Origin of the sequence: Variovorax sp. Varisp85 (genome assembly GCF_047304045.1) — a bacterium.
In the GTDB taxonomy this organism is placed as follows: domain Bacteria; phylum Pseudomonadota; class Gammaproteobacteria; order Burkholderiales; family Burkholderiaceae_C; genus Variovorax.
On record NZ_JBGLYN010000003.1, the window covers coordinates 1 to 57104 of the forward strand.

At 67.9% G+C, this 57104-nt stretch carries 48 protein-coding genes and 1 pseudogene (1 of these 49 running past the window's edge); 24 read left to right on the plus strand and 25 right to left on the minus strand.

Annotated elements, in window-relative coordinates; genetic code table 11:
- Window positions 1-35: 35 nt before the first annotated feature.
- Window positions 36-263: a BolA family protein gene (locus ACCC97_RS02225; RefSeq protein ID WP_413313610.1), complete on the plus strand. Its 228-nt coding sequence runs from the start codon at window positions 36-38 to the stop codon at window positions 261-263.
- A 71-nt stretch (window positions 264-334) separates the two neighbouring features.
- A complete protein-coding gene (locus ACCC97_RS02230; protein ID WP_413313534.1) occupies window positions 335-1120 on the plus strand; it encodes a peptidylprolyl isomerase in 786 nt (261 codons plus the stop codon).
- A gap of 161 nt (window positions 1121-1281) precedes the next feature.
- Here the strand turns inward: ACCC97_RS02230 and purL are convergent, their stop codons facing one another.
- The gene (gene purL, locus ACCC97_RS02235) at window positions 1282-5250 is read right to left on the minus strand and encodes a phosphoribosylformylglycinamidine synthase (RefSeq protein ID WP_413331479.1); all 3969 of its coding nucleotides are present in this window, start codon (window positions 5248-5250) and stop codon (window positions 1282-1284) included.
- Window positions 5251-5406: 156 nt separating this feature from the next.
- Here purL and map point away from each other — a divergent pair, with 156 nt between their 5' ends.
- Genes map through ACCC97_RS02250 form a run of 3 tightly spaced genes read left to right on the plus strand, consistent with a single transcriptional unit; the run spans window position 5407 to window position 9941 of the window.
- The gene (gene map, locus ACCC97_RS02240) at window positions 5407-6231 is read left to right on the plus strand and encodes a type I methionyl aminopeptidase (protein ID WP_007837809.1); all 825 of its coding nucleotides are present in this window, start codon (window positions 5407-5409) and stop codon (window positions 6229-6231) included.
- Between the two features lie 22 nt (window positions 6232-6253).
- Complete coding sequence (locus ACCC97_RS02245) at window positions 6254-8860, plus strand: [protein-PII] uridylyltransferase (protein WP_007837810.1); 2607 nt, start codon at window positions 6254-6256, stop codon at window positions 8858-8860.
- A gap of 43 nt (window positions 8861-8903) precedes the next feature.
- Window positions 8904-9941, plus strand: a complete 1038-nt coding sequence (locus ACCC97_RS02250) for a diguanylate cyclase (RefSeq protein ID WP_413331480.1) — start codon at window positions 8904-8906, stop codon at window positions 9939-9941.
- A 19-nt stretch (window positions 9942-9960) separates the two neighbouring features.
- Here the strand turns inward: ACCC97_RS02250 and ACCC97_RS02255 are convergent, their stop codons facing one another.
- Both ACCC97_RS02255 and ACCC97_RS02260 read right to left on the minus strand, forming a co-directional pair.
- On the minus strand, window positions 9961-11310 hold the full coding sequence (locus tag ACCC97_RS02255) for a putative bifunctional diguanylate cyclase/phosphodiesterase (protein WP_007837815.1): 1350 nt from the start codon (window positions 11308-11310) through the stop codon (window positions 9961-9963).
- Between the two features lie 122 nt (window positions 11311-11432).
- A complete protein-coding gene (locus tag ACCC97_RS02260; protein WP_413331481.1) occupies window positions 11433-11777 on the minus strand; it encodes a hypothetical protein in 345 nt (114 codons plus the stop codon).
- A 187-nt stretch (window positions 11778-11964) separates the two neighbouring features.
- Between ACCC97_RS02260 and ACCC97_RS02265 the strand changes: the two genes are divergently transcribed.
- Both ACCC97_RS02265 and pgm read left to right on the plus strand, forming a co-directional pair.
- Window positions 11965-12642, plus strand: a complete 678-nt coding sequence (locus ACCC97_RS02265; RefSeq protein ID WP_007837819.1) for an HAD family hydrolase — start codon at window positions 11965-11967, stop codon at window positions 12640-12642.
- Complete coding sequence (gene pgm / locus ACCC97_RS02270) at window positions 12639-14303, plus strand: phosphoglucomutase (alpha-D-glucose-1,6-bisphosphate-dependent) (RefSeq protein ID WP_413331483.1); 1665 nt, start codon at window positions 12639-12641, stop codon at window positions 14301-14303. Before ACCC97_RS02265 ends, pgm begins: the two co-directional genes overlap by 4 nt.
- Window positions 14304-14375: 72 nt before the next feature.
- On the opposite strand, the gene ACCC97_RS02275 is transcribed toward pgm, so the two are convergent.
- The 4 genes from ACCC97_RS02275 to ACCC97_RS02290 form a co-directional block, all read right to left on the minus strand.
- Complete coding sequence (locus tag ACCC97_RS02275; RefSeq protein ID WP_413331484.1) at window positions 14376-15737, minus strand: homoserine dehydrogenase; 1362 nt, start codon at window positions 15735-15737, stop codon at window positions 14376-14378.
- 270 nt (window positions 15738-16007) lie between these two features.
- Window positions 16008-17063, minus strand: a complete 1056-nt coding sequence (locus ACCC97_RS02280) for an amino acid ABC transporter permease (protein ID WP_413331485.1) — start codon at window positions 17061-17063, stop codon at window positions 16008-16010.
- A complete protein-coding gene (locus ACCC97_RS02285; protein WP_413331486.1) occupies window positions 17060-18058 on the minus strand; it encodes an amino acid ABC transporter permease in 999 nt (332 codons plus the stop codon). Before ACCC97_RS02285 ends, ACCC97_RS02280 begins: the two co-directional genes overlap by 4 nt.
- A complete protein-coding gene (locus ACCC97_RS02290; RefSeq protein WP_007837828.1) occupies window positions 18055-19089 on the minus strand; it encodes an amino acid ABC transporter substrate-binding protein in 1035 nt (344 codons plus the stop codon). The genes ACCC97_RS02285 and ACCC97_RS02290 overlap by 4 nt, the downstream gene beginning before the upstream one ends.
- Before the next feature lie 173 nt (window positions 19090-19262).
- On the opposite strand from ACCC97_RS02290, the gene ACCC97_RS02295 reads away from it, so the two are divergent.
- Window positions 19263-19658: a DoxX family protein gene (locus ACCC97_RS02295; RefSeq protein ID WP_007837829.1), complete on the plus strand. Its 396-nt coding sequence runs from the start codon at window positions 19263-19265 to the stop codon at window positions 19656-19658.
- Between the two features lie 6 nt (window positions 19659-19664).
- On the opposite strand, the gene def is transcribed toward ACCC97_RS02295, so the two are convergent.
- The 5 genes from def to smc all read right to left on the minus strand — a co-directional run bounded on the left by def (window position 19665) and on the right by smc (window position 27532).
- Entirely contained in the window at window positions 19665-20204 is a 540-nt protein-coding gene (gene def / locus ACCC97_RS02300; RefSeq protein WP_056590568.1) for a peptide deformylase, read from the minus strand.
- Window positions 20205-20240: 36 nt separating this feature from the next.
- Window positions 20241-20669 carry a hypothetical protein gene (locus tag ACCC97_RS02305; RefSeq protein ID WP_007837832.1) on the minus strand — a complete coding sequence of 143 codons (429 nt, stop codon included), beginning with the start codon at window positions 20667-20669 and terminating at the stop codon, window positions 20241-20243.
- A 116-nt stretch (window positions 20670-20785) separates the two neighbouring features.
- The gene (gene ligA, locus ACCC97_RS02310; RefSeq protein WP_413331487.1) at window positions 20786-22873 is read right to left on the minus strand and encodes an NAD-dependent DNA ligase LigA; all 2088 of its coding nucleotides are present in this window, start codon (window positions 22871-22873) and stop codon (window positions 20786-20788) included.
- Window positions 22874-22898: 25 nt separating this feature from the next.
- On the minus strand, window positions 22899-24002 hold the full coding sequence (locus tag ACCC97_RS02315; protein WP_056590574.1) for a cell division protein ZipA C-terminal FtsZ-binding domain-containing protein: 1104 nt from the start codon (window positions 24000-24002) through the stop codon (window positions 22899-22901).
- A 14-nt stretch (window positions 24003-24016) separates the two neighbouring features.
- Window positions 24017-27532 (minus strand): chromosome segregation protein SMC, encoded by a 3516-nt coding sequence (gene smc / locus ACCC97_RS02320; protein WP_413331488.1) that lies wholly within the window; start codon window positions 27530-27532, stop codon window positions 24017-24019.
- 113 nt (window positions 27533-27645) lie between these two features.
- Between smc and ACCC97_RS02325 the strand changes: the two genes are divergently transcribed.
- From ACCC97_RS02325 to ACCC97_RS02340, 4 genes are all read left to right on the plus strand, one after another.
- Window positions 27646-28416 carry a hypothetical protein gene (locus tag ACCC97_RS02325; RefSeq protein WP_042674209.1) on the plus strand — a complete coding sequence of 257 codons (771 nt, stop codon included), beginning with the start codon at window positions 27646-27648 and terminating at the stop codon, window positions 28414-28416.
- Between the two features lie 72 nt (window positions 28417-28488).
- The gene (locus ACCC97_RS02330) at window positions 28489-28803 is read left to right on the plus strand and encodes a helix-turn-helix domain-containing protein (protein ID WP_007837842.1); all 315 of its coding nucleotides are present in this window, start codon (window positions 28489-28491) and stop codon (window positions 28801-28803) included.
- Window positions 28800-30092: a type II toxin-antitoxin system HipA family toxin gene (locus ACCC97_RS02335; protein ID WP_413331489.1), complete on the plus strand. Its 1293-nt coding sequence runs from the start codon at window positions 28800-28802 to the stop codon at window positions 30090-30092. The genes ACCC97_RS02330 and ACCC97_RS02335 overlap by 4 nt, the downstream gene beginning before the upstream one ends.
- A 64-nt stretch (window positions 30093-30156) precedes the next feature.
- A complete protein-coding gene (locus ACCC97_RS02340) occupies window positions 30157-30849 on the plus strand; it encodes a hypothetical protein (RefSeq protein ID WP_007837844.1) in 693 nt (230 codons plus the stop codon).
- A 22-nt stretch (window positions 30850-30871) separates the two neighbouring features.
- Here ACCC97_RS02340 and fabG read toward each other — a convergent pair whose 3' ends face one another.
- From fabG to ACCC97_RS02390, 10 genes are all read right to left on the minus strand, one after another.
- Complete coding sequence (gene fabG / locus ACCC97_RS02345) at window positions 30872-31603, minus strand: 3-oxoacyl-ACP reductase FabG (RefSeq protein WP_130426171.1); 732 nt, start codon at window positions 31601-31603, stop codon at window positions 30872-30874.
- The gene (locus ACCC97_RS02350) at window positions 31600-32073 is read right to left on the minus strand and encodes a hypothetical protein (protein ID WP_007837846.1); all 474 of its coding nucleotides are present in this window, start codon (window positions 32071-32073) and stop codon (window positions 31600-31602) included. The genes fabG and ACCC97_RS02350 overlap by 4 nt, the downstream gene beginning before the upstream one ends.
- Window positions 32070-32837 carry a class I SAM-dependent methyltransferase gene (locus ACCC97_RS02355; RefSeq protein WP_413331491.1) on the minus strand — a complete coding sequence of 256 codons (768 nt, stop codon included), beginning with the start codon at window positions 32835-32837 and terminating at the stop codon, window positions 32070-32072. The genes ACCC97_RS02350 and ACCC97_RS02355 overlap by 4 nt, the downstream gene beginning before the upstream one ends.
- A complete protein-coding gene (locus ACCC97_RS02360) occupies window positions 32834-33673 on the minus strand; it encodes a polysaccharide deacetylase family protein (protein WP_007837848.1) in 840 nt (279 codons plus the stop codon). Before ACCC97_RS02360 ends, ACCC97_RS02355 begins: the two co-directional genes overlap by 4 nt.
- Window positions 33673-36066, minus strand: a complete 2394-nt coding sequence (locus ACCC97_RS02365) for an MMPL family transporter (protein WP_413331529.1) — start codon at window positions 36064-36066, stop codon at window positions 33673-33675. Before ACCC97_RS02365 ends, ACCC97_RS02360 begins: the two co-directional genes overlap by 1 nt.
- The gene (locus ACCC97_RS02370; RefSeq protein WP_413331492.1) at window positions 36066-36692 is read right to left on the minus strand and encodes a LolA-related protein; all 627 of its coding nucleotides are present in this window, start codon (window positions 36690-36692) and stop codon (window positions 36066-36068) included. The genes ACCC97_RS02365 and ACCC97_RS02370 overlap by 1 nt, the downstream gene beginning before the upstream one ends.
- Window positions 36664-37686: an acyl-CoA synthetase gene (locus tag ACCC97_RS02375; protein WP_413331493.1), complete on the minus strand. Its 1023-nt coding sequence runs from the start codon at window positions 37684-37686 to the stop codon at window positions 36664-36666. Before ACCC97_RS02375 ends, ACCC97_RS02370 begins: the two co-directional genes overlap by 29 nt.
- Window positions 37686-39401 carry an AMP-binding protein gene (locus ACCC97_RS02380; protein WP_413331494.1) on the minus strand — a complete coding sequence of 572 codons (1716 nt, stop codon included), beginning with the start codon at window positions 39399-39401 and terminating at the stop codon, window positions 37686-37688. The genes ACCC97_RS02375 and ACCC97_RS02380 overlap by 1 nt, the downstream gene beginning before the upstream one ends.
- 16 nt (window positions 39402-39417) lie before the next feature.
- Window positions 39418-39996: a hypothetical protein gene (locus ACCC97_RS02385; RefSeq protein ID WP_235507914.1), complete on the minus strand. Its 579-nt coding sequence runs from the start codon at window positions 39994-39996 to the stop codon at window positions 39418-39420.
- Between the two features lie 70 nt (window positions 39997-40066).
- Window positions 40067-40378, minus strand: coding sequence for a phosphopantetheine-binding protein (locus tag ACCC97_RS02390; RefSeq protein ID WP_007837856.1), 312 nt, complete (start codon window positions 40376-40378; stop codon window positions 40067-40069).
- A gap of 194 nt (window positions 40379-40572) precedes the next feature.
- Here ACCC97_RS02390 and ACCC97_RS02395 point away from each other — a divergent pair, with 194 nt between their 5' ends.
- Entirely contained in the window at window positions 40573-42087 is a 1515-nt protein-coding gene (locus ACCC97_RS02395; protein WP_007837857.1) for a helicase HerA-like domain-containing protein, read from the plus strand.
- A 20-nt stretch (window positions 42088-42107) separates the two neighbouring features.
- Here ACCC97_RS02395 and ACCC97_RS02400 read toward each other — a convergent pair whose 3' ends face one another.
- The gene (locus ACCC97_RS02400; protein WP_007837859.1) at window positions 42108-42749 is read right to left on the minus strand and encodes an NrsF family protein; all 642 of its coding nucleotides are present in this window, start codon (window positions 42747-42749) and stop codon (window positions 42108-42110) included.
- Window positions 42746-43336 carry a sigma-70 family RNA polymerase sigma factor gene (locus ACCC97_RS02405; protein ID WP_007837861.1) on the minus strand — a complete coding sequence of 197 codons (591 nt, stop codon included), beginning with the start codon at window positions 43334-43336 and terminating at the stop codon, window positions 42746-42748. Before ACCC97_RS02405 ends, ACCC97_RS02400 begins: the two co-directional genes overlap by 4 nt.
- Before the next feature lie 113 nt (window positions 43337-43449).
- Between ACCC97_RS02405 and ACCC97_RS02410 the strand changes: the two genes are divergently transcribed.
- The 10 genes from ACCC97_RS02410 (at window position 43450) to ACCC97_RS02455 (ending at window position 55931) form a co-directional block, all read left to right on the plus strand.
- Window positions 43450-44760 carry a GTP cyclohydrolase II gene (locus ACCC97_RS02410; RefSeq protein ID WP_007837869.1) on the plus strand — a complete coding sequence of 437 codons (1311 nt, stop codon included), beginning with the start codon at window positions 43450-43452 and terminating at the stop codon, window positions 44758-44760.
- Complete coding sequence (locus tag ACCC97_RS02415; RefSeq protein WP_413331495.1) at window positions 44757-46166, plus strand: URC4/urg3 family protein; 1410 nt, start codon at window positions 44757-44759, stop codon at window positions 46164-46166. Before ACCC97_RS02410 ends, ACCC97_RS02415 begins: the two co-directional genes overlap by 4 nt.
- A 35-nt stretch (window positions 46167-46201) precedes the next feature.
- Window positions 46202-46831 carry a uracil phosphoribosyltransferase gene (gene upp / locus ACCC97_RS02420; RefSeq protein ID WP_007837874.1) on the plus strand — a complete coding sequence of 210 codons (630 nt, stop codon included), beginning with the start codon at window positions 46202-46204 and terminating at the stop codon, window positions 46829-46831.
- A gap of 151 nt (window positions 46832-46982) precedes the next feature.
- Window positions 46983-47984: a BMP family protein gene (locus ACCC97_RS02425; RefSeq protein ID WP_413331496.1), complete on the plus strand. Its 1002-nt coding sequence runs from the start codon at window positions 46983-46985 to the stop codon at window positions 47982-47984.
- Window positions 47985-47994: 10 nt separating this feature from the next.
- The gene (locus ACCC97_RS02430) at window positions 47995-50808 is read left to right on the plus strand and encodes a polysaccharide deacetylase family protein (RefSeq protein WP_413331497.1); all 2814 of its coding nucleotides are present in this window, start codon (window positions 47995-47997) and stop codon (window positions 50806-50808) included.
- Window positions 50805-51776 carry a 5'-methylthioadenosine/S-adenosylhomocysteine nucleosidase gene (locus ACCC97_RS02435; protein ID WP_007838860.1) on the plus strand — a complete coding sequence of 324 codons (972 nt, stop codon included), beginning with the start codon at window positions 50805-50807 and terminating at the stop codon, window positions 51774-51776. The genes ACCC97_RS02430 and ACCC97_RS02435 overlap by 4 nt, the downstream gene beginning before the upstream one ends.
- Window positions 51777-51822: 46 nt before the next feature.
- Window positions 51823-53430 (plus strand): ABC transporter ATP-binding protein, encoded by a 1608-nt coding sequence (locus ACCC97_RS02440; protein ID WP_413331498.1) that lies wholly within the window; start codon window positions 51823-51825, stop codon window positions 53428-53430.
- Window positions 53430-54491: an ABC transporter permease gene (locus ACCC97_RS02445; protein ID WP_413331530.1), complete on the plus strand. Its 1062-nt coding sequence runs from the start codon at window positions 53430-53432 to the stop codon at window positions 54489-54491. Before ACCC97_RS02440 ends, ACCC97_RS02445 begins: the two co-directional genes overlap by 1 nt.
- Window positions 54492-54558: 67 nt before the next feature.
- The gene (locus ACCC97_RS02450) at window positions 54559-55482 is read left to right on the plus strand and encodes an ABC transporter permease (RefSeq protein WP_007838850.1); all 924 of its coding nucleotides are present in this window, start codon (window positions 54559-54561) and stop codon (window positions 55480-55482) included.
- On the plus strand, window positions 55482-55931 hold the full coding sequence (locus ACCC97_RS02455; RefSeq protein ID WP_413331499.1) for a hypothetical protein: 450 nt from the start codon (window positions 55482-55484) through the stop codon (window positions 55929-55931). Before ACCC97_RS02450 ends, ACCC97_RS02455 begins: the two co-directional genes overlap by 1 nt.
- 16 nt (window positions 55932-55947) lie before the next feature.
- On the opposite strand, the pseudogene ACCC97_RS02460 reads toward ACCC97_RS02455, so the two are convergent.
- Window positions 55948-56058 (minus strand): annotated as a pseudogene (locus ACCC97_RS02460) (AraC family transcriptional regulator); the annotation flags it as partial.
- A 220-nt stretch (window positions 56059-56278) separates the two neighbouring features.
- On the opposite strand from ACCC97_RS02460, the gene ACCC97_RS02465 reads away from it, so the two are divergent.
- Window positions 56279-57104, plus strand: the 5' portion of a protein-coding gene (locus ACCC97_RS02465) for an amidohydrolase family protein (RefSeq protein WP_413331500.1). The gene runs 461 nt beyond the window's last position; the window shows 826 of its 1287 coding nt (coding positions 1-826); the start codon lies at window positions 56279-56281; its stop codon lies off the right edge, out of view.

Consider the following 57104-nt stretch of genomic DNA (forward strand, 5'->3'; position numbering starts at 1 on the left):
CCTCCCTCCCCACCGCCGCCGACCTCGAAGCCGCGTTGCGCGAGGCGCTGGCCCCGACGCAGCTTGAAGTGATAGACGAAAGCAGCGCCCACGCGGGCCACGCCGGTGCCAATGCGCAAGGACGGGGCAGCCATTTCCGAGTGCGCATCGCCTCGCCGCTGTTCGCCGGAAAGCCCCGCGTGGCGCGGCATCGGCTTGTGTATGATGCCCTCCAGGTTTTTATCGCGCAGGGCCTTCACGCCATCGCCATCGAGGTGCTTTGAGCCCTCTGCCCGCTTTCTTTCACGCGCTTATTCCTACACGCGCATTTCTTCTCCAGCCTGATATTCATTTCATGAAAAAACACATCTTGCAGGCCGTTGCGGCCGCAGCGTTGATCGGTGCCATTCCGGTGGCGGCTCTGGCGCAGAACGCAGCCATCGTGAACGGCAAGCCGGTGCCCAAGGCCCGCATGGAAGTTCTGGCGCAGCAGCTGGCCGCCGCAGGCCGCCCGGTGACGCCCGAGATGCAGAGCCAGCTGCGTGAGGAAATCGTGGCGCGCGAAGTGTTCATGCAGGAAGCCCAGAAGCAAGGCCTGGACGCCAGCGAGGATTACAAGAACCAGCTCGAACTCGCCCGCCAGGCCATCCTGATCCGCGCACTGTTCGAGAACTACCGCAAGACCAACCCCATCTCGGACGCCGACGTGAAGGCCGAGTACGACAAGTTCGTTGCTGCCAACGGCGGCAAGGAATACAAGGCGCGCCACATCCTGGTCGAGACCGAAGACCAGGCCAAGAAGATCATGGCCGACCTGAAGAAGGGCGCCAAGTTCGAAGACATCGCCAAGAAGCAGAGCAAGGACCCGGGCTCGGGCGCCAACGGCGGCGACCTCGACTGGGCCAACCCCGCGGGCTTCGTGCCCGAGTTCTCGGAAGCGATGATCAAGCTCAAGAAGGGCGAGACCACCCCCGCTCCGATCAAGACCCAGTTCGGCTGGCACATCATCCGCGTCGACGACATCCGCCAGGCCCAGCTGCCGAAGCTGGAAGAAGTGAAGCCGCAGATCACGCAGCAGCTGCAGCAGCAGCGCCTGCAGAAGTATCAGGAAGAATTGCGCGCGAAGGCAAAGGTGGAATAAGGCACACCCCCAAGCTTCGCGCACTTCGCGTCGCTACGCCACCCCTTGCAGGGGGCAACACCTGCGGCCCGGCAAAGCCGGTTCCGCGGTGTTCTGGAAATAAAAAAAGCGGCCCCGTGGGCCGCTTTTTTGTTGCCCGCCGAACGGGCTTGCTGCGTCGATCAGCCGACCCACTTGCGCGCATTGCGCCAGATCTGCATCCACGGGCTCAGCTCGCTGCGGTCGCCCGGCGTCCAGCTCATCTGGATGTTGCGGAACACGCGTTCCGGATGCGGCATCACGGCGGTGAAGCGGCCGTCCGGCGTGGTCACGGAGGTCAGGCCGCCCGCGCTGCCGTTCGGGTTGAACGGGTACTGCTCGGTCGGTTGGCCGTGATTGTCCACGAAACGCATCGCGCCGATGGCCTTGGCGGCGTCGCCGCGGTGCTTGAAGTTGGCATAGCCCTCGCCGTGCGCGACCGCGATCGGCAGGCGGCTGCCGGCCATGCCCTGGAAGAAGATGCTCGGCGATTCGAGCACCTCGACCATCGACAGACGGGCCTCGAAGCGCTCGCTCTGGTTGGTGGTGAAGCGCGGCCAGGCTTCGGCACCCGGAATGATGTCGGCCAGCTCGGCGAACATCTGGCAGCCGTTGCACACGCCGAGCCCGAAGGTGTCGGCGCGGCCGAAGAAGGTCTTGAACTGCTCGGCCAGCTTCGGGTTGAAGGTGATGCTGCGCGCCCAGCCGATGCCGGCGCCCAGCGTGTCGCCATAACTGAAGCCGCCGCAGGCGACCACGCCCTTGAAATTGGCGAGGTCTGCCCTGCCCGTTTGCAGGTCGGTCATGTGGACGTCGAAGGCCTCGAAGCCGGCTTCGGTGAAGGCGTAGGCCATCTCGACGTGCGAGTTGACGCCTTGTTCGCGGAGGATGGCGACCTTGGGGCGCGATTGCAGGATGGCCGGCGCCGCGGGCTGCGCATTCGGCAGAAACACATGCATGCCAGGGTCCGAAGGCACGCCTGCCGCGGCATGCTCGGCATCGGCGCAGGCGGGGTTGTCGCGCTCGCGGGCGATCTTCCAGCTGACCGAGTCCCACACCTGGTGCAGGTCGTGCAGGCTCGCGCTGAACACCGGCTTGGCATCGCGCCAGACTTCGAGCTTGCCCTTGCCGGCATCCATCGTGGAACTCGCAGGCCGGGTCTTGCCGACGAAGTGGCTGTGAGCGCTCAGGCCGTGCGCGCGCAGCACCTGCATCACGTCGTTGCGCTCGGCCGTGCGCACCTGCAGCACCATGCCCAGCTCTTCGTTGAACAGCGCCTTGAGCGTGAGCTCTTCGCGCCGCGCACTGACCTGCTGCGCCCAGTTCTTGGCGTCGCCGGTTTCCATGCGGCTGTCGGAAATGCCATCGCCTTCGGTGACCAGCATGTCGACGTTCAGCGCCACGCCGACGTGGCCGGCAAAGGCCATTTCGCAAGCGGTGGCGAACAGGCCGCCGTCGCTGCGGTCGTGCATCGCGAGGATCTTGCCCTCGGCGCGCAGCGCGTTCACGGCATCGACCAGCGCGACCAATTGTGCCGGGTCGTCGAGATCGGGCACGGTGTCGCCGCTCTGATTGAGCGTCTGCGACAGAATGCTGCCGGCCATGCGGTGCTGGCCGCGGCCCAGGTCGATCAGCACCAGCGTGGTGTCGGCTTCTTCGGCGTCGAGCTGCGGCGTGAGCGTGCCGCGCACATCGGCCAGCGAGGCGAAGGCGGTGACGATCAGGCTCACGGGCGAGGTGACCTTCCTGGCTTCGCCGTTGTCCTTCCACTGCGTGCGCATCGACAGCGAATCCTTGCCGACCGGGATCGACACGCCCAGCGCCGGGCACAGTTCCAGACCCACGGCCTTGACGGTCTCGTACAGCGCAGCGTCTTCGCCGGGTTCGCCGCAGGCGGCCATCCAGTTGGCCGAGAGCTTGACGCGCGAGAGCTCGACGGGCGCAGCCAGCAGGTTGGTGATGGCCTCGGCCACGGCCATGCGTCCCGAAGCCGGCGCGTCGAGCGCGGCCAGGGGCGTGCGCTCGCCCATGCTCATCGCTTCGCCGGCAAAGCCCTTGTAGTCGGCCAGCGTCACGGCGCAGTCGGCCACAGGCACCTGCCACGGGCCGACCATCTGGTCGCGGTGGCTCATGCCGCCCACGGTGCGGTCGCCGATGGTGATCAGGAAGCGCTTGGAGGCGACGGTCGGGTGCGAGAGCACGTCGATGGCGGCCTTCTGCAGGTCGACGCCCGTGAGGTCGAGCGGCTTGAACGTGCGCGCCACGCTCTTCACGTCGCGGTGCATCTTGGGCGGCTTGCCCAGCAGCACGTCCATCGGCATGTCGACAGGCTGCACCTCGGCGCCTTCGTCGGCCACCAGCAGCTGGCGCGCTTCGGTCGCCACGCCGACCACCGAGAACGGACAGCGCTCGCGCTCGCAGAAAGCCTTGAACTGCGCGAGCGATTCCGGCGCGATGGCCAGCACGTAGCGCTCCTGGCTTTCGTTGCACCAGATTTCCTTGGGGGCCATGCCCGACTCTTCGAGCGGCACGGCGCGCAGGTCGAAACGCGCGCCGCGGCCGGCGTCGTTGGTCAGTTCGGGGAAGGCATTGCTCAGGCCGCCCGCGCCCACGTCGTGGATCGCCAGGATCGGGTTGGCCGCGCCCTGTTGCCAGCAGTGGTTGATGACCTCCTGCGCGCGGCGCTCGATCTCGGGGTTGCCACGCTGCACCGAGTCGAAGTCGAGCTCGGCCGCGTTGGCGCCGGTGGCCATCGAGCTGGCGGCGCTGCCGCCCATGCCGATGCGCATGCCGGGGCCGCCGAGCTGGATCAGCAGCGAGCCGGCGGGGAACTGGATCTTCTTCGTCTGGGTGGCGTCGATGCTGCCGAGGCCGCCCGCGATCATGATGGGCTTGTGGTAGCCGCGCTGCACGGTATCAAGGTCGCTCGCCACGGTCTGCTCGTATTCCCGGAAGTAGCCCAGCAGGTTGGGCCGGCCGAATTCGTTGTTGAACGCGGCGCCCCCCAGCGGGCCCTCGGTCATGATCTGCAGCGGGCTCGCGATGTGTTCGGGCTTGCCGTAGTGGCCCTCTTGCGGCCAGAGCTTGGACACGGTGAAGCCGGTCAGGCCCGCCTTGGGTTTGGAGCCGCGGCCGGTGGCGCCCTCGTCGCGGATCTCGCCGCCAGCGCCGGTGGAAGCGCCCGGAAAAGGCGAAATGGCTGTCGGGTGGTTGTGCGTCTCGACCTTCATCAGCACATGGCTCAGGGCGCTATCTTTTTGATAGCTTTGCGAACCGTGTGCCGGAATGAAGCGCTCGATGGTCGCGCCTTCCATCACCGAGGCGTTGTCGGCATAGGCGACGACCGTGTGCTGCGGGTTCTGCTTCTCGGTGTGGCGGATCATCGAGAACAGGCTCTGGGGCTGGGCCCTGCCGTCGATGGTGAACTGGGCGTTGAAGATCTTGTGGCGGCAGTGCTCGCTGTTGGCCTGCGCGAACATCATCAGTTCGACGTCGCTGGGGTTGCGCCCGAGGCGAGTGAAGGCGTCAACGAGGTAATCGATCTCGTCCTCGGCCAGCGCCAGGCCGAAACCGGTGTTGGCCGCTACCAGCGCGTCGCGACCGCCGCTCTGCACGTCGACCTGCGCCATCGGCTGGGCCGGCAGCTCGCTGAACAGACTGGCCGCCTGCTCGACGGTGGCCAGCACCGATTCGGTCATGCGGTCGTGCAGCGGGCCGGCCACCGCGGCGAGCGTGTCGCCCTCGATCACGGGCGCCTTGCCGATCAGCGGCGCCTTGAGCTTCAGGTGGTACTGCGTGACGCGCTCGACCCGGCGCAATGCCAGGCCGCAGTTGTGGGCGATGTCGGTGGCCTTGGAAGCCCAGGGCGACACGGTGCCCAGGCGCGGCGTGACCACCACCGAGGTGCCCGCCTTGGCCGGCGCCTCGAAGGGCTCACCGTAGGCCAGCAGCGCGGCAAAGCGCTCGCGGCCGGCCGCATCCAGCGCCGCATCGGTGACCACGAGGTGCACGAAACGGGCGGAAATGCCCTCGATGCGCGGCTCGATGGCCTGCAGCTTCGGCAGCAGCTGCCGCGCGCGGAAGTCGCTGAGCGCGCTGCCGCCCTCGAACATGGTTACGACAGGAAGGGCTTGAGGTGCGGGCTGCGTCACGGTCGATGGGGGCCTCGGGGGCCGCGTTGGAATTCAAGGAATCGAGGCGGATGGCCGCTGACTGGGGTCATCCGCGTTAACCCGGAATTTTAGCTTGGTGAATGGGATAATTCGGGCATGAGCATTAACTACAAAGACGCTGCGGGCATCGAAGCCATGCGGGTCGCCTGCCGCCTTGGCTCCGAGGTGCTGGACTACCTCACCCCTTTCATCAAGCCCGGCATCACAACGAACGATGTCGACCGGCTGGCCGCCGAGTACATGGTCAAGCAGGGCACCACCTCCGCCACGGTGGGCTACATGGGCGCGAGCAGCGTCCCGTTCCCGAAGTCGCTCTGCACCTCGGTGAACCACGTGGTGTGCCACGGCATTCCCAATGACAAGCCCCTGAAGAAGGGCGACATCATGAACGTCGACGTGACCGTCATCAAGGATGGCTGGTTCGGCGACAACAGCCGCATGTTCGTGATCGGCGACGCCTCCATCGCCGCCAAGCGCCTGTGCAGCATCACCTACGAAGCCATGTGGCACGGCATCCTGCAGGTGCGCCCCGGCGCGCATCTGGGCGACGTGGGCCACGCGATCCAGAAGTTCGCCGAAGGCCAGGGCTTCTCGATCGTGCGCGAGTTCTGCGGCCACGGCGTGGGCCAGCGCTTCCATGAAGAGCCCCAGGTGCTGCACTACGGCCGCCCGGGCACCATGGAAGAACTCAAGCCCGGCATGATCTTCACCATCGAGCCGATGATCAACGCCGGCAAGCGCGACGTGAAGGAAGACTTCAAGGGCGGCCAATACGACGGCTGGACCATCGTCACGCGCGACCACTCGCTGTCGGCCCAGTGGGAGCACACGGTGCTCGTCACCGAGACCGGCTACGAGGTGTTGACGTTGTCCGCGGGCAGCCCGCCGCCGCCCTCCTTCGTCACCTCGACCAAAACCTGACGCGCACACGCGCTCCCCGGCCGTGATCGAAGCAGCCAAGATCGACGTAGCGACGCTGCGCGAAGCCTATCGCGCCAAGAAGCTCGCCCTGTTCGACACCCTGCGCTTTGCGCGCGCGCCGACCCGCAGCGTGCACGCGGTGCTGCGCCAGCTCTCGGCGCTCGCCGACGAGACGCTCTGCACCCTGTGGCGCGAGGCCGGCTTCGGCGACTCGCTCACGCTGGCTGCCGTGGGCGGTTTCGGGCGCGGCGAGCTGTTTCCGTATTCCGACGTCGACGTGCTCCTGCTGCTGCCGCCCGAGGGCCACGAGAGCGAAATCGACCCGGCCCGCGTCGAGGCCTTCATCGGCCATTGCTGGGACGCGGGCCTCGAGATCGGCTCCAGCGTGCGCACGGTCGAGGAATGCCTGGCCGAGGCCGAGAAGGACGTCACCGTTCAGACCTCGCTGCTCGAAGCACGCCTGATCGTGGGCGACAAGAAGCTCTTCACCGCCTTCCGCCGCCGCTTCACCCGCGCCATCGACCCGCAGGCCTTCTTCGTGGCCAAGTCGCAGGAAATGCGGCATCGCCACCAGAAGTTCGACAACACGCCCTACGCGCTGGAGCCCAACTGCAAGGAATCGCCGGGTGGCCTGCGCGACCTGCAGACCATCCTCTGGATGACCAAGGCCGCCGGCTACGGCGGCCGCTGGGACGACCTCGCCAAGAACGGCCTGGCCACCCCGTTCGAGGCGCAGCAGATCAAGCGCAACGAGGCGCTGCTCTCGTTGATCCGCGCCCGGCTGCACGTGATTGCCAACCGGCGCGAAGATCGGCTGGTGTTCGACCTGCAGACGGCCGTGGCGGCAAGCTTCGGCTACGAAGGCGAGTCGCAGCGCAAGTCGAGCGAGGCCTTGATGCGGCGCTACTACTGGGCGGCCAAGGCGGTGTCGCAGCTCAACCAGATCCTGCTGCTCAACATTGCCGAGCGCCTGCAGCCCATCGACGAGCAGCACACACCGATCAACGAGCGCTTCTACGAACGTGCCGGCCTGATCGAGATCGCCAGCGACGACCTCTACGAGCGCGAGCCGCATGCGGTGCTCGAAACCTTCCTGCTGTACCAGAAGACCATCGGCGTGCAGGGCCTGTCGGCGCGCACGCTGCGCGCGCTCTACAACGCGCGCCACGTCATGGACAGCAAGTTCCGCAACGACCCGGTCAACCACGACACGTTCATGCGGATCCTGATGCAGCCCTACGGCATCACGCATGCGTTCCGGCTGATGAACCAGACCTCGGTGCTGGGGCGCTATCTGCGAGTGTTCCGCAGTATCGTGGGGCAGATGCAGCACGACCTGTTCCACGTCTACACGGTGGACCAGCACATCCTGATGGTGCTGCGCAACGTGCGGCGCTTCTTCATCGCCGAGCATGCGCACGAATACCCGTTCTGCTCGCAGCTGGCGGCCGGATGGGACAAGCCCTGGATCCTGTACGTGGCCGCCCTGTTCCACGACATCGCCAAGGGCCGCGGCGGCGATCACTCCACACTCGGCGCGCGCGACGTTCAGCGTTTCTGCAAGCAGCACGGCATCGCCCGCGAAGATTCCAGGCTCATCGAGTTTCTGGTGGCCGAGCACCTGGTGATGAGCCAGGTCGCGCAGAAGCAGGACCTGAGCGACCCCGAGGTGATTGGCGCTTTCGCCAAGCGAGTGGGCAACGAGCGCTACCTGACGGCGCTCTACCTGCTGACCGTCGCCGACATCCGCGGCACCTCCCCGCGCGTGTGGAATGCCTGGAAAGGCAAGCTGCTCGAAGACCTGTACCGCTACACGCTGCGCGCACTGGGCGGACGCATGCCCGATCCGGATGCCGAGGTCGAGTCGCGCAAGCGCGAGGCGCTCGTGCAACTGGCCCTGCACGCGCAGCGCTTCGAGGCGCACAAGGCGCTGTGGGACACGCTCGACGTGGGCTACTTCATGCGCCACGACGCCACCGAGATCGCCTGGCACGCCAAGCAGCTCTCGCGCTTCGTGCCGCCCAGTAACGTGCCGGTCGACCCGAAGGCGCCGCCTGTGGTGCGCGCGCACCTGTCGCCGGTGGGCGAAGGCCTGCAGGTGGTGGTCTACACGCCCGACCAGCCCGACCTGTTCGCGCGCATCTGCGGCTACTTCGACCAGGCGTCCTTCAGCATCCTCGACGCCAAGGTGCACACCGCGAGCAACGGCTACGCGCTCGATACCTTCCAGGTGGTGACCACCTTCGTGCCGGACCACTACCGCGACCTGATCAGCATGGTCGAGTCGGGCCTGGCGCAGACGCTCACCGAGGCCGGTGCCCTGCCCCCACCCAGCATGGGCCGGGTCTCGCGCCGGGTGCGCAGCTTTCCGATCAAGCCGCGCATCAGCCTGCTGCCGGACGACAAGGCGCAGCGCTGGCTGCTCAACATCTCGGCCAGCGACCGTGCCGGCCTGCTGTACTCGGTGGCCCGGGTGCTGGCGCGCCATCACCTGAACCTGCAGCTCGCCAAGGTCACGACGCTGGGCGAGCGGGTGGAAGACACCTTCCTGATCAGCGGCCCCGAACTCCAGGGCCAAAAAACGCAACTGGCCATCGAAACCGAGCTGATGGAAGCTCTGGCCTCTTGAAATTGCCCTCCCGAACGCAACCGATGCCATCAGAATGTCGGCCATGGAATCCTTGATCGAACAGCTATCCGACTCCGTCTCCTCGGCCAAGACGCTGGAAGACCTCGTACGCCCGATGCTCGAAATGCTCGAGGCGGCGACGGGCCTGGAGTCGGCTTACCTCACGACCATCGACCTCGACAAGGGCCGACAGCACATCTTGTTCGCCCACAACGCCGGTGAATTGTCCCTGCCCGAGGGTGCGCCGGTGCCTTGGGCCGACACGCTCTGCCGGCATGCCATGGAGGAAGGCCGCATCTACACGGACGACGCCGGCGGCTGCTGGGGCGATGCCGACGCCGCCCGCCGGCTCGGCATCCAGACCTGTGTGAGCGCACCGGTGACGGCCGGAAGCGGCGACCTCTTCGGTGTCCTGTGCGGTGCCAGCTCACAACAGCTGCCGCTGCCGCCGCATACCGAGCCGGTGCTGCGGCTTTTCGCGCGGCTGATCGGCCAGCAGGTGGAGCGCGAGCTGCTCGTCGCAAAGCTCAAGAAAGCCCAGGCCCAGCTCGCCACCCACGCCGCGACCGACGCCCTCACCGGCCTGCCCAACCGCCGCGCGCTCACCGACGAACTGCAGCGCATGCTGGCGCAGGGCGCGCGCGGCGGGCAGAGCGTGCTGGTCGGCTTCATCGACATGGACAATTTCAAGAAGATCAACGACACGCACGGCCACGAGGTCGGCGACGAGTTCCTGTCGGCCATGGCAAAACAGCTCTCGGCCTCGGTGCGCGCGAGCGACATGCTGGCGCGCTTCGGCTCCGACGAATTCGTGGTGATCGGCCTCGGGCCCGCGCTGGACGAGTCGCCGCGCACGGGCGCGCGGGCCATGGCCGACCGTCTGGCGGAAAACACCATCTTCGAGCTGAAGCTGCGGCACCTGACGATCGACTACGGCGGCGCCAGTGTCGGCGTGGTGGCCGTCGACCCCCGCACCGTCTCTGCCGAGGCCGCCCTGCGCCAGGCCGACACCGCGATGCGCGCCGTCAAGCAAAGCCGCCGGGCCATGGTCCGCGACGCCGTGGTTCCTGCGTCCAGCTGAACGGACGCCGCCGCAGCGCTCAGGCGCCGGGCAGCGCCGCCGCGCGGGTACCCCACAGGGGAGCCCGCTCGTACTGCGCCACCCATTGCACGATGTCCTTGGCCGCCATCGGCATGGCAATGCCGTAGCCCTGGGCGAGCGTGCAGCCCAGGGCGAGCAGCTCTTCGCCCTGCTTCACCGTTTCGACGCCTTCAGCCACCGCCGTGAGTCCGAGCGCGTGGAGCAGCGCGATGATGCCCTGCACGATGGCGTGGTCCTGGCCGTTGTCGAGCATGCCACGCACGAACGACTGGTCGATCTTCACGGTCGACACCGGCAGCTGGCGCAGATAGGTGAGCGAGGAGTAGCCGGTGCCGAAGTCGTCGATGGTCACGCCCACGCCCAGCGTCTTGCAAGCCTCGACGAACAGCGCGACGTTCGCGAACTGGCTGATCGCTGTGGTTTCCAGGATCTCGAGCTCCAGCATGCCCGCACCCAGCTTCGGAAACTGCGACAGGTGCCGCGCGAGCCGTTCGACGAAGTCCCAGCGCATCATGTGGCGCGGTGCCACGTTCACGCTCACCGACATCTGCAGGCCCGCCAGGCGCCACTGGTGCGCCTGCCAAAGGGCCGTGGCGATGGCCCAGTCGCCGACCTGCTCGACCAGCGCGTCGTCTTCGATCAGCGGCACGAACTGGGCCGGCGGCAGCAGGCCGCGCTCGGGGTGCTGCCAGCGCAACAGCGCCTCGACGCCGACCACCACGCCGCGCTGCATGTCGACCTTGGGCTGGTAGACCAGGAAGAACTCGCCCTGCAGCAGGCCTTCCTGGATCCGCTGGCGCTCGCGCACCACCTGCTCGTCGGCGCGCGCTTGCGGCGCGTCGAAGTAATGCACCTTGCCGTCGGCCGCGCGCTTGGCGAAGAAGGCGGCGTGCTGCGCCTGGCGCAGCGCGGTTTCAGGGGGCGGGCCATTGCTGTCGAGCAGCATGGCGCCGATGCTCGCGTCGATGCTGCCCGCCTGGTCATGCCAGCTCCAGGGCTCGGCGAGGGAAGCCTGGATGCGTTCCAGCACCTGGGTGCACTGCGAGGTTCCGAGGCCGGCGAACAGGGCCGCGAATTCGTCGCCGCCCACGCGGGCCATCACGCTCTCGCGCGGCAGCTGAGCCTTGATGCGGCGGGCCACCTCCTTGAGGGCGACATTGCCCGCCACCATGCCAAGGCGGTCATTCAGCAAGGCAAAGCGGTCCACGTCGATGTAGCAGACGGCAGCCAGGCGCTTGCCTGCACGGGCCCAGTCGTCCATCAACGGGCGCAGCACCTCGTCCGGCGGGAGACGTGCCGACCCGTCGTAGTACGACGGCAAAGAGACTGTGGGTTGCTTGTTCGACAAAAGACTGGGCTCCGGAGGTCGCGGGCTATTGTTCCCCCAATTGGGGCGATTGCGTGCCTATTAGCTAATATTAGTTACATGAGCGCTGCATTCACACAACACCCGGGCCCACGCCGCGTCTCCTAGCCGCAATAGGCCCCCACCACGCGGCCGGTCGGTTCGACCTGCACGTTGAGCCTCGCCGTGTCCTGCATCGGATCGGCTTTTTCCACGGCGGGCACCGTACGTGCCAGGCGGGCGCCGGCGCGCTGGCGCATCTCTTCCAGCAACTGCTGGCTGACGCGCAGGCCCAGGCCAAACCGCACGGCAGCAGCCTGGCAGGTTTCGGGCGGCGTGACGAAGCTCGGGGGTTCGGGGACTTCCGATGTCAGGGGGCGGTCGGCCGGTGGCGTCTGGCAGCCAGCCAGCAAAAGGCCCATGGCCATGGCCGGCAGGCCGATCCAGTGGCGACCGTTGGTGATGCGCATCTGTCTTGCTCCTTCTTCAAACTGCAACCCTGAGCAGGAGCTTATTCAATTCCGAGGCCGATCCCCGGCACGGCTCAAGCCAATGGATCTCGGAGCCTCAACAAAATCACGCTGCGGCCGTCCGGGGTCGCATTCGAAGCGTATGCTGGAAGCGACGCGCGCAGTTCTGGCCCACCCGCCACACACCATGACACCGCCCCCTGCCACCGTTTTCCTGATCGACGTCGACAACACCCTGCTCGACAACGACGGCATCATCGCCGACCTTCGCACCCATCTCGAACAGACCTTCGGCGCCGAAAGCGCCAGCCGCTACTGGACGGCTTTCGAGCAATTGCGCAACGAACTCGGCTATGTCGACTACCTCGGCGCCCTGCAGCGCTACCGCGCCGAGGAAAGCAGCCGCGGCATGAGCGATTCGCGGCTGCTGCTGATGTCGGAATTTCTCATCGACTACCCCTTTGCCGACCGGCTCTACCCCGGCGCGCTGGAGACGCTGAAGCACCTGCGCCAGCGCGGGCCCACGGTGATCCTGTCCGACGGCGACGTCGTGTTCCAGCCGCGCAAGGTGCAACGCTCCGGCCTTTGGGACGCCACCGAGGGCCGCGTGCTGATCTACGTGCACAAGGAACAGATGCTCGACGCCGTCGAGCAGTGCTACCCCGCGCGGCACTACGTGATGATCGACGACAAGCTGCGCATCCTCTCGGCCATGAAGGCCATCTGGGGATCGCGCCTGACGACGGTCTTCGTGCGGCAGGGGCACTATGCGCTCGACACGCAGGCCAACGCCGCCTATGCGCCCGCCGATATCGCCATCGAGCGCATCGGCGACATCATCAACCTCGACTTTCCACCCGCATGAGCCAAGCAACCAACCCTCTCGCGGGACAGCCCGCACCCATCGAACTGCTGGTCAACATACCGCGCCTGATCTCCGCCTACTACACCGGACGGCCCGACCCGTCGGTGCCGAGCCAGCGCGTGGCCTTCGGCACCTCGGGGCACCGCGGCTCCTCGTTCGACGATGCGTTCAATGAATGGCACGTGCTGGCGATCAGCCAGGCGATCTGCGACTACCGCAAGCAGAAAGGCATCGACGGGCCGCTGTTCCTCGGGATCGACACGCATGCGCTGTCGACACCGGCCTTCAACAGCGCGGTCGAGGTACTCGCGGCCAACGGGGTCGAGCTGATGATCTCGAAGGACGACGAATACACGCCGACGCCGGCCGTGTCGCACGCGATCCTCGTCTACAACCGTGGACGCACCGGAAGCACCGGGGGGCTGGCCGATGGCATCGTCATCACGCCCTCGCACAACCCGCCCGAGAGCGGCGGCTTCAAGTACAACCCGCCGAACGGCGGACCGGCCGGCACCGACATCACCTCGGCCGTCGAGGCGGCGGCCAACAAGATGCTTGCCAACAACCTCGAAGGCGTGAAGCGCATGCCGCTCGCGCAGGCGCTGCGCGCATCGACCACGCACCGGCACGACTATCTGAACACCTACGTCGAAGACCTGGCGCAGGTGCTCGACATGGACGCGATCCGCGACGTGAACCTCAACCTGGGTGTCGACCCGCTGGGCGGCGCGGGCGTGCGCTACTGGCCCGCGATTGCCGAGCGCTACAAGCTCACGCGCCTGAACGTGCTGAGCCAGGAAGTCGACCCGACCTTCCGCTTCATGTCGCTCGACTGGGACGGCCGCATCCGCATGGACCCATCGTCGCCCGACGCCATGCACAAGCTGATCGAATTGAAGGACCGCTTCGGCATCGCCTTCGCCTGCGACACCGACCACGACCGCCACGGCATCGTCTCGGGCAGCACCGGGTTGATGCAACCCAACAGCTACCTCGCGGTGATGATCGACTACCTCTACACGCACCGCCCGCATTGGCCGGCGCAGGCGGCCGTCGGCAAGACGGTGGTGAGCAGCCAGATGATCGACCGCGTCACCGCACGGCTCGGCCGCAGGCTGTACGAGGTGCCGGTGGGCTTCAAGTGGTTCGTAGACGGGCTGGTCGATGCCTCGCTGGCCTTCGGCGGCGAGGAAAGCGCGGGCGCGACCTTTCTGCGCAAGGACGGCTCGGTGTGGACCACCGACAAGGACGGCCTGGTGCCCGCCCTGCTCTCGGCCGAGATCGCCGCGCGCACCGGGCGTGACCCGGGCGAGCGCTACACCGAGCTGACGCAGGCGCTGGGCCAGCCGGTGTCCGATCGCGTGGATGCCGCGGCCACGGTGGAACAGAAGAAGCGGTTGTCGAGCCTGTCGCCCGAGCAGATCCGCTCGACCGAACTGGCGGGCGACCGGATCGTCAACGTGCTGAGCCATGCGCCGGGCAATGGTGCGGCCATCGGTGGCGTGAAGGTCGTGACCGAGAGCGGCTGGTTCGCGGCTCGCCCCTCCGGCACCGAGAACATCTACAAGATCTACGGCGAGAGCTTCAAGGGCAAGGACCACCTCGCGCGCATTCTTGAAGAAGCGCAGCATGTGGTGGACGGGGCCCTCTCTGCGCCCTGAAGGAATGCAGGCGCCGATGCTGCGGCCGCCCCCGCGCGACGTTCTGCGCGCTTCGCTAGCGGCGTTCGTGGCTCAACCTTCCAGCAGTTCCACGCACAGCGTCGCCACCACGCCTGCCACCTCGGAACGCGCCTGCAACGCATGCACGGAAAGGTCCAGCGTGCCCTGCGCTACCGGCCCCGTCAGCACCAAGACCTGGGGGCCGATGCCGGGGCGTTCGGCCGCCAGCGCGACCTGGCGCACCGGCACCTTCTGCTCTGCGAGGCAGGCCGTGACCGCCTGGATCTGGCTGACCGCGCGCACCGGCACCCGCAGGTAGTGCGAGGTGTGCACGGCGGCACGCGGCAACACCGCCAACGCGTTCGTCGCGTGCTCATGCACGCCGAGGTGCGGCACGTGCTGCGCGGCATTCACGCCGTCGAGCCGCGCCACGTCCACGAGATCGGCGATCACCGCCGAGGCCGTCTGCTCCGAGCCGGCGCCCGCACCGTAGTACATCGTCAGGCCCGCCGCATCGCTCTTGACCATGACGGCGTTCATCGAACCGTTCACCTGTGCCATCAGATGCGTGGCAGGCACGAGTGCGGGCTGCACGCGCAGTTCGACGCCCGACGCCTGCCGGCGTGCCACGCCCAGCAGCTTGATGCGGTAACCCAGTTGCTCGGCGCAGGCCACGTCCAGCTCTTGCAGGGCAGTGATGCCCTCCACTTGCACATCGGCGAAGCGCAGCGGCATGCCGAAGGCGTTGGCGGCCAGCAAAGACAGCTTGTGCGCGGCGTCGATGCCTTCGATGTCGAAGCTCGGGTCGGCCTCCGCATAGCCCAGCGCCTGGGCCTGCGCGAGCGCGGCGGCGAAGTCGAGGCCTTCATCGCGCATCTTGCTCAGGATGAAGTTGGAGGTGCCGTTGATGATGCCGGCCACCCACTCGATGCGGTTGGCCGCCAGGCCTTCGCGCAGCGCCTTGACGATAGGAATGCTCACGGCCACCGCCCCCTCGTAGGCCACGGCCACGCCCTGTTTTCGCGCGGCGGCGAAGATCTCGGCGCCGTGCACCGCGAGCAATGCCTTGTTGGCCGTGACCACGTGCTTGCCATGCGCAATGGCGGCCAGCACCCAGTCGCGCGCGGGACCGGTGCCGCCGGCCACCTCCACGACCACGTCGACGTCGGGATGCGCGGCGACCTGCATCGGGTCGGCCGTGAGCGCAACGCCCTCTCCCACGATGCCGGCGGCGCGCGCCAGGTTGCGCGCGGCAACGATCACGAGTTCGATAGCCCGGCCGGCCCGCGCCGCGATGTCCGCCTGGTTGCGCACGAGCACGCGGAAGGTGCCCGAGCCCACGGTTCCGATACCGATCATCCCCACGCGCAGGGTACGGTTCAGCGCAGGGCGGCTGTGCAGGGACTCGAGGGATTCAACGGGATCGCGGTACATGGACATCTCCAGACGAAAAACAAAACCCAGCTGCCAGAGCTGGGTTCATTCGTTCGGGGAGAGAGCGATACACCAGGTGGCTGCCGGAACGGCCACCTGCGCGTGCTCAGGTGGCCGCGGTGGTAATGGTGGTAATCATTCGAGCAACGACCATCGCCTGCGCGGAGGCAGGCGGCATCATGCGAGCCATCAGGGCTGCGTGGGATGCGGGGTGGAAATCGTGGCTCGACATGAAGGCCCGGAGTGTACAGGAGCCCGGCCGTGCCCCGCTCAGCGCACGGCCGACAGCCGCTTTTCGAGCCACACGCTGTAGCGCGAGAGCCCGAAGCACAGCACCCAGTACACAGCCGCGATGAAGAGATAGCCCTCGAGATAGAACGGCCGCCACGTCGGATCACCGCCCAGCGCCAGGCCCAGCGCGCCGGTCAGCTCGAACAGGCCGACCACGGTGACGAGCGAGGTGTCTTTCAGCGTACCGACCACGCTGTTGGTCAGCGCCGGCACCACGAGGCGCAGCGCCTGCGGCAGCACGATGTCGCGCTGCACCGGCCAGCGGCCGAAGCCCAGCGCCATCGCCACCTCTGTCTGGCCACGCGGCACGGCCTGCAGGCCGCCGCGGATGATCTCGGCCAGGTACGCCGCCACGAACAGCGTGAGCCCCGCGAGCACCCGCACCAGCACGTCGGGCTGCCATCCGGCCGGCCACAGCAGCGGCAACAGGAACGAGGCCATGAACAGCACCGAGATCAGCGGCACGCCGCGCACCAGTTCGATGTAGCTCGCACTCAGCGTGCGCACCACGGGCCAGCCCGAGCGGCGGCCAAGCGCCAGCAACAAGGCCAGCGGAAAGGCCAGCGCCAGCCCCACCACCGCGAGCCCGATGGTCAGCGGCAGGCCGCCCCAGCGGCTCGTCGGTACATGGCTCAGTCCCAGGACGCCACCACGCATCAGCAGCACGAACAGCAGCAGCGCACCGATCCACAGCGGCACGAGCCAGCAGCGCCAGCTCCGCGGCCAGGCGCTGAACACGGTGACGGCGGACAGCACGACGACCGCGATGGCCGGGCGCCATTGCTCTTCATACGGAAAGCGTCCGAACAGCATCGGCCGCCACTTCTCGGCCACCACACCCCAGCAGGCGCCATGCTGCACGGCCCGGCAGGCCTCGGCGTCGGGCCGGAACACCGCATGCACGATGCCCCACTCGACGGCGTGGAAGCCGCCCCACGCGAGCAGCGCAAGCAGCAGCACCGTCGCCAGTGCCCGCATCGGCGAACCCCAGAGTTCGCTGCGCCACGCAATGGGTTCCTGCGTGGCGCTCCTCATGGCCAGCCTCGCAATGCAACGCGCACGTTGTAGCGGTTCATGCCGAACGAAATCAGCAGTGACAACAGCAGATAGACCGCCATGATGATCGCGATGCACTCGAAGGCCCGGCCATTCGAACCGATGGTGGTGTTGGCCACCGACACCAGCTCCGGATAGCCCACGGCCACAGCAAGCGACGAGTTCTTGGTGAGGCTCAGCAGCTGGTTGGTGAGCGAAGGCACGATCACCCGCAGCGCCTGCGGCAGGATCACGATGCGGAGCTGCTGCACCGGCGACAGGCCCAGCGCCTGCCCCGCGAGCACTTGCCCCTGCGAGACCGACAGGATGCCCGCGCGCACGATCTCCGCCACGAACGCGGCCGAATAAAAGGTCAGGCCCGCCACGATGGTCACGTACTCGGGGCTCAGCGCAGCGCCGCCACTCACACCGAAATCGCCACGCTCGGGAAACTCGAAATGCGTGGGCCACCAGCCGCCCTCGCCTGCCACGGGCCATGGCACGCTGAGCCCCCCTTTGCTGAGCCACACGCCGGGCAGCAACCGAACAGGCTCCGTCGGATCGGGCAGCAGGTTGGCCATCGCGAAGGCCAGCATCAGCAGCTGCACCAGCAGCGGCACGTTGCGCAGCAACTCGACGTATGCGGTGCAGATGCCGCGCAGCAGCACGTGCGGCGCCAGCCGGCCGATGCCGATGAGCGTACCGAGCACGACCGAGAAGATGGCCGCCGGCACCGCCGCGCGCACCGTGTTGATCAGCCCCGCGAGAAACGCGCGCCAGAACGGCTGGTCCGCGTCGAAGTCCAGCCAGCCTTCGCTGATCGAGAAGCCCGCGGGCTCGGTGAGAAAGTCGAAGCCGGAGCGCACGCCGCGTGCACGCAGCACCTCGAGTGCATGGTGAACCACCCAGACCGCGCCGGCCACGACGGCCAGCACCAGCAGCGCCTGGACGGCCCATGCCAGCCAGACCCCGCGGCGCGAGGCCCTGGCGCTCATCGAACCGGGGGTGCGTAGATCAGGCCGCCCTTGTTCCAGAGGTTGTTGGAGCCGCGCGGCAGCTTGAGCACCGACTTCGGCCCGACATTGCGCTCGAACATCTCGCCGTAGTTGCCCACGGCCTTGATTGCGCGGAACGACCAGTCCTTGTCGAGGCCCAGCAGTTTGCCGAGGTCTTCACCGGTGCCGACCAGGCGCTGCTGCGCCGGATCCTTGCTGCTGGCCTTGAGTTCGTCGGCATTGGCCTGCGTGACGCCGAACTCCTCGGCCTCGATGAGCGCATTGGGCACCCACTTGGCGATGGCGAACCATTCGTCGTCGCCACGGCGCACCAGCGGCGCGAGCGGCTCCTTGGAGATCAGCTCGGGCAGGATGACATAGTCGTCGGGGTTCGGCGCTTCCTTGTTGCGCAGGCCGGCCAGCGCCGAGGCGTCGGTCGTGAAGGCCTGGCAGCGGCCCGAGAAGAAAGCCTTGAACGAAGCCTCGAAGCTTTCGAAGACGACGGTCTTTACCGGGATGTTCTGCGCGCGGAAGTAGTCCGACACGTTCTTCTCGTTGGTGGTGCCCGACTGCGTGCAGATGGTGGCGTTCTTGAGTTGCTTGGCGCTCGTTACCTTGAGCTTCTTCGGCACCAGGAAGCCCTGGCCGTCATAGTAGGTGATGGTGGTGAAGTTGAAGCCCAGCGAAGCGTCGCGCGTGAGCGTCCAGGTCGTGTTGCGCGCGAGGATGTCGATCTCGCCGGCCTGCAGGGCCGAGAAGCGCTGCTGCGAATTGAGCGGCACGAAGTCGACCTTCTTGCCGTCGCCGAGCACGGCGGCCGCGATGGCGCGGCAGGTGTCGACGTCGAGGCCCGACCAGTTGCCCTGGGTGTCCGGTGCGGAGAAGCCCGCCACGCCGTTGGTCACGCCGCACTTGACGGTGCCGCGCTGCTTGACCGCGTCGAGTGTCTTGCCGGCGAAGGCCGGCGCGGCAGCGGCGAGTGCGATGACGGAGGCGGCGGCAAGCAATGCCGGGCGGAAGCGATTGTTCATTGGTGTTCTCCTCAACAGTAGGCAAAAGGCAGTGTACGGGCCGACACGAGACTCTGCCAAAGAACCACGGGTTTGATGCATATGCGCGTAGCCCGACGCAAATCCGGTGCCCGAAGACGCTGCAGGTTCACTACCATACGGCCCTCGAATCACTTCAACTGGAATCCACACAAATGGTCAAATCCGACGACACCGGCAAGTTCATCCTGCGCGTCGCGCTTGGCGTCCTGATCCTGCTGCACGGCATCGCCAAGCTCCAGGGCGGCGTCGGCTTCATTTCCGGCATGCTGGCCCAGCACGGGCTGCCGGGCGCGCTGGCTTATCTGGTCTATATCGGGGAAGTGGTGGCGCCCGTGCTGCTGATCATCGGCCTCTACACGCGGCCGGCGGCATGGATCGTCGCGATCAACATGCTCGTGGCTTTCACGCTGGTCCACGCGAAGGACCTGACCTCGCTCGGCAAGCAAGGCGGCTGGGCGCTGGAAACGCAGGGCATGTTCCTGTTCGCGGCGCTCGCCCTCGCCTTCATGGGCGGCGGCCGCTTCGCGCTCAGCAGCAAATACAACTGAGCGGGCTCAATCGTCATCGGCCGCATCGAGGCCCGGAAACAGGACCTCGGTGTAGCCGAAGCGCGAGAAATCGCGCACCCGCATCGGGTACAGCTTGCCCAGCAGATGATCGACTTCATGCTGCACCACGCGCGCATGAAAGCCGGTGGCGACCCGGTCGATCGGGTCGCCGTAGGGGTCGAACCCGGTATAGCGGATGTTGGCGAATCGCGGCACCACGCCGCGCAGGCCCGGCACCGACAGGCATCCTTCCCACCCCTCTTCCTCCTCGTCGTCCAGCGGCGTGATGACGGGATTGAGCAGCACGGTACGCGGCACCGGTGGCGCATCGGGATAGCGGGGATTCACGACATCGGTGCCGAAGATCACCAGCTGCTGGTCCACGCCGATCTGCGGTGCGGCGAGGCCAGCACCGTTGACTGCATGCATGGTTTCGAACATGTCGCGCACCAGCAGGTGCAGTTCGTCGGTGTCGAAGGCGGCGACCGGCTGCGCAATGCGCAGCAGCCGGGGGTCGCCCATTTTCAGGATTTCGCGGATGGCCATGGCGGGATTATCGCGACAGGCCCGCAGCCGCCGCGATCAGGGAGGGGTCTGGGTCTTGGAGTCCGGCGAAGTCCACAGGCGCGCATTGCCGCGCGGCGGCGTCGGGATGGAGCCCGGTCCTCCACCGGCAATGGGCGGGCGCGGTGCGACGCCCGGGTGGCCACCGCCCCAGTTGCCTGACGGTCGTCCGACCACGCCGGGACTCGGATAGACAGGGCGCACGGCCGGATAGCCCGGACGGCCGTAGTACGGACGGTCGTAGTAGTACGGACGCCGCTGCTCGTAGTAGCCGCCACCCTGGATGTAGACCGGCGCGGGCGAAACGACCACGGGCGCGGGCTCGCTGTAGTAAGGCCCCGACGAGTAGCCACCATAGTAGGGATCGGCGGGCACGCCCACGCAGCCGCTCAGCAACGCAACGCCGCCGAGCGCGGCGCAAGCACCAAGAACACGAATTTTTTGCATGAGGGACTCCTTGTGGCCTTCGATTAGTTTTCAACGCCAGGTTGTAGACCCTGTTGACTGCGCTCAGATGAAGTCGCGTAACGGCCGGTAAAGGGCCTGTCCGGCACCTCTGCGGCTTACTCCGTCGGAACACCGTTGGCGAGTATCTCCAGCATACGCGCCTCATCGATGATCTCGACGCCGTTTTCACGCGCCTTGTCGAGCTTGCTCCCGGCCTCTTCGCCGGCCACGAGGTAATGGGTCTTCTTGCTGACCGAGCCGGAAACCTTGGCTCCGGCTGCCTCCAATTTATCCTTCGCTTCGTCGCGGCTCAGCGTAGGAAGCGTGCCGGTGATGACGAAGGTCAGACCCGCCAAAGGCTTCGGCGCCCTGGCGGCGGGCTCGCCCTCCTCCCAGCTCAGTCCGCAGGCGCGCAATTGCTCGACCACTTCGCGGTTGTGCGGCTGATCGAAGAAGGTGCGCAGGCTTTGCGCCACCACCGGACCCACGTCGTTCACTTCGAGCAGTTGCTCCTCGCTCGCGTCCATGATCGCGTCGAGCTTGCCGAAGTGCTTGGCCAGGTCCTTCGCGGTGGTTTCGCCCACGTGGCGGATGCCAAGGCCGAACAGGAAGCGCGGCAGCGTGGTCTTCTTCGAGGCCTCGAGCGCGTCGACGAGGTTCTTCGCCGACTTCTCGGCCATGCGATCCAGCCCGGCCAGCGTGGTGAAACCCAGCTTGTAGAGATCAGGCAAGGTGCGGATCAGGTTGGCATCGACCAGTTGCTCGACCAGCTTGTCGCCCAGTCCGTCGACATCCACCGCGCGCCGCGCCGCGAAGTGCAGGATGGCTTCCTTGCGCTGCGCCGCGCAGAACAGGCCGCCGCTGCAGCGGTAATCGACCTCGCCCTCCTCGCGCACGGCTTCCGAATCGCACACGGGGCACTTGTGCGGCATGGTGAAGACTGCGCCGCGCTGATCGTCGGGCCTGGCCAGGCTGTCCGGTGCCACGCCGACCACTTCGGGAATCACGTCGCCGGCACGGCGCACGATCACCGTGTCGCCCACGCGCACATCCTTGCGGCGCGCCTCGTCTTCGTTGTGCAGCGTGGCATTCGTCACCGTCACGCCGCCGACGAACACCGGCGCGAGCTTGGCGACCGGTGTGAGCTTGCCGGTGCGGCCGACCTGGATCTCGATGCCGACCACCTCGGTCAGTTGCTCCTGTGCCGGGTACTTGTGGGCCACGGCCCAGCGCGGCTCGCGCGAGACAAAGCCCAGTTGCCGCTGCAGTTCGATGCTGTCGACCTTGTAGACGACGCCGTCGATGTCATAGGGCAAGGCGTCGCGCTGGCGGCCGATGTTCTCGTGGAAAGCTATGAGTTCAATCGCACCTGTCGCGCGCGCCGTCTGCCTGGCCACAGGAAAGCCCCAGGCATCGAACTGCTGCAGCCAGTCGAATTGCGTCGGGCAGTCGGGTCCGCCCTCGGCCGCTGGTGTCACCTCGCCCAGCCCGTAGGCAAAGAAGCTCAGGGGCCGCGCCGCGGCAATCGCCGGGTCGAGTTGGCGCACCGCGCCGGCGGCGGCATTGCGCGGGTTGACGAACACCTTCTCGTTCTTTTGCCCATCCGCGATCCTCTGGCGCTGGCGCTCGTTGAGCGCGTCGAAATCGGCGCGCTTCATGTAGACCTCGCCGCGCACCTCGACCACGGGCGGCGCCGTACCGTTGAGGCGCAGCGGAATCTCGCGCACGGTGCGGATGTTCTGCGTGACGTCTTCGCCCACCTCGCCGTCGCCGCGCGTGGCGGCCTGCACCAGCACACCGTTCTCGTAGCGCAGGTTCATGGCAAGGCCGTCGAACTTCAGCTCGCAGACGTAGGCGACCTGCGGTCCGTCCTCGGGCAGACCCAGTTCCTTGCGCACGCGCGCGTCGAAGGCGCTCGCGCCGCCGGGCGTGATGTCGGTCTCGGTGCGGATCGACAGCATCGGCACCCTGTGGCGCACTTTGACGAAACCGTCGAGCACCTTGCCGCCCACTCGCTGTGTCGGCGAATCGGGCGTGCGCAGGTCGGGAAACTCGGTTTCGATAGCCTGAAGGCGCTGGAAGAGCCTGTCGTACTCGGCGTCCGGCAGTTCGGGCGTGTCGAGCACGTAGTAGAGATGGGCGTGGCGGTGGAGCTGTTCGCTCAGTGCGGCGGCTTCGCGTGCCGCTTCGTCGCGCGTCGTCATGGGTGTCTCCCGGAGGTCGGAGTTGTTAGCTGAAGAGGCGCCGTGCCAGCGGCGAGCCCGCAGCGAGGTCGCGCGCATCGAGCGTGTCGTAGAGCTGCTCGAGGTCGGCGCCGATCACGTCCATGGTTTCGTCGCGCAGCAGCTGGCCGTCGCTGTCGGTGACCACGCCGTCCATCTCGCGCGCCAGCGTGGCGGCAGCTTCGCGCATGCGGCGGAACGGCTCTTCGCCACGGTCGACCTGCGGCACATCGAGGCTCAGGCTGAGTTCGCGGATGGCCGACTGGGCCGGGTCGTCGGCCAGCGCCGCCTGCGTGTCGAAGGCCAGCCCGAGGATCGGCGGCAGGCCGGCTTCGCTGGTCGGCAGCACCATGCGCCCCGGGATGATGCCGGCCACGAAGCCGAGCCGCGCCGCGTTCTGCTGCACATAGCCCGGACTCCAGGCCGCATGCAACGCGCGCAGGACAAAACCCAGCTGCGCATCGTGCGCGCTGGCGAACTGGTCGAGCTCGCGCGCGCGCGCCACTTCGTCGAGCATCTCGGGAAACTCGGGCGCGCCGTTGACGGCGTCGGCAAAGGCCTGGGCCTTGACCACGAATTCGGAGTACTCGATCTCGTTGAGCGCACCCGTGCGGTTGGCCAGCTGCACGCCGACCTGGAAAGCGCTGTAGCGCTGGCCGGCCACGGGCGGCTCCCACTGGCCAGTGTGTTCGTTCAGGCCTTCGATGGCCACCGGCTTGCTGCCCGCGCGCCGTGTCGGCGGCATGGCGGCGATGGCGGCATCGCCCGAGGCGAGGCCGTCGAGCGAGATCGGTGCGATCACGTCGATCAGCGGGTCGAGCCCGCCGCGGCGTTCGCCGGTCGCCACGGGCACGCCGCTGGGCGCCGGCAGGTCGGGATCGAACAGGGGCTCGTGGCGGTCTGCCCCCTGTATCTGGTGCGGATCGGCATGCAGCATCGGCTCCATGCCGCCGCCGCTCTCCGCCAAAGCGCGCTCGGCTTCATCGAGCGCAATGTCGATCGCGTCGGGCTGGCGCGGCGCATTGCGGCGCGACATCAGCGTGTTGTAGGCAACGACGGCCGCGAGAACGAGGCCGCCGAGGATGGTCAGGGCGAGAGTGAGGCTGCTCATGGGTGCCGCTCGGCTTACGCGGCTTCGACCATCGAGACCGCCGACTCCATGTCGACCGCAACGATGCGCGACACGCCCTGCTCCTGCATCGTCACGCCGATCAGCTGCTCGGCCATTTCCATGGCGATCTTGTTGTGGCTGATGAAGAGGAACTGGGTTTCGCGGCTCATGGCTGTCACGAGTTTGGCATAGCGCTCGGTGTTCGCGTCGTCCAGCGGCGCGTCCACTTCGTCGAGCAGGCAGAAAGGGGCCGGGTTGAGCTGGAAGATGGCGAACACGAGCGCAATGGCCGTGAGCGCCTTCTCGCCGCCCGACAGCAGGTGGATGGTCTGGTTCTTCTTGCCCGGGGGCTGCGCCATCACCTGCACACCGGAGTCGAGGATTTCGTCGCCCGTCATCATCAGCTTGGCGTTGCCGCCGCCGAACAGCTCGGGGAACATGCGGCTGAAGTGCTCGTTGACGACCTTGAAGGTGCCGCCCAGCAGGTCGCGCGTTTCGGCGTCGATCTTGCGGATGGCGTCTTCGAGCGTGCCGATGGCCTCGTTCAGGTCGGCCGACTGCGCGTCGAGGAAGGTCTTGCGTTCGCTCGCGATGGCGAGTTCGTCGAGCGCCGCCAGGTTCACCGCGCCGAGCGCGACCACTTCGCGGTTGAGGCGGTCGATTTCGCCTTGCAGGCCCGTGAGCTTGACCTTTTCGGTTTCGATCGACTGCTCGATGGCTTCGAGGTCGGCGCCGGCATCGTCGAGCAGCTGCTGGTACTGCTCGACACCCAAGCGCGCGGCCTGTTCCTTCAACTGGAACTCGGTGATGCGCTGGCGCAGCGGATCGAGCTCGCGTTCGAGCTGCAGGCGGCGCTCGTCGCTCGCGCGCAGCTTGAGCGTGAGGTCGTCGTACTGGCTGCGCGCCGAGCCCAGCGCGGCTTCGCGTTCGAGCTTGAGCGACAGGGCATCCTGCAGGCCGGCCTGCGCAGCGGCATCGGACAGCCGGGCCAGTTCGGCCCGGGCGCGCTCGTCTTCGTCAGTCAGCGCCACGATCTGCTGCGCCGCGGTTTCGATGGAGCGGTTGAGCTCCCCGCGGCGGGCTTCGAGCGTGCGCTGCGAGAAGGTCGCTTCCTGCGCCTGGCGCTCGAGGCTGCGGTGCTGCTCGCGGCTCGCGCTCAGCGCGCGGCCGGCTTCGATCACGCGCTCGTCGAGCTGCGCGTGGCGCTCCTGGCTGTCGGCCAGCTGCATGTCGAGCTCTTCGAACCGGCCTTCGGCTGCGATGCGCCTCTCCTGCAGTTCTTCGAGCTGCGCATCGACTTCGCCGAGGTCGGCGGCCAGCTGCTGGCTGCGCGCGCGGGTCTGCTCGGCGAGCTGCGTCATGCGCAGGGTCTCGACCTGCAGTTCGTGCGCGCGCGACTGGGTCTCGGCGGCTTCGCGACGTGCGGTCACGAGGCGCTGTGCGGCATCGGCGTAGGCAGCTTCGGCGCGAACCAAGGCAGTACGCGCTTCTTCGTTGATGAGTGTCTGGGCGCGCAGCTGGCGCTCCAGGTTTTCCATTTCCTGCTGGCGGGCCAGCAGGCCGGCCTGTTCGGAGTCGGGCGCGTAGAAGTTGACGCTGTGCGAGGACACGGCGTGGCCGCTCTGCACGTAGATGACTTCGCCAGGCTGCAGCGCAGCACGCTGGGCCAGCGCTTCCTCGAAGCTCGCGGCGGTGTAGCAGCCATGCAGCCAGCCGTTCAGCAGGGCTTGCTGGCCGGCATCGTTCAGGCGAAGCAGGCTGGACAGGCGCGGCAGCGCGGCCGTGCCTTCGGGCGCTCCGGCGGTGGGCGGGCTGTAGAAGGCAAGCTTGGCGGGCGGCGCGTCGTTGCCGAAGGCGCGCACCATCTCCAGGCGGCTGACTTCGAGCGCACCCAGGCGTTCGCGCAGCGCGGCTTCGAGCGCGTTTTCCCATCCCTGCTCGACGTGGATTCGGCTCCACAGGCCTTGCAGGCCGTCGAGGCCGTGCTTGGCGAGCCAGGGCGCCAGCTTGCCGTCGGTCTTGACCTTTTCCTGCAGCGCACGCAGCGCTTCGAGGCGGGCCGAGAACTCGGCATGGCGGGCGCCTTCGGTGTTGACGGCCTGCTGCTTCGCGCGGCGGTCGTCGTCGAGTTGCGGCACGGCTTCCTGCAGCTCATGCAGGCGGGCGTCGGCTTCGCTCGCGGCCTCCTGCGCCATCGCGTGCTGCTCCTGCATTTCGAGCAGGCGGGCTTCGTCAGGTGCGGCCAGCGCGTTCTGGTCGGCGCGCAGGCGCTCGCTGCGCTGCGTGAGCTGGCGGCTCTGCTCTTCGATGTTGCGCTGGTCGGCAGCCAGCACCTGGATCTGCTGCTGTACCTGCGACACGGTCGTGCGCTGGGTGTTGGCCTCGTCCTGGGCGCGCTGCACGGCTTCCTCGAGCTCGGGCATGCGCGCGTCGTGCTCTTCGAGCTGGGCGGCCAGCAAAATGGCCTGCTCCTCGGCGTCCACGCCGGCGCCGGCCAGCGTTTCGATCTCGGCCTCGGCCTCTTCGCGGCGGCGGCCCCACTGGCCCATCTGCTCGCGCAGTTGCACCAGGCGCTGCTCCACGCGCTGGCGGCCTTCGACCACGAAGCGGATCTCGCCCTCGAGCCGGCCGACTTCGGCGCTCGCCTCGTAGAGCTTGCCCTGCGCCTGGTTGACCTGGTCGCCGGCGCCGTAGTGGGCCTGGCGCACCGTTTCGAGTTCGGCCTCGATGTGGCGCAGGTCGGCCATGCGCGATTCGAGGTCGTTGATCGCCTTTTCGGAGTCGAACTTGATCCTGGCCTGGTCGGCGTTGCTTTCGCTGCGCTTCAAGAACCACAGCTGGTGCTGCTTCTTCGTGGCGTCGCCTTGCAGCATGTTGTAGCGCGCAGCCACCTCGGCCTGCTTCTCGAGCTTTTCGAGGTTGGCGTTGAGCTCGCGAAGAATGTCCTCGACCCGCGTGAGGTTCTCGCGCGTATCGCCCAGGCGGTTTTCGGTTTCGCGGCGGCGTTCCTTGTACTTGGACACGCCTGCGGCTTCTTCGAGGAACAGGCGCAGCTCTTCGGGCTTCGATTCGATGATCCGGCTGATCGTGCCCTGGCCGATGATGGCGTAGGCACGCGGCCCGAGGCCGGTGCCCAGGAACACGTCCTGCACATCGCGGCGGCGCACCGGCTGGTTGTTGATGTAGTAGCTGCTGGTGCCGTCGCGCGTGAGCACGCGGCGCACGGCGATTTCGCCGAACTGGTTCCATTGGCCGCCGGCGCGGTGGTCAGCGTTGTCGAACACCAGCTCCACGCTCGAACGGCTGGCCTGCTTGCGGGTGGTCGTGCCGTTGAAGATCACATCCTGCATCGACTCGCCGCGCAACTCCGACGCACGCGACTCGCCGAGCACCCAGCGCACCGCGTCCATGATGTTCGACTTGCCGCAACCGTTCGGCCCGACGACGCCCACCAGTTGGCCCGGCAGCAGGAAGTTGGTGGGTTCGGCGAACGACTTGAAGCCCGAAAGCTTGATGGAATTAAGACGCACGACTTGTCGGCCTGCTTGGCTCTAGCGCCAAGGTATTGATTTGTAAGGAAAATTGCACGGGCCTGCAGCTTGCAGCAGGCCGCCGCCCCAGCCGTGGATGATAACGTCAGGGCATGAGCGATTCCCTGGTTTCTCCCCTCGCCATGCGACGTACCTGCCTCCTTGGAGGCATCTTGGCGGGCACGGCTGTTCTGCTTGGCCTTGCAGGCTGCTCGTCGACGCGCGACACCCAGCGCGCCGAGCCCTACAGCAGCCACGAATGGATGCAGTCCGGCGCCAACCGCATCGCCAACCTGTCGCTGCGCGACAACCTGCAGTCGGTGCGTCGCGTGCAAAGCACACTCTACAAGCGCAACCCGCGCGAATGGCGCAAGTCGGCAGTCAGCATGGACGAGGCCGCCCAGCGCGCCTGGGACGCCGTGCTCAAGGGCCCGCCCCTGCCCGAATTGAAGGGCGCCACCGGCATCGATGCGATCCGCCTGGCCTTCGATACCGGGCCGCAGGGCTACCAGGGCGACCGCGTCGCGGCGCTGGTGTACGGCTGGGCCACCATGCTCAAGCAGGCCAACGGCGACACCTGGGACCAGACCATGATCGACGGCATCAATGCCGAGAACAGCTTCAGGGCCGCGCGCAACTTCGAGATATCGCTCTGGCTCATTTCCTCCAAGACCGGCCCCGATGGCCAGCCACTGCTGCTGGCCACCGAAATCAGCGACCGCGGCCGCAACCTCGTGGCCGACCGCGAACTGTCGAAGGTCGTGGCGCGGCTCGACCTGCTGGCTGCGCAGGCCGACGAGAAATACCGCCGGGCGGCGCTCGACTTCGGCCAGAACTGGGTGATGGGCGTGGTCATGCCCTTCTTCACGCTGATACCCAAGTGAAAGCGGCGGAAGAAGCGGCGAAGGTTTTAGGAAAAATATTTCCTAAAACTTCATTTGCGGTAATATATTTCCGTGAATAAACAGGAACTCATCATCGCCCTGGCCGCTCGCCGCGATGCCGCCGGCATCTCGAATGCTGAAATCGCTCTGCGCTCGGGACTCACCGAGCGCTCCGTGCGCAACGCCCTGAGCCTGCAGGGCAACCCGCAGCTGTCGTCCCTGCTGGCGCTGGTAGATGCGCTGGGTCTCGAACTGCAGCTTGCGCCCAAGGGCTTTGGCGAAACCACGGCCACCGATCCCGGCTATCGCCCCGTGGCCACGCGCGTAGGCCATGCAGTGGCGCAGGCGCCCGGCGCGCCCCTCAACAAGCGCCGTTCGCCGCCATGAACGTCAAGATCCTCGAGATTTCGCTCGGCACACGCCGCTTCGGCAAGCTGTTCCAGTACGCCGACCTGTGCCGCTTCGTCGCGGAGCCCGAGCTGGTCGCCAATCCGCCAGCCGAGGTGCTGTCGCTCTCGATGGTGGCGAGCGACCCCGCGGCCCAGTCGGCACTCTGGAGCGACGTCAAGAACCCGCTGTTCAACGCCCAGGGGGGCCAGCTGCCGGGCTTTTTCCAGAACCTGCTGCCCGAAGGCGTGCTGCGCAGCCATATCGCGCAGCTGCGCGGCTGCCGCGAGAACGATCATTTCGAACTGCTCGCTGCCTGCGGCGGCGACCTGCCCGGCGCAGTGAGTGCCCGGCCCGTGTCGGTGGACCGCGGCACGCTGCAGCGCCTCATCACGCAGGACCAGGATGCGCTGGAGATGTCGGTAGTCGAACTGCCGATGCCGCAAGGCATATCGGTCTCGGGCGTACAGCCCAAGCTGGGCCTGCGCCGCCAGGGCGGGCGGTACGTGGCCCGCACGCGGGCCGGCGCAAGCACCCGGGTGATCGCCAAGCTGCCGGTCGCCGGCCGGCCGCACATGCCGCAGCTCGAGATGCTGTCGCTGCAGATGGCCGGCGCGGCGGGCGTCGAGGTTTGCCATGCGGAACTCGCCCCGCTCTCGGCCATTGCCGCGGAGCACAGCTATGCGCTGCCCGACGAGCCCGAATTCCTGGCGGTCACGCGCTTCGACCGCGACGGCGCACGCCGCATCCATTTCGAAGACTTCGCGCAGGTGCTGGCGATCGACCCGATGCGCAAGTACGGCGGCAGCTACCTCGACATGGCGCTCGCGATGCGCGCGTTTCCGTCGCTGGGCGACGAAGCGGTGCTCGAGCTCCTGCGGCGCCTTGCAGTGAACGACCTGCTCGGCAACCCCGACGCGCATCTCAAGAACTTCGGCGTGCTGTACCCAGACGGCGTTGCACCGCGATTCGCGCCGGCCTACGACATCGTCGCGTACGCCGCACTGCAGGGTGTCGACGGCCACGCGCTGCCGCTGTTGCCTGAGCCGGCGGTCCCGGCCCGGCGCACCGCCCTGTTCACGCCCGCCAACGTACGCGCCTTCTGCTTCTCGACGGGACTGCACGAGCCGCTGGTGCGCCGTGTCGTCGCCGACACCGCGCGGCTGGCCCGCGACAAATGGCCTGCAATGATCGACGCCTCGGCGCTGCCGGCGCCGTGGAAGAAGCGGCTGCAGCAGCGCTTGCAGGCACATCCCTTGCTGCAAGCCATGGCAAAACGCGGCCGGTAGAAAAACTGGCCCCTAGAATGAATCCGCCCTCCACCCCTCAACCCATTCGAGGCAGCAGCAACTCATGAGCTCCATCAATTTCATCGGCGGCGAAAAAGGCGGTGTCGGCAAATCTGTCACGGCGCGCGTGCTGGCGCAGTATTTCATCGACCACAGCCGCCCTTTCACGGGCTTCGACACCGACCGCTCGCACAGCTCGTTCACCCGCTTCTACGAAGGCTTCGCCTCGCAGGTGGTGGTCGACAGCTTCGAAGGGCTCGACACGGTCGTCAACGGCTTCGAGACCAACCCGCAGCAGAGCGTGATCGTCGACCTTGCCGCGCAAACGCTGGCACCGCTGTCGCGCTGGATCAAGGAGTCGGACCTGTTCGACGTGTTCGCCGACATCGGTGTCACCGTCAACTTCTGGCACGTGCTGGACGACGGCAAGGACTCGACCGACCTGCTCGGCGCACTCATCGACACCTTCGGCAACCGGCCCAACTACATCGTGGTGCAGAACTACGGCCGCGGCAGCGACTTCGGGATGCTGCTCGCCTCGCAATCGCTCTCGAAGGCGACGGCGAACGGCGCACGCGTGATCACCCTGCCCCGCCTGCACGACGCGAGCATGCGCAAGATCGATGCGCAGAACACGAGCTTCTGGAAGGCCGTGAACGACCGCGAAGGCCCGCATGCGCTGGGGTTGCTGGAACGGCAGCGCGTGAAGTCTTGGCTGGCTACGGCCTACGCGGCGTTCGACACCTTGCCGCTGTAAAAGAAATCCCGGCGGCAGATCTTCAGATCATCCCGCCGTTGATCGAGATCACCTGGCCCGTGATGTAGGCCGCCTCGTCACTCGCCAGGAAGGCGGCCAGCGCAGCCACTTCCTGGGGCGTCCCAGCGCGCTTCACCGGCACCATCTGGTTGATGACCGCGGGATCGAACACCGCATCCGCCATCGGCGATGCAATGATTCCGGGTGCAATCGCGTTCACCGTCACGCCGCGCGATGCCACTTCGAGCGACAGCGCCTTGGTCGCGCTGTTCAGCGCGCCCTTGGCCGCGGCGTAGTTGACCTGCCCCCGGTTGCCCGCAATCGCGGCCACGGAAGAGATATTCAGGATGCGCCCCCACCGCGTGCGCATCATGGGCAGAAGCAGCGGCTGCGTGACGCGGAAGAAACCGTTAAGCGATACGTCGATCACCTTGTGCCACTGCTCGGCACGCATGCCCGGCAGCACGGCGTCGTCGTGCACGCCCGCGTTGTTGACGAGGATCTGGACCGGCCCGCCTTCCAGGATGCGCGCGCACGCCGCCGCCGAGGCTTCGTCGCTGCACAGGTCGAACACGTGGCACTCCGCCTTGCCGCCCGCCGCCGTGATCGATGCGGCCAGTTGCTCGACCGCCTCGGGTCGCGAATTGGCGTGCAGCAGGACCGTGGCGCCGTCCCGCGCAAGGCGTTCGGCCATGGCGGCGCCAAGTGCGCCGCTGGCGCCGGTGATCAGCGCGCGCTTTCCTTCGAGACTCATGGCGATGTCATGCTTTCTGCAGCAAGCGGTGTGTTCAGGACCACCACGGCGCGGCCTTCGGCCAGCATGCGGCCATCGTCCGCCTTCACCGTGAATTCGTAGAGGATCTGGCGGTCGTCGCCCGACAGGCGCCGGGCTCCCACCTGCAACGCGCCGGGCACGTCGTCGAGGCGCGCCACCGCCAGCTTCACGTTGCGCGCGCTCGCCAGGAAACCCGCCGACGGCGTGCTGCCCTCGGCAGCCAGCAGGCCGCCATGCAGCGCCATGGCCTGCGCCGCGTATTCGATGGCGTTGGGCGCGAGCAGTCCGCTCTCGGTGCGCAGCGGGTTGTCGGCCTGTGCGTGCGTGGTGGTGCTGCAGCGAATGGCCTCGGCGTCCCAGCTCTCCAGCCGCTCCAGCAGGCACATGCTGCCGCTGTGCGGAATGCGCTGCGCAATGCCGGCACGGTCGAGCGTCTGCGGCACCGTCATGCGGCCCCTTCCAGGTCGGCCACCAGCAGCACGTTGGCGAAGGGCGTGCCCACGCTCATCGGGATGCTTTGCACGCGAAAGCCCAGGCGCCGCAGCAGCGCCGTCCAGTCGGCCAGCGGCCGGCCCCAGGTCGGCGAGACCTTGTGGCCGCGGATGCGCGTGACGGTGCGATCGACCCACTGGCTGATCGCGAAGCCGCGGCGGCTCGACGCGTCGCCCACGCGCAGCAGCAGCCGCGCCTGCGGGTTGGCGCCACGGCGCAGCGCGTCGCGCACGCGCAGCAGTACGCCTTCCTGCGCTTCAAGGTTCACGTAGTGCAGCACGTCGAGGATCACGACAAGGTCGCAGTCCGGCAAGGCGGCCGAGCACATATCGGCGCAGACCAGCTTCGGCGCAGGCTGCAGATGGCCGATGGAGGCCTCGGCGCGCGCCACGTCCTTCGGCATCAGCTCGATGCCGGTGTAGTCTGCGCCGTGCGTGGTGGCGTGCCATGACGACGGCCAGCGGCCCTGCTTCTGCATCGTGCTCATCGACGCCAGCAGGCTTGCGAACAGGCCCTGGCCGCAGCCGATGTCGACCACGCGGCTGTGCTGCGCGCCGACCAGCCGATGTTCGAGCAAGCCGCGAAACACCGGATCGCGACCCAGCTTGCCGCGTGCGAAGTGCCAGGCGAAGCTGCCGCCCTTCTGGTAGGGAACGGTCGCGGCCTCGTGCAGCTCGCGCCAGGCGTTGTCGGTCGACGACGAGGGCATCACCGCGCTCATGCTTTCAGCCCTTCGGGCAAGGTAACAGCGCGCAATCCATCGGCGCGCAGACGTTCGAGCAACAAGGGCAATACCTCCAGCAAAACGGGTTGTCCTTTGGCGGTGCGCGCGGCATTGCCGTCGTGCAGCAACAGGATGTCGCGCGCCTGCAGGTTGTGGCTCAGGCGCGCCATCACCTTGGCGGCGTCGCCTTCGCGCGTGTCGAAGCCGCGCCGCGTCCAGCTCACGAGCGAGAGGCCGAGGCGGTGCAGCACGGGCTCGAGGAAGGGGTTGCGCAGGCCGGCCGGCGCGCGGAAACAGGTCGGGCGCTGGCCGACGGTGTCGGCGAGGATGTCCTGCGCCCGCGCAATTTCGGCTGCAAAGCCGCGCGGCCCGAGAAAAGAGAAGTTGTGCCGGTGCTGCGCCGTGTGGTTCTGGATGCTGTGGCCGCGCGCGACGATCTCGCGCGCCAGTTCGGGATGCGCCAGCACCCGCTCGGCGATGCAGAAGAACGTGGCGCGCTGGCCGTGCACATCGAGCAGGTCAAGCACTTGCGGTGTCACCTCGGGCTCCGGCCCGTCGTCGATGGTGATCGCCACTTCGCGGCGCGCGGCAGCTGCTTCGGGCAGCCGCGTGACGTTGGGGCCGAGCAGGCTGCTGCGCGGCGTGAGGCCGGCGCCGGTGATCAACGCATGGTTCAGCACGATCGCGCCGATGGCCCACGGCAACGCGCCCGGCACCAGCACGCCCGCGCCGATGGCCGCGACGTGCCATGCCGCGCTGGCGCGAATGGCCGGCGGCCAGGGCCAGGATTCTTTGGACGCAGGAACGGAAGACATGGGGGCCGATTTTCCCATCAGGGGCGCGCCGCTTTCGCGGGCGCCACACTCCGCGCAAACGCCGCCGACAGCAGCAGCGCCAGCAGCGCGCCCGGCGCAACCACGCGACCGATGGACGACAACGCCGGGATGTCCGAAATCGCGATCAGACCGAACGACACCACCGTCGTCAGGTTGGCCAGCATCAGCGACGCCAGCGTGTCTTCGTCGGCCCGCCCGGTCGTGCGCAGCTGGTCGAAGAACAGCGCGTAGTTCGACCCCACCGCCACGATCAGCAGCAGCCCCACCAGATGCAGGATGCCGAGTGCCGCCTGCAGCAAGGCCATGCCGCCGAGCGTGAGCACCACCGCGAACAGCAGCGGCTGGCACACGGCAAGCAGCCGGCGCCACGAACGCAGGTAGATGCCGAGCAGCACCACCACCGCCAGCGCGCCGAGCAGCACCTGCACGAAGGCCTCGTGCAGGTAGCGCTGGTACAGGCCCGCGAGTTCGCGGCCGACGTCGACCACCTGCACTTCGGGCAGGCCGGCCAAGGCTGCTTCGAGGCGGCCCTGGTCGAACTTGGCCCCGGGGTGCAGCACGACCAGCGTGCCCCATCCGCCGCCCGGACGCTGATACATGAGCGTGTTCAGGATCGAACCGAGCGGCCCACCGGCCAGTTCGGCGCGCTCCACCGGCGGCAGCTTGCGTGCCGCCTCGATGTCGGCCAGGAACGGCCCCAGGCGCGAAGCCGGCAGCGGCATCCCCTTGGTCGCCTCGGCCAGATTGGCGCGCAGCGTTTCGGCGTTCGGCAGGCTCGCGATGCGCGCCGTCTGCACCGCCACGCTCGGCAGCACGCGCGTCACGGTTTCGTAGCCGACGAGTTCGCCCTGCTCCACCAGCGCATCGAGCCGCGCCGCGGCCGCCTCGGTGTTGCGCAGGGCGGCCTGTTCGTCGTCGCCGTAGGCAACCACCAGCACGCCGCCATCGCTCGCGCCGATGTCGTTGCGCAGCATCTCGTCGAGCTGCTGGGCCGCCTTGGGCACCGGACTCATCGCGCCCAGGTCGGCGCGCCACAGGTGACCGCCCTGCCACAGCACCAGCGCCAGCGCGGCCACGCCCAGCGCCGCCAGCGGCCAGCGCAGGCGCGGCAGGCCGCGCACCAGCGCGCCGGCCATTTGCGCCATGTACCTGCGCATGCCCATGCCGGTGGCGCCATCGGGCGCCAGCACCGGCAGCACGTAGCGCGTGGCCAGCGCGGCCGCGACGAGGCCGGCGATGGAGAAGACGCCCAGCTGCGCCAGTCCCGGAAAGCCCGAGAACACCAGCGCCGCAAAGCCGCACACCGAGGTCAGCAGGCCGAGCCGCACGGTCGGCCAGTTCAGGTCGCGCCAGCGCTGCCAGCCGGTGCCGGCCACGGCCGCGCCCCGCGCCTGAATGAGGTAGTAGATGGCGTAGTCGACCGTCTCGCCGATCAGCGTGCTGCCGAAGCCCAGCGTGAGGCCGTGCACCGAACCGAACACGAGGCTCACGCTCGCCGTGCCGATCACCACGCCCGTGGCCACGGGCAGGAAGGCGATGACCAGCGCACGCGGCGAGGCGAACGCCAGCAACAGCAGCCCCCCCATGACGATGCCGCCCACCACCGCGAGATGGATCGCTTCGGTCTTGATCTTGTCGCGGCTCATCACCGAGAACACCGGCGGCCCGCTCAGCAGCAGCTTGGGTGCCGTTGCGCCCATGCCGCGCGTCGCGGCCTCGTAGGCGGTGTGCACGCGTGCGATGGCCACGGCCTGCGCGTCGAGGTCGCTGCCGGCGGCGCGCGTGGTGGCGATCATCAGCGCGCGCGGCGCGGCGCGCGACATCCACACGCCGTCTTCGCTGCGCGGCGCGCTGGCGGGCACCAGCTCCATCGCAATGCGCTGTGTCTCGCCGGTCGGGTCGCGGTCGAGAAACGGCTTGATCACGTTGCCGGCCGGCGTGCCAAGCATCGACAGGGTTTCGTTGATGGCGTCGCGCAGACCCTCGGCGGTGAACTGCCCGGGCACTACGCCTGGCGACAGCTGGTAGCGGTGCTGCAGCACCCAGGCTCCCGCCTCGCTCCAGTCGCCGACGTCGCCGTTCTGGACCAGATCGAACAGCTTGCTCTCGCGCATGTCTTTGGCGACAGCACGCGACACGGCGGCACGCTGCTCGGTGCTGCCGCCCTCGATGCCCAGCATCAGCGTGCGCGAGGCGACGCCGCTTTGCAGCTGCTCGATCAGCACGCGCTGGCGCACGTCCGGGCTCTTGGGAAGGAAGGCGGAGAGATCCGCGCCGATCTGCGTGCGCGCAATGACGGCGGCACCGCACAGCAGCACCAGCAGCCACGCCAGCAGCACGACCGCTCTGCGCCGCCAGCCCGGCGGACCGCCTGCCTGCTGTTGCGGCATCACGGCGTGGTGCGTCCGGGCGCGCTGGATGGAGCCGCGTTGCCCGGTGTGATGTTCATGACCGAGCGGTCACCGCCGACGAACTCCATCTCGAGCCCCTGCACGTCGCTCGCGCGGCCGCTGATGCGCATGCTGCGCACCTGCGCGGCCAATCGGCTGTCCATCGGGACGAGGTCGAGCGTCCACTTGGCAGCCGAGCCCGACACGGTGCTGCGGAAATAGCGCTGCAGCGTGGCGCCGTCGCCGGTGAGGGTGCCGCGCATGGCCTCGACCAGGCCGAGCAGCTCGGGCATGCTGTCCAGCGCCAGCGTGCGGGTGCGGCCGCCGCGCGAAAGCGTCAGCGTGTTGCCCTCGACAGCCATGGTCTCGATGCGCGGCGACAGCGTGCGGCGCACCAGCTTGTCGGGTGCGTCGAAGCTCAGCGTGCCGCTGGCGTCGAGCGGGCCTTCGAGGCCGTGCACGAAGCGTTGTTCGGTGAAGCGGGCCTCCCCGCTCTTCTGCTTGGCCAGCAGCGTCATCAGCTCGGGCAGGTCGAACGCCGCCCAGGCCGGCACGGCGCAGAAGGCCAGCGCGAGCACGCATGCCCTGCAAAGCCAGTCAAGCCGCATCTTCGAGCCAGAAATCATGGAAATTGAACCAGTTGTAGGGATACGTGCGGCACAGCGCTTCCAGGCGTGCCACATAGGCTTCGACGGCCGCGCGGATGCGCATTTCGCGCTCCGCGGGGCTGCAGACCGCCTCGCCGAAGTCGGCCAGCGGGTCGAACCGGACATCGTAGCGGGCACCACCGCCGTAGAGCCCGGCCATGAAGAACACCTTGCGGCGCAGCAGAGCCGCCAGCCGGAAGGGTCCGTCGTTGAAAACCGCCGGCTGCCCGAGGAATGGCAGCACGATGTTGTTGCCGCGCTGGTGCGCGGGCTGGTCTTCGCTGCCCGGCAGCGTACGGTCGGCCAGCATGCCGCCCAGGCCGCCGCCGTCGAGCCAGTCGCGCAGTTCGAGCATCGAATGCGGCCGGCCCAGCGCGATGACGTGCGGCCGCAGTTCAGGCACCGCAATGGCGTTGAGGATGGCCGTGATGCGCTGCGCGTTGTCCGGGTACATCAGCATCGCCAGGCGCAGGTTGCGCTGGTGCGTCTGCTGCTTGCAGGCGCCCAGCGCCTCGAAGCTGCCGACGTGGGCGCCGAGCAGGAAGGCGCCCCGCCCTTGTGCGATCTCCGACTCGATCGACACGTTGCCCTCGATGCTGACCTTGAACAGGTCCATGCGCCCGCGCAGGAAGTAGACGCGGTCGAGCAATGTCGACGCGAAGGCGTACAGCAGGCGGAAACCGTCGACCCAACCCGCCTGCGGGCCGATGGCCCTGAACAGATAGCGCTTGATGTGCCGGCGCTGCGCCGGTGCGAACAGCAGGAAGTAGAGCGCGATGGGCGGCAGCAGCAGGCGCGTGACGTGGCGCCCGCACACCAGCGCCATCCCGACGATGAAACGCAGCGCAAGCATGTTGCTGCGCTCTGGCGCATGCGCCCAGCCCCCACTTTCACCGCGCTCGCCATTCGGGGCCGCCTCCCCTGCCCGGGCAGCCTCTTTCAAGGCGCGCGCTTCAACGTCGGCGTGTTTCATCACGCGGACTCTTGCACGGCCGTCCAGCGGCCGGTGACGGCCACCACGCCGTCGCAGCGAACGTCGAAACGTACGCCGCGGCCGGGTCCGGCCTCCGGGTGCAATTCGATCGACAGCGCGGCGCCCGGTCGCACCGGCGACAGGAACTTCGCCGCGGCGAGCGTGGGATGTGCGCCCAGCCGCGCCACCAGGGCCGGCACGCGCCGGATCGACTCCATGACCTCGGCCAGCACCAGCGCGCCAGGCAGCAGGGGCTGGCCGGGAAAATGGCCGGCGAATACGGGGTGATCCGCCGGCACCATGTGCGCCATCTGCACTGGTGTGTCATCTTCGGCGAGTTGCGCCAGCGCGAATTCGCGCAGCGCACGCACTGTGAGCTTGCCCGTGCCTTCGCGTGGGAACGCCTTGACCTGCACCACCCTGCGCGGCACGAACACGGGTTCGAGCCGCTGCCGCAGGGCCGCGATGATGTCGCCCGCCGAGAGCTCGGGCGCGACCACGAAGGCCACCGGCCGCACGACCCCGTCGGCCACCTCATCGGGCAGCCAGAAGGCGCCGTCGTCCACGCCGGGGATGCTGTTGAGATGAAAGTTCAGGTGCGCCAGCGAGCTGCGCCGGCCCGCCACGTGGATCAGGTCATTGGCGCGGCCGAACAGGCGGAAGCGGCGTTCGTCCAGCAGTTCGAGCACGTCGGCCATCGGCGTGGGCTCGGGCATGAAGTCGCCGCTGAAGATGAAGCGCTCGGGGCCGCCGTCGGCCGCGGGCTCGGCGTGCACGCGAATCTCGCCGAAGGTCTCCCAGATTTCACTGTCGGTGGTGCGGCGCGTGGCAACCTGGCCCGACTCGGTGCTGCCGTAGATTTCGAGCAGCACGCCACCCATGGCCTGCTCGGCCTGCTGCGCAAGCTGCGGCGACAGCGGCGCGGTGGCCGACAAAATAAGGTCGACCGGCGGCAGCTCGATCCCCGAGAGCAGCAATGTCTTGAGATGGAACGGCGTGGTGACCAGCGCGCGGGGCCGCGGCACCGAGGCCAGAGTTTTCGCGACATCAGCCGGAAAGAACGGCCGGCCGCTTTCGAATGCTGCGCCGCCGAGCATTGCGAGCAGCACCGACGATTCGAGCCCGTAGCTGTGCTGCACTGGCACGGTCGCGACCAGCGTGAGGCCTTCGAGCGAGGGACGCTCCAGCACCCGGCACAGGCGCTTGACGGCCACCGCCACGTCGCCCACCAGCGTGCGCCAGGTCTTGGCGTGCGGTTGCGGCACGCCGGTCGAGCCCGAGGTGAGCAGGCTGGCTGCGTGCATGGCCGCGTCGATCGCGGGCACCGCGCCATCGGCATCGGCACCGCCGCCAGGACTCGCGCGGTTTTCGAACAGCACGCGCTGCATGCCCGGGGCCTGCAGCTTCGGGTCATCGGTGAGCGCAAAAAGATGCGGGCCGCCGGATTCGAGCAGGCGCGCGAGCGTGTCGGGCCGCGCGTCGGGCGGCAGCAGGCTGGCATGGCCGCGCACCAGCGCCGCGCCCAGGCTCACGGCGAAGGCGTATCGGTCAGCACAGAGATTGACGGCCGGCCCCTCGCCCGGAAGCCCAGGTGCGAAGCGGGCCACGTCGGCCAGGAACTGCCGCGCGCTCACGGGGACACCGGCGCGCCAGGCCAGGGGGGCGTCGGGGTCTCGGTTCGCGAGCAGTGGCAGGAAGCGAAGGTCTGTCGTCACGCTGGCAGCGCCTGTGTCATTGGCCGCCGGGGCTGGTGTCCACCGACGATGTGCCGTAGAACGCGCGCACCGCATCCACGAGGCGCGTGCGTTCGAATTCGGGATGCAGCCGGTAGCGCAGCAGGTGTTCGCCGACGAACAGCAGCGTCACCATCACCGGCGACAGCACATTGGCGAACAGCGACCACTCGGAGAACGGCCGTGTCAGGTAGATGAGGATCGACGCCAGCACCGTCAGTGCGAAGAAGCCGGTCCAGATGCGCGTGAGCTGCGTGGTGTAGGCCAGCATGTGGCCCTTGAGCGGATGCACGCGCTGCGCGAACTGGGTGATCAGCGGCAGGCCGCGGCCGCGCAGTGTCGAGCCGAACCAGCCGCACAGGGCTGCGTTGATGGCCACGTGCTGCAGCACGTACAGCCGGTTGGGATCGCCCGCCTCACCAAGGAAGACGAGCGAAAAACCGCCAATGCCCAGCACGGCCACGGCGGCAAGGCCCCAGCGGCCGAACCAGCTGGCGGCCAGGCCCATGGCAGCGAGCCAGAGCGGGCCGAGCAGCACCACCACCGCCCATGGCTCCGTGGCGTGGAACAGCGTCATCCAGTGAGAGAGGCCGGCATATGCAACCCCCACCACCAACAGGAGTGCTATTCGCCATCGCGACATGGGATCAGGAAGCCACGCGATGCTGGGCGACGTGGGTCGCGAGCGTGCGCAGCGACTGGAAAATCTGCTGGTTGCGTTCGTCGTCCGAACGCAGTTGGAACCCATAGCGGCGCGAGACTTCGAGCGCCACTTCGAGGATGTCGATGGAGTCGAGTCCCAGGCCTTCGCCATAGAGCGGTTCGGTCGGCACGATGTCCTCGGGGGCCACTTCGAGATTCAGCGCGCTCACGAGCAGCACGGCCAGCTCTTTTTCGATCGGCGACTGTTCGGAGGCATCGCCAGTGGCGGGAATGGGGGGCTGAGCAGTCGATGACAAAAAAACCTCCTGAAACTTTTGCCTGAACTATCGTGCGGGTCGTGGATTATAGGAGGGCCGCTTAGGGCCTGTTCGCCCTGTGCAAGGGGGTCGCGTTGCTTCGAAAAGGGGCTGGCTGTGGCGAGCTTCGCGACCCCCTTGCACAGGGTGCACAGGCCCTAGACTACCCGCTTCGATACGACCCGGAGCGCCCCATGGCCGACCCCCTTCTGATCGCACGGCATGAAGCCATCGAGTGCAATCTTCTCCCCAGCCTGGCCAACCGCCACGGCCTGATCACCGGCGCCACCGGCACCGGCAAGACCGTCACCCTGCAGACCATCGCGGAGAAGCTGTCCAGCATCGGCGTGCCGGTGTTCATGGCCGACGTCAAGGGCGACCTGACGGGCGTCAGCCAAAAGGGCACTATCGGCGACAAGCTGGCCGCCACGCTGAAAGAACGCGGCATCGATCTGCCCGAGCCCTCCGCCTGCCCCGTCACGCTGTGGGATGTGTTCGGCGAACAGGGCCATCCGGTGCGCGCCACCATCTCCGACATGGGCCCGCTGCTGCTGGCCCGCATGCTCGACCTGAACGAAACACAGGCCGGCGTGCTGAACCTGGTGTTCAAGATCGCCGACGACAACGGCCTGCTGCTGCTCGACCTGAAAGACCTGCGCGCCATGCTGCAGTACGTGGGCGAGAACGCGAGCCAGTTCACCACCCAGTACGGCAACATCAGCGCCGCCAGCGTGGGTGCCATCCAGCGCGGCCTGCTGCAGATCGAGACCCAGGGCGGCGACAAGTTCTTCGGGGAGCCGATGCTCAACATCGCCGACTTCATGCAGACCGTGGGCGGCAAGGGGGTCATCAACGTCCTCGCGGCCGACAAGCTCATGAACTCGCCGCGCCTGTACGCCACCTTCCTGCTGTGGATGCTGTCGGAGCTGTTCGAGCAGCTACCCGAAATCGGCGATCCCGAGCAGCCCAAGCTGGCCTTCTTCTTCGACGAGGCCCACCTGCTGTTCAACGAGGCGCCCAAGGCGCTGGTGGAACGCATCGAGCTGGTGGTGCGCCTGGTGCGCTCCAAGGGCGTGGGCGTGTATTTCGTCACGCAGAACCCGCTGGACATTCCCGATACGGTGCTGGCCCAGTTGGGCAACCGCGTGCAGCACGCGCTGCGCGCATTCACCCCGCGCGACCAGAAGGCCGTGAAGGCGGCCGCCAGCACCATGCGCCAGAAGCCGGGCCTCGACATCGAAACCGCCATCACCGAACTCGCGGTCGGCGAGGCGCTCGTGAGCTTCCTCGACGAAAAGGGCCGCCCGAGCGTGACCGAACGCGTATTCGTGCTGCCGCCGGGCAGCCAGCTCGGCCCGATCACGCCCGACCAGCGCAAGGCGCTGGTCACGGGCTCGCTGGTCGCGGGCGTCTACGAGAAGACGGTGGACCGCGAATCGGCCTACGAAAAGCTCAAGGGCCGCGCCGAGAGCGCCCCCGACGCGCCCGCGGTTGGTGCGGGTGGCAAGCCCGCGGCCGAATCGTCCGGCTCCGGCATGGGCGGCATGCTCAACGACATGCTCTTCGGCACCACCGGACCGCGCGGCGCGAAGCACGACGGGCTGGTGCAGACCATGGCCAAGTCGGCGGTGCGCACGATGGGCACCTCGGTAGGCAAGGAGATCCTGCGCGGTGTGCTGGGCGGGATCTTCGGCAGCAAGAAGCGCTGAGGAGGCCCCCTCGGGGCCGCTTACCAGCGCAGCAGGCGCGGCCCCAGCGCGGCGCCAGCCAGCACCGGCACCGCGATCCCGCTCACGTACCAGACTGCGAGAAACGGCGCGGTGAGTTCCATGCAGTGCAGCGCATAGATCGCGGCACCAACGCCTCCGGCCAGCGCCCCGGCCGCGGCCCCCGCCAGCGCCGGCCGCGTGGGCGCCATCCCCTTGAGCGCCACCAGCGTGGCCGCGAGCACCGGCAGCGCCATCAGCCCGATGCTCAGCGCGCAGATGCGCCATGACTGCCCCATCAGCGAGGGCATGCGCGCTTCCATCGGCAGGGTGAACCAGGCGGCCACCGCCAGCACCCACACCCCGAGCACCGGCAGCGCCGCGCCGACCCAGGCGCGCCGCGGCGCCACACCCGGCCGCGCAAGCCGCTCCACGGCCACGAAGCCGGCCGCTGCGATGCACAGCGGGAACAGCACCTTGACCCAGAACATCGGCCAGAACATGGCCTGCACGATGTCGTACCGCACGCCGTACCCGGCGAACAGGATCGCGAACGAGAGCGGCAGGCCCAGCAGCACCGCCAGCCCGATGCGCCGGCCGGCGCGGCGGCGCGGCGCGGCCACCTCGCCATTCGCCAGCATCGCGACGAGATCGTCGGTCTTCATGCCGCACTTCCCCAATTGCTGCCGCACCGCGCCGCCAGCGCCTTGAGCCCGCGGTGGATACCGACCTTCACGGCCGACTCCGACATGCCGGTCAGGCTCGCGGTTTCCGCCACCGACAGGCCTTCGATCTTCACGTGCACGATCGGCAGGCGCTGGCGCTCGGGCAGGGTTTCGAGCAGGCCGCCGAGGTCGCGCTTCGCATCGCTGGCCTCCTCGGCCGATTCGGTGAACACAGCCAGGTCGTCGTCCAGCGGGTCATGCAGGTCTTCGCGGACCGACTTGGCGCGCAGCAGGTCGATCATCTTGTAGCGCGCAATCGCATGCACCCAGGCCGTCAGCGGCTGGTCGCTCTGGTAGGTGTGGCGCTGGTTGTGCATGGCGAGCAGGCATTCCTGGACGAGGTCTTCCACTTCATCGGGCCAGCCAAAGAGGCGCTTGCCCAGAAAGGCGCGCAGGTGCGCGCTGAGTCGCTGCAGGAAGTCGCGGTAGGCCTTCGCGTCGCCGTCGAGGCCGCGAAGGAACAGGCTGCGCAGCGCCGCTTCCGCGTCGCTCGGGTTCACCCTGCTGCTTATTGTGTTTCGTGCCATCGGGCCGGCCGGTTACAGCCGTGTCGAAAAAAAGATTCCGGCTGATTGTGCCCAAGCCATCCGCTTGCAAGCGCCACACGCCATCGGTACATTGTGTTTTTTGAGGGCCTCCAATGTCTGCAGACAGTACAACGATCCCTTCCGTCCCCGGCGGCGTCACGCCCCTCCCCCCGCTCCATCCCTCGACGTCGACCGGCCACATCCGGCTTACCTCGCACGCGGGCGGCTTCGGTGCCCTGCCCATCCAGTGGGGCGCGGCCACCGCCACCGAACGAGGGCCGGTCGTCGGCACCACCACCAAGCGCGCGCACCGCAACGTCATCGGCACGCACAGCGGTTCATACAGCGTGTACCGCGCGTTGGCGGTGGCGGCAGGGGCGCTCAAGCGCGAGCACAAAGCCGACCTGACCAACACCGCGCCGACCGACGTGATCGGCCCGTATCCGCAGTGGAGCGATCCGGGCCGCATCGTGTCACTCGACCCGTGGGGCGCACTGGTGGCCGATGTGTTTTCTGCAGAACTCGCGGCGGGCTACGACATCCGCCCGACCATCGCGATCACGAAGGCCCACGTGATCCTGCCCGAGGTGATCGAGGCGCTGCAGAGCGGCCGCCTCAAGGCCGATGGCAAGTTCCTCACCGCCGGTGGCGCCGCGATGGTGACCAAGGCCGCCATCGAACCCGTGTGGTACCTGCCCGAGGTGGCGCGGCGCTTCGGCTGCTCCGAGACCGACCTGCGCCGTACGCTGTTCGAAGAGACTGGCGGCATGTACCCCGAGCTGGTCACGCGCTCCGACCTCGAAGTGTTCCTGCCGCCCATCGGTGGGCAGACGCTCTACATCTTCGGCAACCCGCGCGACCTGGCCAATCCCGACGTTGAGCTCACCGCGCGCATCCATGACGAGTGCAACGGCTCCGACGTGTTCGGCTCCGACATCTGCACCTGCCGGCCCTACCTCACGCACGCCATCGAGGAGTGCATCCAGGGTGCGCAGCGCGGCGGTGTCGGCCTGATCGCCTACTCGCGCAAGGAAGGCCGTGCGCTCGGCGAAGTGACCAAGTTCCTGGTCTACAACGCGCGCAAGCGCCAGGTCGGCGGCGACACGGCCGACCAGTATTTCGCGCGCACCGAGTGCGTGGCCGGGGTGCAGGACATGCGCTTCCAGGAGCTGATGCCCGACGTCTTCCACTGGCTCGGCATCAAGAAGATCCATCGGCTCGTGTCGATGAGCAACATGAAGTTCGACGCGATCACCGGCTCGGGCATCGAGATCGGCGAGCGGGTGAACATTCCCGACGAGCTGATTCCAGCGGACGCCCGCGTCGAGATGGACGCGAAGATGGCCGCCGGCTATTTCACGCCCGGCCCGGTGCCGGACGCCGACGAACTCAAGAAGGCCAAAGGCCGGGGACTCGCCGAATGAGCAACAGTCACGACCAATTCGACAACATGCCGGTCGACGGATCGGGCAGCTTGCCGCCGGGCGGCGCGGGCGAGATCGACCCGTCCATCGAATTCACGGCCGACACCGCGCACCCTGCCGGCGCTGCCAGCCTGCTGCGCACCACAGCCGCCATCCGGCAGCGCGCGGGCGCCCTGCTGGCGCGCGCGCGCCGGGGCGAATCGCAGTGGTTCCGCATCGGCGGCGACGACACGCTCGAAGACGCCGCACGCACCGTCGCGGAGGTCACGCGCGAGCGTTATCCGTGGGACACCATCCCGTACCACAGCCGCTGGCGCCATTTCGAGGCGGGGGGCGCCGACCGGCTGAAGCAGCTGGACGAGTTGCTCGGTCCGCGCATCGATGCACGGCAGCGCGCCCGCGCGCACATCGACCTCGTGCTGGTGAGCGTGCTGCTCGACGCCGGCGCAGGCCCCGACTGGGGCTACACCGAGCCGGCCACGGGCGCGCGCTTCACGCGTTCCGAAGGGCTGGGCGTGGCGAGCTTCCACGCCTTCACCAGCGGACTTTTCTCGTCGAACCCCGACCATCCCTGCCAGGCCGATGCGGCCGGCCTGCGCGGCCTCGTCACCGACCGGCTCGGCGACGCGTTCCAGGTCAGCGAAGTCAATCCGCTGGTGGGCCTCGCGGGCCGCGCGGTGCTGCTGCGCCGGCTTGGCGAAGCGATGAGCGAGCAGCCCGAGACCTTCGGCGAGGACGGCCGCCCCGCCGGCATGTTCGACGCCCTCGTGGCGCCCTTCGGCGCCGCCACGCCGCCCACCGCAGAGATCACCGCGCACCAGATTCTTTCGCTGCTGCTGGAGACGCTCTCGCGCATCTGGCCGGCGGCCAACGCAGTCGACAGCATTGCCGCCGACGGCAGCGACAGTGCAGGCGGCATCGGCTCGGGCGACCCGGCGCTGGCGCTGGGCGACTGCTGGCGGCACAGCGCGGTGCGCGGACCCGGCCTCACCAATGGCTGGATGCCCTTCCACAAGCTTTCGCAGTGGCTCACGTACTCGCTGCTCGAGCCCTTCGAGTGGGCCGGAGTGAAGGTGCGGCACCTCGACGCGCTCACGGCCCTGCCCGAGTACCGCAACGGCGGCCTGCTGATCGACAGCGGCGTGATCGTGCCGAAGGACCCCGCCTTCCTCGAGCGCCGCTGGAAGGTGGGCGACGAGTTCATCGTCGAATGGCGCGCTCTCACGGTGGCGCTGCTCGACGAGGTGGCACCGCGCGTGCGCAAGGTGCTCGACCGCACCGAGGAAGAATTGCCGCTGGCCTGCGTTCTGGAAGGCGGCACCTGGGCGGCGGGCCGGGCTCTGGCACAGCGCTTGCGTGGCGGTGCTCCGCCTCTGCTGATCGAGAGCGACGGCACTGTCTTCTAGACTCCCGGTTTTCAGCAACGATAGAAAAAATTCCAATGAGCAACGTCCACCTCGTCAACCACCCCCTCGTCCAGCACAAGCTCACCCTGATGCGCCGCAAGGACGCGTCCACCAACAGCTTCCGCCGGCTCCTCAATGAAATCAGCATGCTCATGGCCTACGAGGTCACGCGCGACATGCCGATGCAGGACATCGAGGTCGAGACCCCGCTCGAGACCATGCAGGCCAAGGTCATCGACGGCAAGAAGCTGGTGCTGGTGTCGATCCTGCGTGCCGGCACCGGCATCCTGGACGGCATGCTGACCGTGGTGCCGGGCGCGCGCGTCGGCCACATCGGCCTGTACCGCGACCCCAAGACACTGACGGCCGTGGAGTACTACTTCAAGATGCCGGGCGAGATGGAGAACCGCGACGTGATCGTGGTCGACCCGATGCTGGCCACCGGCAACTCGGCCGTGGCCGCAGTCGAGCGCCTGAAAGAGCTGAACCCCAAGTCGATCAAGTTCGTCTGCCTGCTGACCTGCCCCGAAGGTGTCGCAACCATGCAGAAGGCCCATCCGGACGTGCCGATCTACACGGCCGCGATCGACCGCGAGCTGAACAGCCACGGCTACATCCTGCCCGGCCTCGGCGACGCGGGCGACCGGATCTTCGGCACGAAGTAAGGCTCGCCCCCAGGCTGCGCGCACTTCGTGTCGCTTCGCCTTCCCCCTACCGGGGGCAACACCAGCGGCCCGGCAAAGCCGGTTCCGCGGTGTGCCCCGAACAGATGCGCCATCGAGGCCACGTTTTTTTCATAGACCGAGGAGAAGCACCGTGACAGCACGCCGTCAGTTGATCATTCGTTCCGTCGCCATCGCCGCAGCGCTTGCGGCGGGCGCGCCCGGCCTGGCGCTCGCACAGGCCAAGCTCAAGGTGGCGGCGGTGTACACCGTGCCGTTCGAGCAGCAATGGGTGGGCCGCATCCACAAGGCGCTGAAGGCGGCCGAGGCGCGCGGCGAGATCGAATACAAGGCCACCGAGAACGTCAGCAACGCCGACTACGAACGCGTGATGCGCGAGTACGCCACCGGCGGCAACCAGCTGATCCTCGGCGAGGTGTTCGGCGTGGAGGCGGCTGCGCGCAAGGTGGCCAAGGACTTTCCCAAGGTGGCCTTCCTGATGGGCTCGTCGCTCAAGCCGCAGGCACCCAACTTCAGCGTGTTCGACAACTACATCCAGGAGCCGGCCTACCTGAGCGGCATGGTGGCGGGCGGCATGACGAAGAGCAACCGCATCGGCATGGTCGGCGGCTTTCCGATTCCCGAGGTCAACCGCCTGATGAACGCCTTCATGGCAGGCGCCAGGGAAACGAACCCGAAGGTGGAGTTCAGCGTGAGCTTCATCAACAGCTGGTTCGACCCGCCGAAGGCCAAGGAAGCAGCCTTCGCCATGATCGACAAGGGCGCGGACGTGATGTACGCCGAGCGCTTCGGCGTTTCGGACGCGGCCAAGGAAAAGGGCAAGCTCGCCATCGGCAACGTGATCGACACGCAGGGCCAGTACCCCGACACGGTGGTGGCCTCCGCCCTGTGGAACTTCGAGCCCGCTGCCGACCGCGCGATCAAGCTCGTGAAGGAAGGCAAGTTCGTGGCCGAGGACTACGGCGTGTACGCACAGATGAAGCACAAGGGCTCCGAGCTCGCGCCGCTGGGCACCTTCGAGAAGAAGGTGCCGGCAGACATCGTCGCCAAGGTGAAGGCCAGGCAAGCCGACATCCTGTCGGGCAAGTTCACGGTGAAGGTGGACGACAGCCAGCCCAAGTCCACCGCAAAGTAGGCATCGTCGAATGCAAATGAATCGTGTGCGGTGGCAGACCGCAAGCCAGGCCGTGGCTGTCGTGGCCTTGGCGCTCGGCCTCGCCGCGTGCCAGCGTGAGCAACCCGTGGCTGCGGCGGCGCCCGCCGCGGCGGCCACGCCTCCTGCGATGGCCGCATCGGCGGCAGCGCTCCCAGTGGCCGCGGCGCCGGTCGGCATCCCGCCCCAACTGCAGGAGCGTGCCGATGCCCTGCTCGCCGCCCACCGGCAGATGATCGTGCTGATGACCGGCGAGCGCACGCTCGACGCGGCCGAGAAGCGCGCGGTCGGCGCGGTTGGGCAACTGCTGTTCCATGACATGCAGGAGCGCCAGCGCGCACTGGTCGCCCAGGCCGGCGAGGAATCCGACCCGGCCACGGTGCCCGCATTGAACGCGCTGCTGGACCGCATCGAAAGCGAGCCGAGCTGGTTCGATGCCGACCGCCTCGCGTTCAAGGAATTCCTCGGTGAGCTGAGCACGCGCTACGGCCAGGCGCAGTCGCTGTCCGGCCTCAAGCTCGGCCGCCGCGCGAGCGAAGACCTGGTCGTGCTCGCCGAGATCGAGCAGGCCTACGACCGTGAACTGAAGGACGTGTTCGGCCGTTTCGCGCAGCGCGGCATCGAGCCCAAGCGGGAAAAATGGGCCGACTACGTGGCCAAGCTCCAGGGCATCTATTCGCGCGAGAAGATCCTCAAGGACTTCGGCGCCATCGTCCCCTACACCCAGCCCGCGGGTGGTGCCAAGGAAAGCGCCGCTGATTCGCGCGAGATCTTCGGCACCTCGCTGCCCCCCAAGACCGTGGTGCTGACCTTCGACGACGGCCCGCACGCCAAGCACACGGACGAGATCCTCGAGATCCTCAAGCGCTACGACGCGCCGGCCATCTTCTTCGAGCTCGGCCAGAACCTCGGCAAGCTCGATGCCCAGGGCAAGGCCCAGCTCGGCGCCAACGGCGCTGTGGCCAAGCGCGTGCTGGCCGCGGGGCATGTGCTGGCGAACCACAGCTTCAGCCACGGCATGATGGCGAAGATGAGCGACGACGCGGTGCGCACCGAGGCCACCGAAACCGAGGCCTTGCTCGACGTCACCGGCCGCCCGCAATCCACGCTGTTCCGCTTTCCCTACGGCGCGCGCAACGAAGACAAGCTCAGCACGGTCGAGGCGCTCAAGCTGCGCTCGATGCTGTGGACCGTCGACTCCATGGACTGGGCCGACCCGGTGCCCAAGTCGATCGCCGACCGCGTGCTGGCCGAGGTCGACAAGGCCAAGCACGGCGTGATCCTGTTCCACGACATCCAGGGCCGCACCGTGCAGGCGCTGCCGACGGTGCTCGACCAGCTGGTGGCCGACGGCTACCGCTTCGCCACCTGGCGCGACGGCAAGTTCGTCGTCAATGCGCCCAAGCGCGCGGCACCGGACGACGGCATTGCCGCCGCCGCTGCCGGCGACACGCTCTACCGCGAAAGCTACGCGCTGGTGATCGGCATCGACAAGTACGCCAGGTGGCCCGGTCTGCATCACGCGGTGCTCGACGGCAAGGCCATGGAACAGGCGCTGGTCACGCGCTTCGGCTTCAAGCCCGAGAACGTCACGGCGCTGTACGACGGCGACGCCACGCGCACCAACATCCTGCGCACGCTCAACGACAAGCTGACCGACAGCAAGCGCGTGAAACGCGACGACCGCGTGCTGGTGTTCTTCGCCGGCCATGGCAGCACCCGCAAGCTCGCGAGCGGGCGCGACGTCGGCTACATCATCCCGGTCGATGCGTCGCTCGACGACCTGGCGGCCGACGCCATCTCCATGCCGCAGCTGCAGGAAGTGGCCGAGGCGCTGTCGGCCAAGCACGTGTTGTTCATGGTGGACGCCTGCTACTCGGGCCTGGGCCTCACGCGGGGCGGCGGGCCGCGCGGCAGCAAGAACTTCCTGAGCGACAACGCGCGCCGCATCGGCCGCCAGATGATCACCGCCGGCGGCGCCGACCAGCAGGTGGCAGACGACGGCCCCGGCGGCCATTCGGTCTTCACCTGGACGGTGCTGCAGGCGCTGTCGGGCAAGGCCGACCTCAATGGCGACGGCGTCATCACCAGCACCGAGCTCGCGGCCTACGTGGCGCCTGCCGTCTCGGCCATCGCGCGGCAGACGCCTGCCTTCGGCAGCCTGCCGGGCTCGGAGGGCGGCGAGTTCGTGTTCGCACTGCCGACCGAGCGCGAAGGCCTCAGCGGCGACGTCGTGCAGCTCGATGCCGCGGCCAGCCAGGTCAACAAGCGCATCGACGAGGCCAACGAGCAGGCCGTGCACGCCGCCGCGGCGACGCCCAAGGCCGCCGCCGCCATCGAGGTGGTGGTGAAGAACCTGGACGGCGCCGAGGCCAGGCTGACGATGCCGGCCGCCGCGCCGCTGCCGCCGCGTGTGGCGGCCCAGCGCGCCAACGACCGCGGGCTGCAGCTGTACCGCGAGCGCCGCTACGACGAGGCCGAAGCCGCCTTCACCGAAGCGCTCAAGCAGCAGCCGCGCTTCGCGCTGGCGGCCAACAACCTCGGCTTCCTGTACTTCAAGCGCGGCAAGCCGGTCGAGGCTGCGCGCTGGTTCGAGCAGGCCATCGACATGGACGGCAGCCGCGCCCTCGCCTACCTGAACCTCGGCGATGCGCAGCTGCAGGCCGGCAACGACGCCAAGGCGCTCGCCGCCTACACCACCTTCGTCGGCCTGGCGCCGAAGCACCCGCGCGCTCCCGCGCTGCAGGCCTGGATCGCCACGCCCGATGCCGCGCATCGCCCTGCACTACCACCCACCAACTCATGACGCCCCACCACACTTCATTGCTGCAACGCCTGCGGGGTCCGGTGCTTGCCGCCACGCTCGGCCTCGTGCTCTCGGGTTGCGTCGGCGTCTACAGGTCGCCCGATGTCGTCAGCACCGACAGCAGCACGCGCCTGGACAGCACGCCGCGCATCGCAGTGCTCTCAGCCTTCGAACCCGAGCTCAAGCTGCTGCTGACGCGCCTGCAAGGCCCGGTGAAGTACAGCGTGAACGGCGTGGAATTCACCACCGGCACGCTCGAAGGCAAGCCCGTGGTGCTGTTCCTGTCGGGCATCAGCATGACGAACGCGACGATGAACACGCAGCTCGTGCTCGACCGATTCCGTGTCACGAACATCGTGTTCAGCGGCATCGCGGGCGGCGTGAATCCGTCGTTGCACGTCGGCGACGTCACGGTGCCGGCCCAGTGGGGCCAGTACCTCGAGGTGCTGATGGCGCGCGAAACCGCACCCGGCAAGTACACGGCGCCGCCCTTCATCACCGACGCCACGCGGCCGAACTTCGGCATGATGTTCCCGCGCCCGGTCGAGGTGCGATCGGCGGCGCGCCCCGAGATCCAGCGCAAGTTCTGGTTCGAGGCCGACCCGAAGATGCTCGACGTGGCGCGCGGCATCCGCAGCGTAGACCTTGCCAACTGCAGCGCCGGCAAGTGCCTGCCGCGCAAGCCGCAGCTGGTGGTCGGCGGCAACGGCGTCTCGGGCCAGGCCTTCATGGACAACAAGGCCTACCGCGAATACACCTACAAGACCTTCCAGGCCAACGTGCTCGACATGGAAACCGCGGCCGTGGGCATGGTCGCCTATGCCAATGGCGTGCCCTACATCGCCTTCCGCTCGCTCAGCGACCTCGCGGGCGGCGGCGACGGCGAGAACGAGATGGGCACCTTCATGGGCATTGCGGCGGACAACTCCGCAAAGGTCATGCTCGCGTTCCTCGCTGCGTGGAAGTGATCCCGCGTCCTCTCCCTCCCTTCCAGGGGGAAGGAGCAAGGCCTTCATGAACACCACGACCGTTCTCCGCCTCGAAGGCATCACCAAGCGCTTCGGCTCCCTCGTCGCCAACGACGCCATCTCCCTCGACCTGCAGGCCGGCGAAGTGCTCGCGCTGCTTGGGGAGAACGGCGCCGGCAAATCGACGCTGATGTCCATCCTGTTCGGCCACTACGTCGCCGACGAAGGCAGCATCGAAGTCTTCGGTGCACCGCTGCCGCCGGGCAACCCGAAGGCCGCGCTCGCCGCCGGCGTGGGAATGGTGCACCAGCATTTCACGCTGGCCGACAACCTCAGCGTGCTCGACAACGTGATGATGGGCACCGAGCCGCTGTGGCTCCCGGTGTCGCGCCGCGCCGCCGCACGCACCAGGCTGCTCGAGGTGGCCCGGCGCTTCGGCCTGCCGGTGCAGCCTGATGTGCAGATCGGCAGCCTCTCGGTCGGCGAGCGCCAGCGCGTGGAAATCCTCAAGGCGCTGTACCGCGGCGCGCGCATCCTGATCCTCGACGAGCCGACCGCCGTGCTCACGCCGCAGGAAAGCGAGGCGTTGTTCGCCACGCTCGCGCAGATGGTGGCGCAGGGCTTGTCGGTCATCTTCATCAGCCACAAGCTCGGCGAAGTGCTGCGCGTGTCGCACCGCGTGGCCGTGCTGCGCGGCGGCAAGCTGGTAGCCGAGGCGCGCACCGCCGACACCACGCAGGCGCAGCTCGCGCTGTGGATGGTCGGGCATGCGGTCGAGGCGCCGCAGCGGCGGCCGGCCAGATCAGTGGGCGATGCGGTCTGTGTGCTCGATCACGTGAGCACCGTATCGGACAAGGACGGCGGGCAGGACCATTCGGCCGGCCTTCGCGAGGTATCGCTGACGCTGCGCGCCGGCGAGATCACCGCCATTGCGGGCGTCTCCGGCAACGGCCAGGTCGCGCTCGCCGAGTTGCTGAGCGGCACGCGCCGCGCCATCTCTGGCACCGCCCAATTCATGGGCCGCGCATTGCCGCCCTCGCCCGCCCGGCTGGTGCAGCGCGGCGTCGCGCGCATTCCGGAAGACCGGCATGCCGTCGGCGTGGTCGGTGATCTGCCGGTGTGGGAGAACGCGGTGTCGGAACGGCTGCGCAGCCCGGTGTTCTCGCACTGGTCGTGGCTCGTGAAACGCACCGCCACCCGGCTGCATGCGCGGCGCATCGAGAAGGCATTCGACGTGCGCGGCGCCGGCCTGATGGCCCCGGCCCGTTCGCTCTCCGGCGGGAACATGCAGAAACTGATCCTGGGGCGTGCACTGCTCGCGCCTGAGCAGCCCGAAGCTGCCAAAGGCGACGACAACAGGAAGCACCCGAACCGCGCGCCGCGCCTGATCGTCGCGCACCAGCCGACCTGGGGCCTCGACATCGGCGCGGTGGCCTATGTGCAGCAGCAACTGATTGCAGCACGCGACGCAGGCGCGGCCGTGCTGCTGATCTCCGATGACCTCGACGAAGTGCTCGCGCTCGGCGACCGCGTGGCCGTGATGCATGGCGGCCACCTGGGCGAAGCCCGCCCGGCCACCGCGTGGACGCGTGAAGCCATCGGGCTGGCCATGGCCGGCGCGACGGCGCCTCGATCCAAAGGAGCCGCAACATGATGCGGCTCGAACGACGCCACGAGACCTCGCGCGCCGCATTGGTGCTTGCCCCCATCGGCGCGGTCGTCTTCACCATGGCGGTCAGTGCGCTGCTGGTGCTGTGGGCCGGCGCTCCGGTCGGTCGCACCTATGCGCTGCTGCTGCAGGGCGGCTTCGGCTCGGTGTTCGCGTGGAGCGAAACGCTGACGCGCGCGATCCCGCTGATCCTCACCGGGCTGGCGGCCACAGTCGCATTCAAGGCGCGGCTGTTCAACATCGGCGCCGAGGGCCAGCTTTACGCTGGCGCGCTGGCCGCCGTGGCGGTGGGCGGTATGCATGGCGGCACCGGTTTCGAGCTGTCGCCTTGGCTGCTGTTTCCGCTGATGATGCTGGCCGCCGCCATCGCGGGCGCACTGATGCTGCTGGGCCCGGCGCTCATGAAGAACCGGCTGGGCGTGGACGAGGTCGTCACCACGTTGCTGATCAACTTCATCGTTCTGCTCGGCGTCTCGGCGCTGCTCGACGGGCCGATGAAAGACCCGAGCGCCATGGGCTGGCCGCAGAGCGTGTCGCTGCAGTCCGACCTCGAACTGGGCAAGCTCGTCGCGCAGACGCGCGTGCACACCGGACTGCTGTGGGCCGTGTCGCTCGCCGTGACGGTGTGGGCTGTCTTCAAGTACACGGTGCTGGGTTTCGACATTCGCGCCGTGGGCGCGAATGCGCGCGCCGCGGCCTTCGCCGGCGTGCCGGTGACGCGCACCGTGATGATGGTGGCGCTGCTCTCGGGCGCGCTGGCCGGGCTGGCGGGCGCGATCGAGGTGGCGGGCCGCACGAGCTACGTCACGCTCGACATGTCGCCGGGCTACGGCTACACGGGCATCGTGATCGCGATGCTGGCGGGGCTGCATCCGCTGGGCGTGATCGCGGCCGGCGTGTTCGTAGCGGGCGTGCTGGTCGGCGCCGACACCATGAGCCGCGCGGTCGGCGTGCCGACCTACATTGCGGACGTGATCGTCGCAGCCTCGCTGATCGCGGTGCTGGTGGCAACGCTGCTGACGCAATACCGGGTGCGATTCAAATGACAGCATGTCCCTTCCCGATCTTGCACCCACCCCAGTCCTCCCCCGGAAGGGGAGCGAGGAATACAGCATGACCGACCTGCTCGACATCCTCGCCAACCCGGCTTTCTGGGTCGCGGTGCTGCGCATCGCCACGCCGCTGATTCTGGGCACGCTCGGCGTGCTGCTGTGCGAGCGCGCAGGCGTGCTCAACCTCGGCATCGAAGGAATCATGGTCGCGGGCGCCTTCACCGGCTGGCTCGCGGTGTATGCAGGCGCGCCGCTGTGGGTCGGCGTGGGCGTAGCCGCGCTGACGGGCCTGGTGTTCGGGCTGCTGCACGCCTTTCTTACCGTAGGCCTGGCGCTCTCGCAGCATGTCTCGGGGCTGGGCATCACGCTGCTGGCGACCGCGCTCAGCTACTTCGGCTACCGCGTGAGTTTTCCAAAGGTGAACACACCGCCGACCATCACGCCCTTTGCGCCGATGGACTGGCTGCCCATTCCGATCCTCAATGCCCAGACCGCGCTCACGCTGTTCGCGCTGCTGCTGGTGCCCATCATCGGCTGGGTGCTGTACCGCACGCCGCTCGGCCTCGCGCTGCGCATGGTCGGCGAGAACCCGCAGGCGGCCGAGAGCCAGGGCGTGTCGGTTGCGGCCACGCGCACGGGCGCCATCGTCGCGGGCTCGGCGCTGATGGGCGTGGCCGGCTCGTTCCTCACGCTGTCTGCCTTCAATGCCTTCTTCTTCAACATGGTGAACGGCCGCGGCTGGATCTGCGTGGCGCTGGTGGTGTTCGCCTCGTGGCGTCCGGGCAAGGCGCTGGTCGGCGCGCTGCTGTTCGCCTTCTTCGACGCGCTGCAGCTGCGGCTGCAACAATCGGGCGATGCCATGCTGCCCTACCAGCTGTACCTGATGCTGCCGTACCTGCTGTCGATCCTGGCGCTGGTGCTGGTGGCGCGCAAGGCCAGCTATCCGCAGGCGCTGATGAAGCCCTATCGCAAGGGGGAACGCTGATGGTGAAAACAACCGCTGCAACGCTGCTTGGCGCGCTGTTGACGTTTGCCTGCACAGGCGCGAATGCACTGGGCAGCGACTACAGCTACGACACCTTCAAGACGCCCGATTCGGTCAGCTGGGTGCAGCTGTGCGGCACCTGGGGCAAGACCCATCAGGGCACGTACCGCGTCATCCATGCCGACCAGTACGCGCAGTCCTTCCTCTATGTGCAGTGGATGGCGCGCGATGCCAATGGCGGCCTGCATGCCGAACACACGTTGGCGATTGCCGAACTCGACGACCATGCCGAGATCGCGCTCACCGACCTCACCTGCCGCGCCACGCCGCGCGGCATCGTGGTGACGGCGAAGGCGACGTCCGGGCATGACGACAAGCTGCGCCGCGTGACCATCGAGGTCGGGCCGACGGCGGGACAGTACCGCTACCGGGGACAGCGCATGCGCTGACATCCCGGCTCGCCAGTTAGCGCAATTCGCCGCGCTGCGCGAAATAGCGCGCCGGCGAATCCCCGAAGCTGCGCTCGAACATCGCGATGAAGTTGCTCGGCGTGGCATAGCCGAGCGCATCGGCAATATGACGGCATCGACCTTCTTCATCTCTATCGTGCTCCAGCAGGTGCTGGGCTACGGTCCACTCCAGCTGCAGGGTTGCCGGGCGGCATTTCTGGCCACTGCCGCGCTCGGCGCGCTCGCTGCGTTGACATCGCTGACACTGCGGCGCAATGCCGAAGGAAAATAGCGGCAATCCGATACCCATCGGGCCTTCGTCGCCCGGCTGCCAGAGACCCACCACGATGCTCGACCTCCTCATCACCAACGCCACGCTCCCCGACGGCCGCACCGGCATGTCGATCGCCGTGCAGGGCGGGCGCATCGCCGAAGTCACCGCAGGCCTCGATGCACCGGCGCACGAGAAGCTCGATGCGCAGGGCCTGCTGCTCGCGCCCCATTTCGTCGACCCGCATTTCCACATGGACGCCACGCTGAGCTACGGCCTGCCGCGCGTCAACGAGAGCGGCACGCTGCTCGAAGGCATCGCACTGTGGGGCGAGCTGAAGCCGCTGCTCACGGCCGACGCGCTCATCGAGCGCGCCCTGGCCTACTGCGACTGGGCCGTGGCCAAGGGGCTGCTGGCCGTTCGCTCTCACGTCGACACCAGCGACCCGAGCCTGCTCGCGGTCGATGCGCTGCTCGAAGTCAAGCGCAAGGTCGCGCCCTACCTCGACCTGCAGCTGGTCGCCTTCCCGCAGGACGGGGTGCTGCGCTCGCGCGGCGGCGTCGCGAACCTGGAGCGCGCGCTCGACAAGGGCGTGGACGTGGTCGGCGGCATTCCGCATTTCGAGCGCACCATGGCCGATGGCACGGCCAGCGTGAAGCTTCTGTGCGAGATCGCCGCCCAACGCGGCAAGCTGGTCGACATGCACTGCGACGAGTCGGACGACCCGCTCTCGCGCCACATCGAGACGCTGGCCTTCGAGGCGCAGCGCCTCGGCATGCAGGGCCGCGTGACGGGCTCGCACTGCACCTCCATGCACTCGATGGACAACTACTACGTGAGCAAGCTGCTGCCGCTGATCTCGCAGAGCGGCGTGGCCGTCGTCGCCAATCCGCTCATCAACA

What these genes read in the sequence shown, in the direction of transcription:
- ACCC97_RS02275 (WP_413331484.1), bottom strand. Translation starts at nt 15,737, where the DNA reads ATGTACCGCGATCCCGTTGAATCCCTCGAGTCCCTGCACAGCCGCCCT.
- def (WP_056590568.1), bottom strand. Translation starts at nt 20,204, where the DNA reads ATGGCCATCCGCGAAATCCTGAAAATGGGCGACCCCCGGCTGCTGCGC.
- ligA (WP_413331487.1), bottom strand. Translation starts at nt 22,873, where the DNA reads ATGACGACGCGCGACGAAGCGGCACGCGAAGCCGCCGCACTGAGCGAA.
- ACCC97_RS02440 (WP_413331498.1), top strand. Translation starts at nt 51,823, where the DNA reads ATGAACACCACGACCGTTCTCCGCCTCGAAGGCATCACCAAGCGCTTC.
- ACCC97_RS02350 (WP_007837846.1), bottom strand. Translation starts at nt 32,073, where the DNA reads ATGACGGTGCCGCAGACGCTCGACCGTGCCGGCATTGCGCAGCGCATT.
- ACCC97_RS02285 (WP_413331486.1), bottom strand. Translation starts at nt 18,058, where the DNA reads ATGAGCGCCAGGGCCTCGCGCCGCGGGGTCTGGCTGGCATGGGCCGTC.
- ACCC97_RS02260 (WP_413331481.1), bottom strand. Translation starts at nt 11,777, where the DNA reads ATGCGCATCACCAACGGTCGCCACTGGATCGGCCTGCCGGCCATGGCC.
- map (WP_007837809.1), top strand. Translation starts at nt 5,407, where the DNA reads ATGAGCATTAACTACAAAGACGCTGCGGGCATCGAAGCCATGCGGGTC.
- ACCC97_RS02315 (WP_056590574.1), bottom strand. Translation starts at nt 24,002, where the DNA reads ATGAGCAGCCTCACTCTCGCCCTGACCATCCTCGGCGGCCTCGTTCTC.
- ACCC97_RS02375 (WP_413331493.1), bottom strand. Translation starts at nt 37,686, where the DNA reads ATGAAACACGCCGACGTTGAAGCGCGCGCCTTGAAAGAGGCTGCCCGG.
- ACCC97_RS02295 (WP_007837829.1), top strand. Translation starts at nt 19,263, where the DNA reads ATGGTCAAATCCGACGACACCGGCAAGTTCATCCTGCGCGTCGCGCTT.
- ACCC97_RS02450 (WP_007838850.1), top strand. Translation starts at nt 54,559, where the DNA reads ATGACCGACCTGCTCGACATCCTCGCCAACCCGGCTTTCTGGGTCGCG.
- ACCC97_RS02355 (WP_413331491.1), bottom strand. Translation starts at nt 32,837, where the DNA reads ATGAGCGCGGTGATGCCCTCGTCGTCGACCGACAACGCCTGGCGCGAG.
- ACCC97_RS02265 (WP_007837819.1), top strand. Translation starts at nt 11,965, where the DNA reads ATGACACCGCCCCCTGCCACCGTTTTCCTGATCGACGTCGACAACACC.
- ACCC97_RS02385 (WP_235507914.1), bottom strand. Translation starts at nt 39,996, where the DNA reads ATGACGCTGTTCCACGCCACGGAGCCATGGGCGGTGGTGGTGCTGCTC.
- ACCC97_RS02365 (WP_413331529.1), bottom strand. Translation starts at nt 36,066, where the DNA reads ATGCCGCAACAGCAGGCAGGCGGTCCGCCGGGCTGGCGGCGCAGAGCG.
- ACCC97_RS02305 (WP_007837832.1), bottom strand. Translation starts at nt 20,669, where the DNA reads ATGCAAAAAATTCGTGTTCTTGGTGCTTGCGCCGCGCTCGGCGGCGTT.
- ACCC97_RS02405 (WP_007837861.1), bottom strand. Translation starts at nt 43,336, where the DNA reads ATGGCACGAAACACAATAAGCAGCAGGGTGAACCCGAGCGACGCGGAA.
- upp (WP_007837874.1), top strand. Translation starts at nt 46,202, where the DNA reads ATGAGCAACGTCCACCTCGTCAACCACCCCCTCGTCCAGCACAAGCTC.
- ACCC97_RS02335 (WP_413331489.1), top strand. Translation starts at nt 28,800, where the DNA reads ATGAACGTCAAGATCCTCGAGATTTCGCTCGGCACACGCCGCTTCGGC.
- ACCC97_RS02250 (WP_413331480.1), top strand. Translation starts at nt 8,904, where the DNA reads ATGGAATCCTTGATCGAACAGCTATCCGACTCCGTCTCCTCGGCCAAG.
- ACCC97_RS02230 (WP_413313534.1), top strand. Translation starts at nt 335, where the DNA reads ATGAAAAAACACATCTTGCAGGCCGTTGCGGCCGCAGCGTTGATCGGT.
- pgm (WP_413331483.1), top strand. Translation starts at nt 12,639, where the DNA reads ATGAGCCAAGCAACCAACCCTCTCGCGGGACAGCCCGCACCCATCGAA.
- fabG (WP_130426171.1), bottom strand. Translation starts at nt 31,603, where the DNA reads ATGAGTCTCGAAGGAAAGCGCGCGCTGATCACCGGCGCCAGCGGCGCA.
- ACCC97_RS02280 (WP_413331485.1), bottom strand. Translation starts at nt 17,063, where the DNA reads ATGAGGAGCGCCACGCAGGAACCCATTGCGTGGCGCAGCGAACTCTGG.
- ACCC97_RS02430 (WP_413331497.1), top strand. Translation starts at nt 47,995, where the DNA reads ATGCAAATGAATCGTGTGCGGTGGCAGACCGCAAGCCAGGCCGTGGCT.
- ACCC97_RS02400 (WP_007837859.1), bottom strand. Translation starts at nt 42,749, where the DNA reads ATGAAGACCGACGATCTCGTCGCGATGCTGGCGAATGGCGAGGTGGCC.
- ACCC97_RS02445 (WP_413331530.1), top strand. Translation starts at nt 53,430, where the DNA reads ATGCGGCTCGAACGACGCCACGAGACCTCGCGCGCCGCATTGGTGCTT.
- ACCC97_RS02455 (WP_413331499.1), top strand. Translation starts at nt 55,482, where the DNA reads ATGGTGAAAACAACCGCTGCAACGCTGCTTGGCGCGCTGTTGACGTTT.
- ACCC97_RS02360 (WP_007837848.1), bottom strand. Translation starts at nt 33,673, where the DNA reads ATGGGAAAATCGGCCCCCATGTCTTCCGTTCCTGCGTCCAAAGAATCC.
- ACCC97_RS02370 (WP_413331492.1), bottom strand. Translation starts at nt 36,692, where the DNA reads ATGATTTCTGGCTCGAAGATGCGGCTTGACTGGCTTTGCAGGGCATGC.
- ACCC97_RS02290 (WP_007837828.1), bottom strand. Translation starts at nt 19,089, where the DNA reads ATGAACAATCGCTTCCGCCCGGCATTGCTTGCCGCCGCCTCCGTCATC.
- ACCC97_RS02340 (WP_007837844.1), top strand. Translation starts at nt 30,157, where the DNA reads ATGAGCTCCATCAATTTCATCGGCGGCGAAAAAGGCGGTGTCGGCAAA.
- ACCC97_RS02415 (WP_413331495.1), top strand. Translation starts at nt 44,757, where the DNA reads ATGAGCAACAGTCACGACCAATTCGACAACATGCCGGTCGACGGATCG.
- ACCC97_RS02410 (WP_007837869.1), top strand. Translation starts at nt 43,450, where the DNA reads ATGTCTGCAGACAGTACAACGATCCCTTCCGTCCCCGGCGGCGTCACG.
- ACCC97_RS02325 (WP_042674209.1), top strand. Translation starts at nt 27,646, where the DNA reads ATGAGCGATTCCCTGGTTTCTCCCCTCGCCATGCGACGTACCTGCCTC.
- ACCC97_RS02435 (WP_007838860.1), top strand. Translation starts at nt 50,805, where the DNA reads ATGACGCCCCACCACACTTCATTGCTGCAACGCCTGCGGGGTCCGGTG.
- ACCC97_RS02395 (WP_007837857.1), top strand. Translation starts at nt 40,573, where the DNA reads ATGGCCGACCCCCTTCTGATCGCACGGCATGAAGCCATCGAGTGCAAT.
- purL (WP_413331479.1), bottom strand. Translation starts at nt 5,250, where the DNA reads ATGTTCGAGGGCGGCAGCGCGCTCAGCGACTTCCGCGCGCGGCAGCTG.